Source organism: Kitasatospora sp. NPDC029312 (genome assembly GCF_055569215.1).
Genome location: NZ_JBVHXY010000005.1, coordinates 127,878 through 184,331 on the forward strand (window position 1 = coordinate 127,878; position 56,454 = coordinate 184,331).

Sequence of the window (56,454 nt, forward strand, 5' to 3'; positions counted from 1 at the left end):
CACCCCCGGGGCGCCCCACAACAAATACAAACACCCCCCCCCCCCCCCCCCCCCCCCCCCCCCCCCCCCCCCCCCCCCCCCCCCCCCCCCCCCCCCCCCCGCCGCGAGGGGAGACCACCGTGACACCGCCGGCCGCAGCCAGCGCCGCCGCCATCCGTACCGACGACCCGACCACCGACTCCGCCGCGGCCAGCACCGCGGCCGCCGACGCCCAGGCCCCCGCCCCGACGGGACTGCCCGGCAACGGCGAAGACGACCCCGACGAACGCACCGCGGCGGAGGACCCCGCCGCTCCCGGCCGCTCCGCGGCCCCGTCCCCCACAGGCGCCCGGTTCACGAGGCCCGGGGGGATGTTCTCCTCCCTGCGCGTGCGCAACTACCGCTACTACTTCGCCGGCCAGGTGGTGTCCAATACCGGCACCTGGATGCAGCGGATCGCCCAGGACTGGCTGGTGCTGAGCCTCACCGGCAGCCCGCTGGCCGTCGGCATCACCACCGCCATGCAGTTCCTGCCGATGCTGCTGCTCGGCCTGTTCGGCGGCGTGCTCGCCGACCGGATGCCCAAGCGCCGGCTGCTGATCTACACCCAGGGCATGATGGGCCTGCTCGCCGCCGGCCTGGCCGTGCTGACCGTCAGCGGCATCGTCACGCCGTACTACGTGTACGCCTTCGCGCTGCTGCTCGGCCTGGTCACCGTGGTGGACAACCCGACCCGGCAGGCCTTCGTCTCCGAGATGGTCGGACCCAGGGACCTGGCCAACGCCGTCAGCCTGAACGCCGCCAACTTCCAGACCGCCCGCCTGGTCGGCCCCGCCGTCGCGGGCCTGCTGATCGCCGCGGTCGGCAGCGGCTGGGCGTTCGCCGTCAACGCGCTGTCCTTCGCCGCCGTGATCGGCGGGCTGCTCGCCATGCGGGAGAGCGAACTGCGCCCGACCGAGCCGATCGCCCGCGAGAAGGGCCAGCTGCGCGAGGGCCTGCGCTACGTGAAGGAGCGGCCCGAACTGCTCTGGCCGATGGTGCTGGCCGGGTTCATCGGCACCTTCGGCTTCAACTTCCCGACGCTGCTGTCCGGTTTCGCGTACGACACCTTCAAGGTGGGCGCCGGGCAGTACGGCCTGCTGAACACCGCGATGGCGGTCGGCTCACTGGCCGGCGCGCTGCTCGCCGCCCGCCGGGGCGCGCCACGGCTGCGCCGCCTGGTCGGCGCCGCGCTGGGCTTCGGGCTGCTGGAGGTGGTCGCGGCCTTCGCGCCCGACTACTGGACCTTCGCGCTGCTGCTGACGCTGATCGGGGTGTTCGGACTGAGCTTCAACACCTCGGTCAACTCCACGCTGCAACTGGCCACCGACCCCGAGGTGCGCGGCCGGGTGATGGGCCTGCTGGTGCTGGTCTTCACCGGCGGCACGCCGATCGGCGCCCCGATCGTCGGCTGGGTCACCGCCTCGTACGGGCCCCGGCTGGGCCTGCTGGCCTGCGGCGTGGTGTCCGCGCTGGCGGCCGGTGCGGTCGGCCTGGTGCTGGCCCGCAGTGCGGACCTGCGGGTGCGCTTCGACCTGCACCCGGGCCGCGGCGGCCGGGTGGTCGCCGTCGTGCCGCGGACCCGCACGGCGAGCAAGGCGGAGCTGGCTCCGGCCTGCTGACGGGTCAGCGCGGCCGTGACGGTCGCGACTGTCGTCCGGCGAACCCCCGGGGGCCTGGTCTCCGGGGGTCCTCGCGGTCCGGGCCGGCGCCGAGCGGCGACGGGTCAGAGCCGGATGGCGAGCACCTGACCCGGCCAGACGCCGGTCGGCTGCTCCACCTCGAAGCTCTCCGTCTCGGTGAAGCCGAGCGCCCGGTACTGGGCGACCAGCCCGCGGTCGGCGCCGCCGTAGCAGTCCACCCGCAGCAGGCCGATGCCGCGCCGGCGGGCCTCCTCGACCGCGTCGGCGATCAGCGCGGCGCCGATCCCCGAACCTTTGCGGCTGCGGTCGGTGACCAGGTTGCGGACGAACAGCTCGCGCTCGTCCACGGCGGGGACGTACGCGCCGCGCTCCTCGGAGAGCACGCAGGAGCCGACCGTCCGGCCCCGGCCGTCGACGGCGAGGCGGATCAGGAACGGCTCGGCGCCGTACTTCGCGACGTGCTCCACCCGGGCCGGGTCGGTGGAGAAGGGCTGGTCGCCCCACTGGCCGGTGCGGCCCCGGTCGGCCAGCCAGGCCACGGCGCCGTCGAGCAGGGCGAGGATGTCGGGGATGTCCTCGGGGCCTCCGGTGCGGATCTTCACGCCGCTTGAATCGATCATGAACCCGTTCTAGCCCAGGGCCGGGGGCGTTGGGAAGAGCGGGAGGATGGGGGCATGAGGTTGTTCACCGCGGTCCTGCCGCCGGTCACGGCGCTCCAGGGGCTGGCCGACGCGGTCGCCCCGGTGCGCGGCCTGCCCGGCGCGGACCGGCTGCGCTGGACCACCGCCGAGGGCTGGCACCTCACCCTGGCCTTCCTCGGCCAGGTGCCGGCCGAGCGGCTGCCGGAGCTGGAGAGCGGCCTGGCCGCCGTCGCCGGGGTGCACCCGGTGCACCGGCTGCGGATCGCGGGCGCCGGCCGGTTCGGCGACCGGGTGCTCTGGGCCGGGGTGGAGGGCCAGACCTGGGCGCTGCGCCGGCTCGCGGAGGCGGTCACCGGGGCCGTCGCCGAGGTCACCGGGGACACCGACGCCTTCGCCTTCCACCCCCACCTCACGCTGGCCCGGGCCGGCTCCCACCGCGGCCGGCGCCGGGCCGTCCAGCGGGTCGCGGCGGCCGAGCTGGACGCCCTGGCGGCGGCGCTGGCGCCGTACTCGGGCCCGGAGTGGGAGGCCACCGGGCTGCACCTCATGGAGAGCCGCCAGGACGGCGGGACCACCCGCTACGAGTCGCTGCGCTCCTGGCCGCTGGCCGACTGGAGCTGAGGGCTCCGGTCGGCCCGGGCGCCCTCGCCGACCGGTCCGGGGTCAGCCGGAGGTACGCTCGTTGACCGTGGATCCCAAGACTCGTATGCGCATCGTCTCCGGCACCCTGGTGCTGCTGCTGGTCGTCGTGCTGATCAGCTCGCTCGTCAGCCGGTAGGCCGGGCACACGCAAGGGCCACCGCCCGCAGGCGGTGGCCCTCAGCCGTGTCCGTGTCCGGACACCCGGTACCGGTAGGGGTCAGAGCTTATCGACCACGTAGTCGATGCACTGGGTGAGCGCCTCGACGTCCGCCGGGTCGATCGCGGGGAACATCGCGATGCGCAGCTGATTGCGGCCCAGCTTGCGGTACGGCTCGGTGTCCACGATGCCGTTGGCACGCAGTGCCTTGGCGACTGCGGCGGCGTCCACCGACTCGTCGAAGTCGATGGTGCCGACCACCTGGGAGCGCTCGGCCGGGTTCGCCACGAACGGGGTGGCGAAGGAGGACTTCTCGGCCCAGGCGTACAGCCGGGACGAGGAGTCAGCCGTACGGGCGACGGCCCAGTCCAGCCCGCCGTTGCCGTTCAGCCACTCCAACTGGTCGGCCAGCAGGAACAGGGTGGCGATCGACGGGGTGTTGTACGTCTGGTCCTTCGACGAGTTGTCGATGGCCGTCGGCAGCGAGAAGAACGGCGGGACGTACCGGCCGGAGCCGGCGATCTCGGCGGCGCGCTCCAGGGCGGCCGGGGAGAAGGTGGCGAGCCACAGGCCGCCCTCGGAGGCGAAGGACTTCTGCGGGGCGAAGTAGTAGACGTCGGTCTCGGTGATGTCCACCGGCAGGCCGCCGGCGCCCGAGGTGGCGTCCACCAGCACCAGCGAGCCCTCGTCCGCGCCCGCCGGGCGCTTGATCGGCATCGCGACACCGGTCGAGGTCTCGTTGTGGGTGAGGCCGTAGACGTCCACGCCCGCCTCGGCGACGGGCAGCGGGTGGGTGCCCGGGGCGGTCTTGATCACGGTGGGCTCCGCCAGCCACGGCGCGGCCTTGACGGAGGAGGCGAACTTCGAGGAGAACTCGCCGAAGTCCAGGTGCTGGGACTTCTCCCGCACCAGGCCGAAGGCGGCGATGTCCCAGAAGGCGGTGGAGCCGCCGTTGCCGAGGACCACCTGGTAGTCGTCCGGGAGGGAGAAGAGGCTGCTCACGCCCTCGCGCACGCGCTTGACCAGGTTCTTGACCGGGGCCTGGCGGTGCGAGGTGCCGAGCAGGGAGGTCTGGGTGGCGGCGAGCGCACTCAGGGCCTCGGGGCGCACCTTGGACGGTCCGCAGCCGAAACGGCCGTCTGCGGGCTTGATGTCAGCGGGGATCTGGATCTGAGCCACGCGCGCAGCCTACCGGCCGGGGGCCGGCCCGGGGTACGTCCGTCCGCCGGCTGAGACCGTCGTCCCGGCTCGCCGCCGGACGCCGACAGCGGGCCCGGCCGAGGCCGGACCCGCTGGTCAGAGGTGGTGTGCGGTGGCCGCGCGGCCGTCCGTCCGAGGTGCTCAGTGGGCGATGGCGTCCCAGCCCTCGATCTCCTCGGGGCGGCGCGGGCCGGGGCCCACGTAGCGCGCGGAGGGGCGCACGAGGCGACCGGTGCGCTTCTGCTCCAGGATGTGCGCCGACCAGCCCGCGGTACGCGCGCAGGTGAACATCGAGGTGAACATGTGCGCCGGGACCTCGGCGAAGTCCAGCATGATGGCGGCCCAGAACTCGACGTTGGTGGCCAGCACGCGGTCGGGGCGGCGGTTGTGCAGCTCCTCCAGCGCGGCCTTCTCCAGCGCCTCGGCGACCTCGAAGCGCGGCGCGCCGAGCTCCTTGGCGGTGCGGCGCAGCACCCGGGCGCGCGGGTCCTCGGCGCGGTAGACGCGGTGGCCGAAGCCCATCAGGCGCTCGCCCTTGTCCAGGGCGTTCTTGACCCACTTGACGGCGTCGCCGGTGCGCTCGATCTCCTCGATCATGCCGAGCACGCGGGACGGCGCACCGCCGTGCAGCGGGCCGGACATCGCGCCGACGGCGCCGGAGAGTGCGGCCGCGACGTCGGCGCCGGTGGAGGCGATGACGCGGGCGGTGAAGGTGGAGGCGTTCATGCCGTGCTCGGCGGCCGAGGTCCAGTAGGCGTCGACGGCCTTGACGTGCTTCGGGTCCGGCTCGCCCCGCCAGCGGATCATGAAGCGCTCGACGACCGTCTCGGCCTTGTCGATCTCGCTCTGCGGGACCATCGGCAGGCCCTGGCCGCGGGCGGACTGGGCGACGTAGGACAGCGCCATCACGGCGGCGCGGGCCAGGTCGTTCCGGGCCTCCTCGGCAGAGATGTCGAGCAGCGGCTTGAGGCCCCAGACCGGGGCGAGCATGGCGAGCGCGGACTGGACGTCGACCCGGATGTCGCCCGAGTGCACCGGGATCGGGAAGGGCTCGGCGGCCGGCAGGCCGGGGTTGAACTTGCCGTCCACCAGCAGGCCCCACACGTGGCCGAAGGAGACGTTGCCGACCAGGTCGTCGATGTCCACGCCGCGGTACCGCAGCGCGCCGCCTTCACGGTCGGGTTCGGCGATCTCGCTCTCGAACGCGACGACTCCCTCAAGCCCGGGTACGAAGTCGGACATGCGACGGCTCCTTCAGTTCTGCGATCGGCGCTTCACCGTGGTGGGGCGGCGCGCCAGTGACCGAATCGTGGTTGGCACTCCGTGCCAGAGTGACAGGCACGGGGTGCATTGCGCCATACACCACCGTGGTGATGTTTCCCGCAGGGCCGCTTGGTTTTTCCGTCGAGGGCCGGTCGTGCCCGGGAGACACCCGGAACCAAACACCCGGTTCCGGACAAATCCCCCTGCGACGGACGGCCAAGCGGTGGCGAGACACCTTATCCCCGACTGCGGTTCGTTCGGAGGTAGCGGTGCCGGCCGCTTGTCGTACGGGATGATGTTGGCGTGCAGACCCCGGAACGCGCCCAGTCGACGCCCCTGAGCCCCGCCAACCGGACCCCGGCCGACGAGCCCCGCCCCGGTCCGGACCTCACCGTGATGCGCAGGCACTACGTCCACGAGGGCCTGGCCGAGGAGCAGCTCGCGCCCGAGCCGATCAGCCAGTTCACCCACTGGTTCCACGAGGCGCACGACGCCGGGGTGCCCGAGCCCAACGCCATGGTGCTCTCCACCGCCGACGCCGACGGGCGGCCCAGCTCGCGCACCGTCCTGCTCAAGGGCTACGACGCGCGCGGCTTCGTCTTCTACACCAACTACGGCTCCCGCAAAGGCTCCGAGCTCGCCGCGAACCCGTACGCCGCGCTGCTCTTCCCGTGGATCTCGCTGGCCCGCCAGGTGATCGTCCAGGGCCCCGTCGAGAAGGTCGGCCGGGACGAGACCGCCGCCTACTTCCGCACCCGCCCGCACGGCTCCCAACTCGGCGCCTGGGCCAGCGAACAGTCCAGTCCGGTCAGCGGCCGCGACGTCCTCGAACAGCGCTACGCCGAACTGGAGCGCCGCTACCCGGAGGGCGAGGGCGTCCCCGTCCCGCCGTTCTGGGGCGGTTACCGGGTCGTCCCGGAGAGCGTCGAGTTCTGGCAGGGGCGCGAGAACCGCCTGCACGACCGCCTCCGTTACCTCGCCGACCCGACCCGCCCCACGGGGTGGCGGGTGGAGCGCCTCTGCCCGTGACGCCGGCGCGGACCGACCGCCCGGTGGCGCGGGCCGACTGCACGGTGGGACCGGCCGACCGACCTATGGGCTCGGCCGACCCGGCCTGACGAGCGGCCCATGCGCCGGTCAGGTGCCTTCGCGCGACCGCCGAATGGATGAACTTTCGGCGAGACTTCGCAGTACGAAGGGGGTAACGGGCAGGTAGTGCCGTGGAAGGGAACGCCGCGGCTTGCACGCCCCAGTACCCTTGCCACCAAGCCGACGTGTATACCCGGCACTGCTTCTCTCTAACCCCCATCGTGGAAGAGAATCGAACATGACACCCGCACTGGACACCACGACCCGCACGGAACTGACGGACACTCAGGCGGCCGGGAGCGACGACCGGCCCTCGCTGGCCGACCTCGCCCAGCTCGGCGCCGAAGAGCTCTCGGCAAGGATCCGGCGAGCCCTCCCCGACACCGGCGCGGGTGCGGTGCCGGTCGCGGCCTTCAACTCCTCCATCTGATCGGCCGATTCACCGCGGCCGAGCAGAATCCGATCGACCATGACGCCGACCCCCCGGCCCTTCACCCAGTTCGTGGTGAAGGTCCACAGCCGGTGTGACCTCGCCTGTGACCACTGCTACGTGTACGAGCACGCCGACACCAGTTGGCGGCGACGCCCTAAGGTCATCGGCCGCGAAGTCCTGAACGCCGTCGCCGAGCGGATCGGCGAGCACGCGGCCGCCCGCCGGCTGCCCGTCGTCCGGGTCGTCCTGCACGGGGGAGAGCCCCTGCTCGCCGGCCCGGACCGGCTGCGCCACGCCGCCGAGGCACTCCGGGGCGCACTTCCGCCCGGCTGCGCGCTGGACCTGCGCATCCACACCAACGGCGTCCAACTCTCGGACGCCTACTGCGAACTCTTCGCCGAACTCGGCGTGAAGGTCGGCATCTCGCTGGACGGGGACCGGCTCTCCAACGACCGTCACCGGCGCTTCGCCGACGGGCGCAGCAGCCACCCTATGGTCCTGCGGGCCGTCGAACGGCTGCGCCGCTCTGAGTACCGGCACCTGTTCGCCGGGCTGCTGTGCACCGTCGACATCGAGAACGACCCGGTCGCGGTCTACCGGGCACTGGCCGAACTGGCGCCCCCCGCCGTCGACTTCCTGCTGCCGCACGCCACCTGGGAGGACCCGCCGAAGCGCGTCCCGGGCGGCGGCGGGGCCCCGTACGCGGACTGGCTGCTCGCCGTCCACCGGCTGTGGGAGGAGGACGGGCGGCCCTTCGCCGTCCGGACCTTCGAGTCCGTGCACCGGACCCTGCGCGGGCTCTCCAGCCTCACCGAGTCGCTCGGGCTGGAGCCCGCGGACCTCGTCGTGCTGGAGACGGACGGCAGCTTCGAACAGGCGGACAGCCTGAAGACCGCGTACGACGGCGCGCCGGAGACCGGGCTCGACGTCTTCTCGCACAGCCTCGACCAGGTGGCGCTGCACCCCGGCATCGCCGCCCGCCAGTCCGGAGTGGCCGGGCTGAGCGAGACCTGCCGGGCCTGCCCGGTGGTCCGCTCCTGCGGCGGCGGCCTGTACGCCCACCGGTACCGGGCGGACAACGGCTTCGACAACCCGTCCGTCTACTGCGGGGACCTCATGACGCTCATCAACGGCATCGCCGGGAAGGACAGTCCCGTGTCAGTACCCGCACCGGGTGGCGAACCGCCGCTGCCTGCCGCCCTCACCGCCGCGCAACTCGACGAACTGGCCCGCGGGTACGGCGGCGAGGGCACCGTACGGGCGCTGTCCCGCGCGCAGCTGGCGCTCACCCGGGCGATGCTGGCCGCGGCCTGGGACGCCTCCGGGCAGGGGCGGGCCGAGGCGTGGGGGCTGCTGTCGGAGCTGGACGCCGCGGCGCCCGGCGCCGTGGACGCCGTGCTGGCGCATCCGTACGCGCGGGCCTGGGCGGCGCGGCGGCTCGCCGGGGACCTGTCGGTCGGGCTCGGGGAGCTGGCGGCGCTGGCCGCCGCGGCCGCGGTGCTGGCCGGCCGGGGGGACACGGTGACGGTGCCCGTGCGGGGCGGGTGGCTGCACCTGCCGACGCTCGGGCGGATCGCCGTGCCGGACGGGGACGCGGTGGTCACCGGGCGGGCGGACGGGTTCGAGGTGCGGGCCTCGAACGGGGCGGTGTTCACCGCGCTGGACCAGCCGCTGCGGCGGATCCGGCTGGCGGGCGGCTGGACGGTCGCGCTGGAGGACCTCGACCCGCTGCGGGACAGCCACGACCACCCGGTGACCGACCGGCTGCCGGGCGGCGAACTGCTCGGCTGGACGGGCGCGTTGCGCGAGGCCTGGGAACTGCTCGGGCGGGACCTGCCGCAGTACGCGGAAGGCATCCGGACGGGGCTGACCACGGTGACCCCGCTGCGGCCCGGCCCGGACGGACGGGACGTCAGCTCGGCGGCCCGGCAGGCCTACGGCGCGGTCGGCATCGCGCGGCCCTCGACGGCGCCGGGCCTGGCGCTGCTGCTCGCGCACGAGTTCCAGCACGTGAAACTGGGCGCCGTCCTGGACCTGTTCGACCTGTACGACCGGACCGACGACCGGCTGTACTTCGCGCCCTGGCGGCCGGATCCGCGGCCGCTTGAGGGACTGCTCCAGGGCACCTACGCGCATCTGGCGGTGACGGAGTACTGGGGCACCCGCACGGCCGCCTACGACGGGCTGCCGGGCGAGGCGGCGGACCGGGCGCGGGCGCAGTTCGCGCTCTGGCGGCGGTACACGGCGGAGGCGGTGGAGCGGCTGGCGGAGTCCGGCGCGCTGACGGCGCTCGGCCGGGGTTTCGCGGACGGCATGCGGGAGAGCCTCTCCCCGTGGCTCGCCGTGCCGTTGCCGGCCGCGGCTGAGCGGGATGCCGAGCGGGCGCGCCGGGACCGTGGGCGACTGCGGCTCGCCGAGGCCTGATCCGAAGGAGGGGCCGTGACGTCCGTCGCCGCGCTTGCCGACCGGTTCGTCGACCTCGGGGTCCGCCCCGGGATGGTGCTGCACGTCCAGGCGTCGCTGCGAACGCTCGGACCGGTGCCCGGCGGGGCGGGCGGCGTGGTCGACGCACTGCTCGAAGTCCTCGGCCCGGACGGGACCTTGGTGGCCTACACCGCCACCCCCGAGAACTCCTCCACCTCACGGATCCACCGGGCCGCCGTCGCGGGGCTCTCCCCGGCCGAGGCCGATGCCCTGCGGGCGCGGATGCCGCGCTTCGACCCGGCCACCACCCCGGCCTCCCCGACGATGGGCGCGCTCTCGGAGGCCGTCCGCACCCGCCCGGGCGCCCTGCGCAGCGGCCACCCGCAGACCTCGTGGGCGGCGGTCGGCCCGCTGGCGGCGGAGATCACCGGCCGCCACCCGCTCAGCTCCCACCTGGGCCCGGACTCCCCGCTCGGGCGGCTGTACGACCTGGACGCCCGGGTGCTGATGCTCGGCGTCCCGATGGCCAACTTCACCGCCTTCCACCTCGCCGACCTCCGCCAGCCCGGCGTCCGGCAACGCGAGTACCGCTGCGTCACGCCGGACGGGTGGGTCACCTTCGAGGCCCCCGAGCTGGACGACGTGCACTTCGCCCAGCTCGGCGCCCGCGTCCTCGCGGCCGCCGCCGGCATCACCACCGGGCGCATCGGCGACGCCGACTGCCGGCTGGTCCCCGTGCGGGAGGCCGTCGACCTCGCCGACCGGCTCCTGCGGACCCGCAGCTGAGCCCACCGCTCCGCCCCCGGCCGGTGCGGCGCCGCCATGAGCCGTGCCACGCGCGGGAAGTCGGCCGGTCCGGCGTCCCACGCGCGGCGAGGGCCGCGAGGGTGGCGGCGTGGACGTGATGCGCGTCACCTTCGGTGAACCGGTGCAGCAACGGCGGGCGGGAGGCCGTCAGGGAGGCAGGAGCACCGAGGAGGAGAGCATGAGTGCATCGGCGGGGCGCTGGTGAGGCTACGCAGGCGCGGCGGGGAAGAGCGGACGATCGACTTCGTCGAGTTCGTCCAGCAGCGGTCCCCGGCGCTGTTCCGGACCGCCTACCTCCTGACCGGAAGTCAGCACGCTGCGGAGGACCTGCTGCAGGAGGCGCTGGAGAAGGCCTGCAGGCACTGGAAACGGGTCACCGTCGCGGACTCGCCGGAGGCCTACGTCCGACGGATCGTGGTGAACCTGGCCAACGACCGGTGGCGGGTGCTGCGCCGGGTGCGCGAGCCGGCGGACCTCACCGACCAGGCCGATCCCGGCGACCCGTACCGGCTCGTGGACCTGCGCGACGAGCTGGTCCGGGCACTGCACGCGCTGCCGATCGGCATGCGCACCGTCGTGGTGCTGCACTACCTCCACGACATGGGCGACCAGCAGATCGCCGAGACCCTGGGCATCTCGCCCGGCTCGGTGCGCTCGCAGCTGGCCCGCGGCCTGGCCAAACTGCGCGCCGCGGCCCCCGCGTGCGCGCCACGGTCCACCGCCCCGGGCGGCGACCGGCCCTCTCCTCTACCGCAGCTCGAAGGTGCGTGATGACCCCGTTTCCGCCCGGCACCGACCCCGCGCGCCGCGACCCGCTCCCGGACACCGACCTCAGAGAGGCCCTGATCCAGGCCATGGACGACTACACGAACGGCGCCCGCGTCCCCGCGGTCGACGGCGCCGCCATCCTCCGCCGCACCCGGCGCCGGCGCGGCGTGCTCACGGTGACGGCCGCCGCGGCCGCCCTCGCCGTCACGGCCGGTGCGGCGTTCGCCGTGCAGGCCGGCACCCGGCCGACCGGTGGGACCGTAGCCGCGGCCCCCGCCGGAGCGAGCGCCTCACCCCTGCGGGGCAGCGGCACTCCTTCCCCGGAGCCCCCCACGCCCAGCACGGCCGCCACGGCCACCACGGGCTCCGGTGCGCCGTCCCCGGGGCCCGGCACCTCCCCGGCGCCGGGTCAGCCCGCGGTCACCGTGCCGGCGGTGATCGGCCTGTCCCAGGCCCAGGCGGAGCAGGCCCTCACGGACCTCGGGCTGAGGATCGAGCACGTGCAGGAGTTCACCGACTGGAAGGTCCCGGCCGGAGCCGTGATCAACACCGACCCCAGGCCGGGCGAGGTCGTCGCACCGGGCACGGCCGTCACCGTCTTCGTCTCCAAGGGGAAGCCGTGAGCTCACCGGCGGGGCCTTCGCCGGGCGGTCGGGCTACCGGCGGCGCTGCCAGTCGGTCCGGGTGAGCTGGTACTCGACCTCGCCGTGCTCGGAGCCGGGGATCGCGTCCGGCCAGTCGCCGGTGAAGGTCCGCAGGAACGACAGGCCGGACTTCTCCATGACGCGCCGGGAGCGGGTGTTCACGGCCATGGTGTTCGCGGTGACCCGGTCCACGCCGAGCTCGGTGAAGCCCTTGTCGATCAGGAACCGCGCGCCCTCGGTGGCGTGGCCCCTGCCCCAGGCCGCCCGGTTCAGCCGGTAGCCGAGCTCCACCACGGCGCGGCTGTGCTCGTCGAGGGGGCGGAACTCGAACCAGCCCAGGAACGCCCCGGTGGCCTGCTCCTCGGCGGCCCAGAAGCCGCGGGTGCCGAGGCACGGGTAGTCGTGCAGGAGACGCGGCAGGACCGTCGTCTCGACCGCCTCCCGGCTGGTCGGCGCACCGCCGTTGACGAAGCGCATGACCTCGGGGTCGTTGTCCAGCGCGAAGAGGTGGTCGGCGTCGGCCTCGGTGAACGGTCGCAACACGAGCCGTTCGGTTCGGAGGAGGGCGTGCATGCCGCGATCCTCGCCGCCCGCCGCCGGACGCGCCACGGGATATCCGGCGGACGGCGGCGGACCGGGGTGGTCTCGGACGGCTCAGAGGCCGACGAAGTGGTCGAACTCGCCGTCCTTGGCACCGAGGATCCAGGCGTTGAGCTTGGTGCGGGTGGTGGTGACGACGTGGTCGGGAGCGTCGGACTCGCGGATGTAGACGAGGTCGCCCTCAGAGGCGATCTCCAGGTAGTTGGACTGGTCGCTGCTGAAGGTCGACCGTTGCCAGTTGAGGTGGTCCATGGGCGGCTCTCCTGATCGTTCGGCGGTGGCCGGAACGAGGGTACTGCCGAGGGCCGGAGGCGGCGTCATCGTTTCGGTCATGTCAATTCGTGCGAGACGTTGTGCTATTCCATTGGAGCGTCAGTCGTTCCTACACTGAAGCCCCGCCGCAGGGGGGCTGCGGGAACCAGGTTGCCGACGGGCCGGGGGGAGGCGCGTGTGAACGACCGTGGCTGGGACGAGGACGACGCCCGGCCGTACTTCTTCCTCTCCTACGCGCACACCCCGAAGGCCGGCGCCCGCGGTGCCGGCGATCCGAACCACTGGGTGCGGCAGCTGTACCGGGACCTGTGCGAGGCGGTGCTGCAGCTGACCACCGTCCCGGCCGGGGTGCCGGTCGGGTTCATGGACGAGTCCATGCACCAGGGCGAATTGTGGGCCGACCGGCTGTCCGAGGAACTGGCGAGCTGTCGGGTGTTCGTCCCGCTGTACTCCCCCCGGTACTTCAACAGCGTTCCGTGCGGCCAGGAGTGGCACGCCTTCACCCGCCGCCCGGTCTACCCGGCGACCATCGACGCGGAGCGCACCAGCGGCATCGTCCCGGTGCTGTGGGCGCCGATGAGCCGCTACCGGCTCCCCAAGGTGGCCAGTGAACTGCAGTTCAATCACGCGAGTTTCGGGCCCGACTACGCCACCGAGGGCCTGTACGCGCTGATGAAGCTCAGCTACTTCCGTGCCGCCTACGAGCTGGCCGTGCACCGGCTGGCGGCACGGATCGTGCAGGTGGCGGAGGAGACGGTGATCCCGGTCGGTCGGCGGTTGGACTTCAACGGACTCCCCAGTGCCTTCAACGTCACCGCACCGACCAAGCAGCTGCGGATCTCCGTCCTCACCTACCACCAGGGCGAGCTGCCACCCGACCGCAATCCCGACTTCTACGGTGCCAAGCGCACCGACTGGCACCCGTACCGCCCGGTCGGCTCGCCGATCGCCCAGCACGCGGTTCGCCTCGCACGGCAGTTGGGGTTCCAGCCGACGGTCCACGAGTTCGACGACGAGGTCGAGTCGATCATCGAGGGCAACGCCGAGGCCCCCGGACTGCTGCTGCTGGACCGGTGGGTGCTGCGCGACCCGCGCCGGCGCGAACTCATCCGCCGTTTCGACCGCTGCGACGCCACCTGGGTGAGCGTGCTGGAGCCCTGGAACACCGACGACCCGGAGTGCGACGGAGGCGGCCGCGAGCTGGTCGAGCTGAGCGACCAGACGCTGCGGATCACCCGGCGAGCGAGCCGGCCGAGCTTCCTCGGGATGACCGGCCCGACCGGGCTCAACACCCTGGAGGACTTCGACGACGCGCTGCCCCGGGCGGCGATGAAGGCCAAGTACGCCTTCGAGGGCCGCACCAGGACGGAACCGGAGGAACCGCCGAGGCCCCGGCCGAGCCTGCGGGAGGCGTTCCGACGTTCGGGCGGCTACGACCCGGACGGGCCGGACGGCCCCGAAGGACCCGACGGTGCCCGCGGCCGGGACGCCCCGAACGGCCGGGATGCCCCGAACGGCCGGGACGCCCCGAACGGCCGGGACGCCCCGAACGGAGCGAACGGAGCGCACGGAGCGAACGGCCCGAACCGCTCCGAAGAAGGCGGCCACCGCGTCGACCCCTTCGGACCGGCCCCGCACGACCCCGACCGTGACGACGGCGATGACCCCGATGACGGGATGGCGCCCCTGGGAGGACGAGGACCCCGATGACCGAGAACCGCACCAGGAACCTCCGCCTCGGAGGCCTCACCGCCGCCGAACTCGCCGCCCAGCGCGAGGCCGAGCGGCGGGCCGCCGAGCAGGACCGCAACGGCCGGATCATCACCTTCTACTCCTACAAGGGCGGCACCGGCCGCACCATGGCCCTCGCCAACACCGCCTGGATCCTGGCCGCCAACGGCTTCCGGGTGCTCACCGTCGACTGGGACCTGGAGGCGCCCGGCCTGGCCAAGTTCTTCCACCCCTTCCTCGACCAGGCGTCCCTGGCCGGCACCACCGGGATGATGGACCTCATCGCCGAGTACCGCGAGGAGGCGCTGCGCCCGGTCGAACACGCCGAGGGCTGGCACCTGGACTTCGCCCGGGTGAGCCCGCACGCGATCTCGCTCACCTGGCCGCACTTCCCGGCCGGCGGCAGCCTGGACTTCCTCTCCGCGGGCCAGTTCAACCGCGACTACTCCGAGGCCGTCACCCACCTCGACTGGGACATCTTCTACGACCGCTTCGACGGCGGGCAGTTCTTCGACGCGCTCAAGGCCGACATGGCCAGGCGCTACGACTACGTGCTGATCGACTCCCGCACCGGCCTGTCCGACATCGCGGAGATCTGCACCGTGCAGATGCCCGACGACCTGGTGGTCTGCTTCACCCTCAGCGACCAGTCCATCGACGGCGCCTCCCGGATCGCCCAGCACATCCACGACCGCTACCGCGAGCGCGGCATCCGCATCCTGCCCGTGCCGATGCGCATCGACGAGGGCGAGAAGGAGAAGGCGGACGCCGGCCGCGCCCTCGCCCGGGTCCGCTTCGACGGCCTGCCGGCCGGCCTGACCGGCGAGGAACTCGCCCAGTACTGGGGCTCGGTGGAGATCCCGTACCGGCCGTTCTACGCCTACGAGGAGATCCTCGCCACCTTCGGGGACCAGACCGGCACGCCCACCTCGATGCTGGCCGCCTGCGAGCGGCTCACCGCCGTGATCACCAAGGGCCGGGCCGCCGGGCTGCCAGCGATGGACGAGGAGGTGCGGCTGCGCTACGTGGACGCGTTCACCCGCCGCCGCCCGTCCGTCCCCGCCGACCTCTACCTGTCCTACGTGCCCGAGGACCGGATGTGGGCGGACTGGATCGAGTCCGTCCTGACCAGGGCCGGCTTCCGGGTGCTGCCGCGGGACCTCAGCGCCGGCACCGACCCGCGCGAGGAGACCGAACGCGGCATCGACTCCGCGTACCGCACCGTCGCCGTGCTCTCGCCCGCCTACCAGCGCTCCCCGCAGGCCCGGGCGCTGTGGGAGTCGGTGGTCAGCTCCGACCCCTCCGGCACCCGGCGCCAGCTGCTGCCCGTCCGGGTCGGCGACGTCCGGCTCACCGCGCCGTTCAGCAACCGCAACCCGGTGGACCTGGTGGGCCGCGACGAGACCCAGTCGGTCCAGAGCCTGCTGCGCGCGCTCGGCCGCGGCGACGCCGCGCTCGGGGACGCCCCCAGCGGCGGGCCGCGCTTCCCGGGGAGCAAGCCCTCGGTGTGGGACGTCCCCCCGCGCAACCCCTCCTTCACCGGCCGCGCCGCCGTCCTGGAGCAGCTGCGCAACCAGCTGCGCGGCGGCATGGCCGCCGTGCTGCCGACCCCGCAGACCCTCTACGGGCTCGGCGGCGTCGGCAAGACGCAGGTGGCGCTGGAGTACGCCCACCGCTTCATGTCCGACTACGACCTGGTCTGGTGGATCGACGCCGAGCAGACCGAACTGGTCGCCCCGGCACTGGCCGAACTCGCCCGCCGCCTCGGCCTGCGGGTCGGCGACTCCGTCACCGAGGCCGCCGAGGCCGCCCGGGAGGCGCTGCGCCGCGGCGTGCCCACCTCGCGCTGGCTGCTGATCTTCGACAACGCCGACGAGCCCGCCGAGATCCGCCGGTTCTTCCCCGGCGGCTCCGGCCACATCCTGGTGACCTCCCGCAACCAGGCCTGGACGGGGCACGCCGAGGCGCTGGAAGTCGACGTCTTCACCCGCGGCGAGAGCGTCGAGCACCTGTCCCGGCGCGCCCGCAGCCTGTCCCGCGCGGACGCCGACCGGGTCGCCGAGGCCGTCGGAGACCTCCCGCTGGCCGTCGAGGTGGCCGCCGCCTGGCTGGACACCACCGGCACCCCGGTGGACACCTACGTCACCCAGCTGCACGCCGAGGCGGCCCGGGCACTCGCCGTCGGCCGCCCCGCCGACTACCCGACGCCGGTCGCCGCGACCTGGAACGTCTCGATCGGACGGCTGCGCCAGCAGTCCCCGGCGGCCGTGCGGCTGCTGCAGCTGTGCGCCTTCTTCGCGCCCGAGCCGATCTCCATGAACCTCTTCTACAGCGACCAGATGATCCGGGCGCTGGTGAAGTACGACGCCGACCTCCGCGACAAGTTCATGCTGGGCAAGGTCATCCAGGCGATCGGCCGCTACGCGCTGGCCAAGGTCGACGCCGGCAGCAACAGCTTCCAGGTGCACCGGCTCGTCCAGGCGGTGATCCGGGCCGGGATGACCGACGAGGAGCAGGAGATCGCCGTCCACGAGGTGCACCGCATCCTCACCGGCGCCCGGCCCGTCCTCGGCGACACCGACGACCCGGCCAACTGGCCCGCCTTCGACGAGATCTGGCCGCACCTCTCGCCCTCCAAGGCGCACAACTGCGACGAGGCGGACACCCGCCAGCTGCTCATCGACCGGGTCCGCTACCTGTGGAAGCGCGGCGAGCTGGACCGCGCCCGCGACCTCGGCCACGCCCTGGACGCGGAGTGGACCAGCAAGCTCGGCGAGGACGACCGACAGACCCTTCTGCTGCGCTTCCAGCTCGCCAACGTGCTGCGCTCCCAGGGCAATTACGCCGAGGCGCTGGCCCTGGACGAATCCACCCTGGAGCGCCAGCGGGCGCTGCTCGGCGAGCACCACCCGTACACCCTGATGACGGCCGGCTCGCTCGGCGCCGACCGCCGGGCGCTCGGCCGGTTCCAGGCCGCGCTGGACCTGGACCAGGAGATCCTCGAGCAGTTCAGGGAGCTGTTCGGCGACGACAACCCGCGCACGCTCTCCATGGCCAACAACCTGGCGATCGACTACCGGCTGGTCGGCAACAGCGAGGCCGCCCGCGAACTCGACCAGGAGACCCTCGACCGGCGCACCGCCGTACTCGGCCCCAAGCACCCCTACACCCTGTCCACCAAGTCCAACCTCGCCCGCGACCTGCGCGAACTCGGCGACTACCGTGGCTCGGTGGAGCTGCTGCAGGAGGTCACCGCCGACCTCGGCGACGTGCTCGACCCGGACCTCCCGGAGAACCTGCGCAACGCCAAGTCGCTGGCGGTCTCGCTGCGCCGGATCGGTCAGCTCGCCGAGGCGCGGCGGATCACCAAGGAGACCTACGAGCGCTACCTGGAGCGCTACGGCGCCGATGCCCCCGACGCGCTGGCCTGCGCGCTCAACCTGGCCGCCGACCACAGCGCCTCGGGCGACAAGGAGGCCGCCCGGGACCTCTGCGCCACCGTCTACGAGGGCCACCGACGGCTGTTCGGCGACGAGCACCCGTTCACCCTGGCCTGCGCCAACAACCTCGGCATCTACCTGCGCGGCAGCGGCGACGTCCGGGGGGCCATCGAACGCGGCCGGCTGACCGTCGAAGGACTGACCCGCTCCGTCGGGGCGGACCACCCGTACACCCTCAACGCGGTGATCAACCTGGCCAACGCCTACGGCGACGACGGGCAGACGGAGCTCGCCGAGTCACTCGGCTGGGCCGCCCACGAGGGCCTGTGCGCACGCTACTCGCCGCAGCATCCGGACGCGGTCGCCTGCGAGGCCAACCTGGCGATCACCCTGCGGGCGGCCGGCCGGCACACCCAGGCCGCCGAACTGCGCGCCCGGGCGATCGCCGAGCTGATCCGGCAGTTCGGCGAGGAGCACCCCAACACGGTGTCCGCGCGCGGCTGGAAGCGGATCAACCGGGACCTGGAGCCGCAGCCGGTGTAGGCGGGGAACGGGTGCGGGGTACGCTGCGCCGTGAGCGAGCGCAGCGAGCGAACTGAGAGGTGCGCATGGATACCCCGCCCCCGGTCCTGGTCACCCGTCGCCTCGCGCCCGGCGTCCTCGAACGGCTCACCGCCCGCTACGCCGCCACCTGCCGCGACACCGACGAGGAGATGGACCGCGCCGAGCTGCTCGACGCCGTGCGCGGCCGCCGGGCCGTCCTCACCACCCTCAACACCCGGGTGGACGCCGAGTTCCTGGACGCGGCCGGCCCGTGGCTGGAGATCGTGGCCAACCACGCCGTCGGCTACCACAACATCGACGTGGCCGCCTGCGCCGAGCGCGGGGTGGTCGTGACCAACACCCCCGGGGTGCTCACCACCGCCACCGCCGAGACGGCCTGGGCGCTGCTGCTGGCCGCCACCCGCCGGCTCGGCGAGGGCGAGCGCCTGCTGCGCTCGGGCACGCCCTGGACCTGGGGGCCGAACTTCCTGCTCGGCCTGGAGCTGGCCGGCACCCCGCTGGGTGTCCTCGGCATGGGCCGGATCGGGCAGGCGGTGGCCCGCCGCGCCCACGCCTTCGACATGCCGGTGAGCTACCACAACCGCCGTGAACTGCCGCCCGAGGAGGCCGGGGGCGCCGCCTGGAAGCCGCTGGAGGAACTGCTCGCCACCTCCACGGTGCTGGTCGTCACCTGCCCGTGCACCGAGGAGACCCGGCACCTGCTGGACGCCCGCCGGCTGGCGCTGCTGCCGCGCGGCGCGGTGGTGGTCAGCATGACCGCCGGCGTGGTGGACGAGGAGGCCCTGGCCGCCGCGCTGGAGTCCGGAGCGCTGTTCGCCGCCGCCGTGGACAACTTCGAGCACGAGCCCGACGTCCCCGCCGCGCTGCTCGCCCAGGAGCGCGCGGTGCTGGTCCCGCACCTGGGCAGCGCCACCGTCCGCACCCGGCAGGCGATGGGCGGCCTCGCGGTGGACAACATCACGGCCGTCCTGGACGGGGGCGAACCGCTGACCCCGGTGAAGCCCTAGACGGGGGCCGGTGAACCTAACCCGCGGCCCAGGCCAGGGCGGTGGTCATCACCCGGAACGCCCCGAAGTGGGCGGCGCCGGGCTCCAGGAACAGTTCGGAGCCCGGGATGTGGTCGGCCAGCCAGCGCGAGTGGTCGACCGGTGAGAACTGGTCGTCGGCGCCGTGCCACAGCCAGGTCGGCACCCGGATCGAGTCGACCTCGAAGCCCCAGTCGGCGGTGAAGGCCAGCATGTCGTCGATCCAGCCGTCCGCGCCGTGCCGGAACGCCTCCCGGTAGTTGCTCTGCAGCATCTGGCGCAGGCCGCTGTCGCCGACCACCTCCCGGTCGGCGGGGGAGAGTTCGGTGCGCAGCCCGTTCAGCAGCCGGACCGGGTCGTCCTTGATCTGCCGGGAGCGGAACTCCATCGCGTCGGCGATCCGGGAGTGCCCGCGGTCCGCCTCCCGGTAGGCGCGGACGTTGGACGGCGTCATCCCGGCGTACCAGTCCAGGCCGGCCGCGTTGCGCGGCGCCAGGCCCACCAGGACCGCGACCCGGCTGACCCGCTCCGGCAGCAGCGCCGCGCAGGCCAGTGCGTGCGGGCCGCCGCCGGAGCGGCCGAGCACCGCGAAGCCGTCCAGCCCCAGCTCGTCGGCGATGGTGCGGACGTCGGCCGCCGCGTGCGACACCCGGCGGCCGAACAGCCGGGTGGAGTCGCCGTACCCGGGCCGGTCGTACGAGATCAGCCGCACCCCCAGCCGGTAGAGCACGGTGCTGCGCGGGTGGGGGCCGACCCTGCTCCCCGGCATGCCGTGCAGCAGGAACACCGGACGGCCGCGCGGGTCGCCGAGGGACTCGACGGCGAGGGCGCGGCCGTCCGCCGTTTTGACCATCCGTAACGCCACGCGTTCCTCCTCAGTGCTCCCGGTCGGTGGTGGTGCGCACCTCCCGGCGGGCCTGCCAGGTGGTGTGCTCGCGGGACACCGCGTCCTCGGCGTCCCGGGCCAGCCGGGCCCAGATCTCCTCGGCGCCCGCCGACTGGACGTCCAGGCGGGCGAGTTGGCCGCGGATCAGCTCCAGCTCGTCGGCCGCCAGCCCGTACGCGGCGGCCAGTGGCCGGTACTGGCGCAGCTGGGCCCAGGCCGTGACCGAGGCGGCCACCGCCGAGACGGTGCCCAGCGCGTCGTAGGTGAACGCACCGAGCGCCCGCAGCACCGCCAGCACCAGGCCCAGCGCCGGCAGCAGCACGCCCAGCACACCGGCCCAGTACCCGGCCCGGGCGCAGTAGCGGGCCCGGCCGCGGTACCAGTCGTGCTGCACCCTGATCCGCTCGTTCAGATACACCTCGCGGCGCACCGCCAGCGGCTGGGCGCGCAGGTCGCGCATGGCCGCGGTGATCCCGGCGAGCTCCACGGCGTCGGCCGGCACGGCCACCGGGCCGTCCCGGAAGGCGCCGAGCACCCGGGCGAGCTGGAAGTGGTACAGGCCCTCGGCGTCCGGCAGGCTGCGCGGCGGCGGCCGATAGGCGTCGGCCCGGACGGCGAACTTCCAGGCCAGCGTCTTCACCGACTCGGCGGCGGCCCGGCCCTGGTACCAGAGGCCCTGCGGGTTCTGCCTGCTGATCACCACCGCCAGCACCATCGCGCCCAGGTAGGCGCCGGCCGCCGGCCAGGCCCAGGGCTCGCCGTCGGCCGAGCCGGACGCGGCGGCGACCAGCAGCAGGAGCAGCTCCCAGGCGGAGAGCAGCACCGCGCGGCGCTGGCCCTGCAGCGAGGCCGCGTCGGCGGCCCAGAAGAACTCGGGCAGCAGGTCGCGCTCGCGCACCCACCCCGTCCGCCCCGTCCCAGACGCCATGCTCGGCCCCCACCCGTCGCTCCGGTCGCACCGCTGTCCTGCCCCGGGCGCCTCGCCGGTACGCCTCACCGGCCTGCGGGCCGCCCGCAATGGCCGGGAAGCCCCCGCTGGTTGTCCGGGACGTTTCGTGTTCGGTCGTGCACCCAACGTGCGTGCGGCGGCGCGTCGGTGAGCTCCTTCTCGGCAGCCGCGACAGCGGTCGGCGGGTGTGCGCGTCGGTGGGCGCGTCAGTAGGTGTAGAGGATGCGCCCGGCGTTGCGGGCCATCTGCTCGGCGTTCCACTCGGTGCCGCCCGGGACGTTGCCGGAGCGGAACAGCGGCGGGGCGGGGGCGTCCCCGGCCGCGGCCCGGTCGGCGAGCCGGCCGACCGCGGAGGCGACCACGGCCTGCATCAGCGCGCTGGTCACGATGGTGGAGACCGGGCCGAAGGAGGTCTCGGCGCCGGGGTGGGTCAGCTCGCCGTCGCCGACCGCGACCTTGCTGTCCAGCACCACGTCGCAGTGGTCCTTCAGGTAGGTGCCGGAGGGGTGGGCCGAGGGCACCGCGCCGGGGTAGGCCAGCGAGGTCACCCCGATCACCTTGAGGCCGCGGTCCCGGGCGTAGCGGGCCAGCTCGACCGGCATCACCTGGCGGCCGGACAGCGAGATCAGGAAGAGCAGGTCCCCGGCGGCGGCCGGGGTCAGGTCCAGGGTGGCGGTGGCCAGGCCGGAGACCCGCTCCAGGGCGCTGGCCAGCGGCGCCGGCATCATCGTCACCCCGGCCATCCCGGGGACGTTCAGCAGGTTCATCGGGACCAGCCCGCCGGCCCGGTAGACCACGTCCTGGGCCGGCAGCGAGGAGTGCCCGGCGCCGAAGGCGAACACCCGGCGGCCCTCGGAGACCGCCTCGGCCAGCAGGGCGGCGGCGGCCTCGATGGCGTCGGACTCCTCCGCGCGGACCCGCCGCAGGTGGTCGATCGCGGCGTCGAAGTACCTGCCGACCAGGTCGTCCATCGGTTGCCTCCGCTCTCTGCCGGTGGGGGCGCCGGCCGGGTGGGGCGGCCGGGGTGCTCCAGACCGCCAGTGGAGAAAGCTACGGCGAGCACGGTCGCGCCCCGGCGGCACCGCTGTCAACAGGAACGAAAAGGGGCGCCGGAACGCCCCGGGCGGGCCCGGTTGTCGGTGCGGTACGTCAGAATTGGCGGTGAGGACACCGAAGAACGGAGCCAGCGGCGATGTCTGGGCTGATCGACACCACTGAGATGTACCTTCGCACCATCCTGGAACTGGAGGAAGAGGGCATCGTCCCGATGCGCGCCCGGATCGCCGAGCGCCTGGAGCAGAGCGGGCCCACGGTCAGCCAGACGGTCGGCCGGATGGAGCGCGACGGGCTGCTCCAGGTCGCGGGAGACCGCCACCTCGAGCTCACCGAGGAGGGGCGCCGGCTCGCGGTGCGCGTCATGCGCAAGCACCGCATCGCCGAGTGCCTGCTGGTCGACGTGATCGGCCTGGAGTGGGAGCAGGTGCACGAGGAGGCCTGCCGCTGGGAGCACGTGATGAGCGAGACGGTCGAGCGCAAGGTGCTCGCCATGCTCGGCCACCCGACGCAGTCCCCGTACGGCAACCCGATCCCGGGCCTGGACGAGCTGGGCGACACCAAGGCCGAGGGCGAGGGCTTCGACGCCGCGCTCGTCCCGCTGGACACCGTCAAGCCCGGTGACGCCGGGGCCGACGTGGTGGTCCGCCGGATCGGCGAGCCGATCCAGACGGACAGCGAGCTGATGAGCACCCTGCGCCGGGCCGGCGTCCGGCCGGGCTCCACGGTCAAGGTGAACACCGGCGTGGCCGGGGTGCTGGTCGGCACCGGGGACACCGCGGCGGAGCTGGGCAAGGACATCGCCCAGCACGTCTTCGTCGCCCAGGCCTGAGCCACTCGGCCGGTCGGCCCGACTGCTCCACGACAGCTCGCCGGTAGGAGCGATCCGGGTCGGCGGAATCGGCGGAACGGTCGGACCCGTACGAACGATCAGGGCCCGCTGCTCCCCGTGCAGCGGGCCCTTCCCGTCCTCCCCGGCTCCCTCCCGGTCCCCTCCGCTCCCTCCCGTCCCTCCCGGCTCCCCTCCACCGCCTCGCCCGGCTTCCCCGTCCGAGCGACCCTTCCGGCGTCCCCACACACCGCAATTCCTCCCCTCGGCCGATCATGGCAATCCTTGAGCGCTGTCACTCGTACGAGGGGCTTCTGCGGTTGACCAGCGGGTAGACCGGGGTCTTATCCACACATGCGTGTGACGGGCCCCGCCTCCGGTGGGAGACAAGGCCCGTCACTCGTGCGCGTGGTCCCGCGCGGAGCACGCCCTCACCCGATCGGGCGCAGGGCGGCAGATTCCGGGGCGGCGGATCGGGGCGGCCCGGTGGTCAGACCCCGGCCGGTTGGGCGGCCGGGGCCTGGTGCGCGGGGGCCTCGCGGCCGCACGCGTAGGCGAGCGGGCTGATCAGCTCGGCGGCGTCCGGCAGCCAGCGGTTGAGCGCGGAGGGGGAGCGGGCCCACTGGGCGTAGCCGGTGGAGCCGACCCGGGACGGCGGGGCGACCGTCCAGTCCCCCTCGCCGCGGGCCACCAGGTCCAGCCGCCCGGGCGGCCAGCCCAGCTTGCGGAGCATCTCCGGCAACTTGGCCGCGACCCCGGGCAGCACCAGGAAGTGCAGCCGCCGCCCCACCCGGCCGGGCGAGGCGGGCAGCACCACGACCGGGCCGAGCTGGAGGCCCATCCGCTCCATCCGGGCCAGCGCCAGGCACCCGGCGGTCTCCGGGACGTCCAGGACGTCGAAGGACCGGCCGGTGGGCAGCAGGATCGAGGCCTTGGGCCGTTCGGTCCACCAGCGCCGCACCGCGCCCGGGCCGGCGCTCGCCTTGCGGGCCCAGTCCGTGTCCAGCGGGTGGGCACCCGGCAGCGCGCAGCGCGGGTCGCCGCAGGAACAGCGGGCGGGTCCGTCGCCGTCGATCAGCCAGGCGCCCGGGGCCACCTCCCAGTGGCGGTTCTCGGCGTAGCTGACGGCTTCGATCAACAGCGGGGGCAGGCCGGCGTTCTTGTCCTGGCCGGGGGCGTCGGGGATCTCTTCCACGCGCTGCTCAACTACCGTGCGTGAGGCTGGTTACGGCTCCGTGGCCCCCGGTCGGCCGCATCCCGGCAATGTCACCCGAACCGGTGACTCGACCGAGTTGGGGCGGGCGGAGCCCGGCGCAGCGGGGGCGCACGGAAGCATTTCCCAGGGCGCGTGGGGGGTGCGGTTCGTCACCGTGGGTATCCCGCTGGCGTTGCTGATCGCTAACCTGGTGTCAGATTCCTTGGACGGTCGGACAGTCGGCAACAGATCAGCAGAATCGTCGCCCGCCGGCCAGGGCCGGAGGGTGTGGGGAGGCGAAGCCCAATGGCCGCGAGACCACTCGTCGCACGACAGCCCAACGAGCGTCTGCAGCAACTGATCCAGGAGGCCAGCTGCTCCAACGCCGGTCTGGCCCGCAGGGTCAACCTGTGCGGCGCGGAGCACGGACTCGACCTGCGCTACGACAAGACCTCCGTGGCCCGCTGGCTGCGCGGGCAGCAGCCGCGCGGGCAGGCGCCGGCCGTGATCGCCGAGGCCCTCGGCCGCAAACTCGGCCGCAGCGTGTCGGTCGAGGAGATCGGCATGGCCGACGGCAAGAACCTCAGCTCCGGCATCGGGCTGCAGTTCGCGCCGACCCTGAACGCCGCCCTGGAGCAGGTGTGCGAGCTCTGGCGCAGTGACGTCGGCCGGCGGGACTTCCTGACCGGGGCGACGGTCGCCGCGTCCGCCCTGGTGGAGCCCAGCCGGGACTGGCTGATCACCCCGCCCGACCCGGTGGTGGCCCGTACCGGCGGCCCGAGGGTCGGTCCGACCGACGTGGCCGCGGTCAAGGCCACCACCGCGATGCTGGTCGACCTGGACCACCGCTTCGGCAGCGGCCACGTGCGCCCGGTGGTCGTGCACTACCTCAACTCGGTGGTCTCCGGTCTGCTCGGCGGCGCCTACCGGGAGGAGACCGGCCGCCAACTCTTCGCCGCGGTGGCCAGGTTGACGGAGCTGGCCGGGTACATGGCGGTGGACACCGGACAGCCCGGGCTGGCCCAGCGCTACTACATCCAGGCCCTGCGACTGGCCCAGGCCGCCGACGACCGGGGCTACGGCGGCTACGTGCTGGCCGCCTCGATGAGCCACCTGGCGGCCACCCTCGGCAACCCGCGGGAGATCGCCCAGCTCGCCCGCGCCGCCCAGGAGGGGGCCCGGTCGGTCGCCACCCCGACGGCGATGGCGATGTTCTACGCCGCCGAGGCCCGCGGCCACGCCCTGCTCGGCGACGCCCGCTCCTGCGAGGCGGTGTCGGCCAAGGCGCTGGAGATGATGGAGAGGCGCCGCCCCGAGGACGACCCGGACTGGATCGCCCACTTCGACGACGCCTACCTCGCCGACGAGCTCGCCCACTGCCACCGGGACCTGGAACAGGCCGGCCAGGCCGAGCACTACGCCCGCCGGGCGCTCGACCTGCACCCGCCGACCCGGGTCCGCCGCCGGGCGGTGGACCTGGTACTGCTCGCCACCGCCCAGCTCCAGCAGCGCGACCTGGAGCGCGCCTGTGAGACGGGCACCCAGGCGGTGCGGCTGCTCAGCGGGCTGCGCTCCAACCGGGGCGTGGAGTACCTGGACGAGTTCCGGCGACGGCTGGAGCCCTACCGGGAGCAGCGCGTGGTGCGCGAGTTCCACGCCCGGGCGGACGCGGAGGCGGCCTGACGGAGAGCGGGAGGCGGACCGGAGACCGTCTGTGCAGGGAGCGTGTGGGATTGTCCCGCCCACGTGGTCACCCGGTGAGGTGAACCGGTAGCGTGGGCGCGACGTCCAAGGAACTGTGATGCTCCCAAGAACCGACGAGAAGTGGTCCGCCGTCAGCACGCGGTCCGGCCCAGGTGAGGAATCGCGTTGAGCCAGCGCCGCTCGTACCCCAACTCGGGGGATTTCAACCTGGACGACCTGTTCCGCCCCGAGCCCAGCCAGCAGCAGGGCCAGCCGGGGCAGCAGGGCCAGCCGCAGGGCCCCACGGCCGTGCCGCCGGTCGGACAGCCGTCCGGGCAGCCGGAATACCTCGGCGAGGGTGCGCACACCATGGCGCCCCAGGCCGTACCGGCCCAGCAGCCGTGGGGCGCCGCGCCCCAGCAGGGTTACGGCGTCCCGCAGGCCGAGGCCCCCCAGACCCAGCACCTGCCGCCGTACCCGACCGGCGACCCCCGGGGCGGCTACCCCGCGCAGCAGCCCGGTTACGGCGTCCCGCCGCAGGGCGCGCCCGGCTACCAGGGCTACGCCCCCCAGCCGCAGCAGCAGTCGCAGCCGCAGCAGTCGCAGCAGCCGGCGTACCCCGGTCAGGGCTACGGCCAGGAGAACTACGGGCCGGACCCGGACGCCACCCAGGGCGGCGGCGCCGTCCGCGGCGGCCGCCCCTCCGGCAAGCTGATCATCGGCGGGGTGGTGGCCGCCTGCGCGGTGGCCGGGGTGCTGGTCGCCGTGCTGATGAGCGGCGGGGGCGACACCAAGGGCGCCCGCAAGACCACCCCGGTGGCCGCGACCGGCAGCACCGCCGCTGGCACGGGGAGCGCGAGCGGATCCGGCACCGCGGTCGATCCCGAGGTCAAGACCCAGGCGCAGCCACTGTCGGACCTGCTGGGCACGGCGAGCGACAGCCGCAGCTCGGTGGTGGCCGCCGTCGCCTCGGTGCAGAAGTGCGACAAGCTGCCCGAGTCGCAGCAGGCCCTGGCCACCGCGGCCGGCAAGCGGCGCGAGCTGCAGACCAAGCTCGGCCAGCTGAAGACCGACAAGCTGCCCGGCGGCCAGCAACTGGTCGACCAGCTCAACGCCGCCTGGACAGCGTCGGCGCAGGCCGACGACGAGTACGCGGCCTGGGCGACCGACGCCCAGTCCTCCTGCGACCCGAAGAAGCCGGACACCGGCAACCAGCACTACAAGAACGCCGTCCAGGCCAGCGGCACGGCGACCACCGCGAAGAAGCAGGCCTCGACGCTGTGGAACACGATCGCCGCCCAGTCCGGGCTGCCCGTCCGCAGCGACGGCGACCTCTAGAACGGTGACTTTCCAAGACGGGGGAAGGGCGGGCCCGGCAGGACCCGCCCGTTCGTGATCCGCCCGGGTCAGGCCGGGGGCCGGCCCCCGGTGAGCACCCAGCGGATGTCGACGAAGCCCGGCTGCTGCAGGGTCATCCGGCCGTTCTTGACCACCTGGTAGGTGATCCAGGTGTTCACCAGCCGCGGCGACTCGGTGCTGGGCAGCATGTTGGTGGTGCCCCAGTTCAGCGGCGGGGTGAGCCCCACGTCGATGCCCTCGCCGCTGTCGAGCAGCGCGGCGATCGACTTGGCGGTGGTCGGCGTCCCGGCCGCCGCCAGCTTCTCGTCCACCGCCCGGAACACCTCGTAGGCGACCCAGGTGGTCTGCACGCCCGGGTCGGAGACGTCGATGGTCTGGCCGCCGGTGGTGTCGGCGCGCACCACCCCGCGCAGCCCGTCCCAGGTCTTGGCCGACTCCGGCGGGTACCAGCTGGCGACGAACGCGCCGGCCAGCGGGCCGCTGTCGCCGCCGGTGGAGTCGACCACCGACTGCTGCACGCTGCCGATCACCGAGGCGATCCGGGTGTTCTTCGGGGACAGCCGCCGGTAGGCGTCCAGCAGGGTGCCGGTCGGCTCGGCGGCCATGGCGCTGGTGATGCAGTTGCCCGGCTCGTCCTTGCCGATCGCCTTGCGGGCCACCGGCGTGTAGTCGGAGGACTGCTCGGGCGCCTTGACGTCCAACAGCTTCATCCCGGCCGGCTTGAGCGCGTTGCCCAGGTAGCCGAGCAGGCTGTCGCCGGCCGGGGTGTCCGGGCGGATCAGGGCCACGGCCTTGCAGCCGGCGTCGACCAGCTGGCGGCCGCTGCCGGCGATCAGCGCGGGCATCCCGCCGTCCACCGGGTAGGACAGCGGGCTGGAGAACTCGGGCTGGGAGAGGCCGTACCCGCCGATCAGCGGTATGCCGGCGCGCTCCAGCACCGGCATGAAGGCGTCGCCCCACTGGCTGTAGGAGCCGATCACGGCGACCGCCTTGGCGTCCACCGCGCGCTGGGCGCAGGTCTTGGCGCCCTCGGCGGTGTTGTGCTCGTTGCAGGTGATCACGTTCAGGCGGTGGCCGTTCAGACCCCCCTTGAGGTTGACGTCCCTGCCGATCGCCTGGGCGAGCGCGGTCATGCCGGGGCGGTTCGCGGAACCGGTGCCGGACGGGGCCCAGGTCATCACGGTCAGCGCGTCGTCGGTGGTGGAGGCACCGGCCGGTCCGCCGCACGCGGAGGCCGAGAAGAGGGCGGGGAGCAGTGCCGCGGCGCTCACCGCGGCGGCGATCGGGCGCCGGCGACGGCGTCGGACGATCGCGGGACGGTCCTGGAACGAGTCCCTTCGGCTGGTCATCGGTCCTCCCTCTCTGGGCGCCATCCGGCGCGCCGGGACCAGCCAAGCCCCGGAGCCACAAGGCGAGAGGGCCGAAGTGCGAACGACCGGCGAACGGGAGCTGAAATCCGGTGCGGTACGCGTGTAGATCGGGAGTGGAGTACGAACGGACGGGGAACGTACGATCGTCCACCATGTCCGCCAGCACAGATTCTTCGCATCGGTCCGCCCGAAACCCTTCTCGTCCGGGCCACCGCTCCAGCACGATGGGCGGCATGCCCCTCAACGACCTGCCCTGGTGGCGCTGGCGCGCCCGACTGCGCTCGGCGCTGCACATGCTGTCCGACCCCGGCTTCCAGCAGGACACCTGGCTGGCCGGCCGCGAGGGGTACGGGGACGTGACCGACGCCGTCTACCGCCTGGTCGAGGACACCTGGCTGGACCGCTGGTCGGCGGAGAAGTACGTGGGCACGATGTTCCGCGACTCCACCGAGGCCGCCCTGGTCGACGCCGCGGTGCTGCGCGCGGTGCAGACCCTGCACGAGGTCGGCGCGGACGCCCCGGCCTCCGCCTACCTCGGCCACCCCGGCTGGCCGGAGACCGTCCGGGCCGCCCGGGAGGCGCACGTCGCGCTGGCCGTCGGCGACGGGGACGACCCGGATGCGGCGCCCAAGTCGCTCGAGGTGCTGCGCATCCTGACCCAGGTCTGAGACGGCTCCGGTGGGCAGCGCCGTCCCGCAGTACGGGCAGCGGGGCGGCGGCTGTCCAGGATGTGACACGCTGGACCGTCCACGCACGCACGACCTCAGGACGGGATACCCCCAGTGGAACCGCAGCCGGCCAGCGCCCAGTACGTCCTCACGCTGTCCTGCCCCGACAAGCAGGGCATCGTCCACGCCGTCTCCAGCTACCTCTTCATGACCGGCTGCAACATCATCGACAGCCAGCAGTTCGGGGACGCGGACAGCGGCCTGTTCTTCATGCGGGTGCACTTCTCCGCCGCCGAGCCGGTGACCGTCGACAAGCTGCGGGCCAGTTTCGCCGCGATCGGCGCCTCCTTCGGGATGGACTGGCAGATCCACCCCACCGACCAGCGGATGCGGATCATCCTCATGGTCAGCAAGTTCGGGCACTGCCTGAACGACCTGCTCTACCGCACCCGGATCGGCGCGCTGCCGGTGGAGATCGCCGCGGTGGTCTCCAACCACACCGACCTGCGGGACCTGACCGAGGGCTACGGCATCCCGTTCCACCACATCCCGGTCACCCGGGACACCAAGGCCGAGGCCGAGCGGGAACTGCTGGACCTGGTCGCCAAGGAGGAGGTCGAACTGGTCGTGCTGGCCCGCTACATGCAGGTGCTGTCAGACCAGCTCTGCACCGAGCTGTCCGGCCGGGTGATCAACATCCACCACTCCTTCCTGCCGAGCTTCAAGGGCGCCAAGCCGTACCACCAGGCGCACGCCCGCGGCGTGAAGCTGATCGGTGCCACCGCGCACTACGTCACCGCCGACCTCGACGAGGGGCCGATCATCGAGCAGGAGGTGGCCCGGGTCACCCACGACGTCAGCCCGGACCAACTGGTCGCGATCGGCCGGGACGTCGAGTGCCAGGCGCTGGCCCGCGCGGTCAAGTGGCACAGCGAGCACCGGGTGCTGCTGGACGGCACCCGCACCGTCGTCTTCGCCTGATCACTGCTGACTACCGCTGACTACCGCTGATCACCGCTGATCACCGCGTCTGCCGCGTCACCGCTCCTGCCGCCTCACCGTCGCGACAGGAGCGGCAGCGCGTGCAGCACCTCGCGCACCGCGGCCCGGTCGCCGTGCTCGCCGACCGGCAGCCGGTCCGGGTCGCGGTGCGCGGCGGCCAACTGACACAGCTCCAGGCCGTCCAGGACCATCGAGGCCACCGGCTCCCCGCCCGGCGGGCCGGCCTCCTCGGCGTCCAGCGGCACCAGCCACTCGCCGGCCGCCGGGCCGTCCACCACCAGGCGCAGCCGTCGGCCGCCCGCGGCGGCGCCGGTCGGTGGGCCGCCGGCCGATGTCCCCGGTGCCCCCGGCGCCCCCGCTGTCCCGGCGTGCTCGGGGCGGGCCGCGCGCAGGCCGGCCAGTGCCCGGGGGAGCAGTCGGACCACCAGCCCCACCATCTGCCGCAGGTGCTGCGGGGCCGGCGGCCCGTACGGGTAGGCGACCGCGCGGGCCACGTCCTCCCCGTGCACGTAGCACTCCAGGGCGCGCTCCACGAAGGCGTCGCGCAGCGGCAGCACCGTGAAGCCGAGGTCGACCGGCGCGCCGCCCTGCGGGGCGAGCGCGGCGCCGCGGACCAGGTCGTGGGTCTGCCGCCGCCACCTGGTGCGCACCGACTGCGGCGGCAGGCCGGCCTGGTGGGCGAGCAGCCGGGCGGTGCGCGCGGTGATCGCGGTGTACGGGCCGCCCTGCGGCGGGACCCGCGGCGCCGGGACGACCGGCTCCTGCGGCGGCACCCGCCGCTGGGCCGGCGGGCTCGGCGCGCCGGCCGTCGTGGTGGTGGTCCCTGCGGTGGCGGCCCCTGCGGAGGGGGTCCCCGTGGTGGCGGGCCCCGCGGTGGCGGCCACCGGGTCGGGCAGGCCGAGGGCGAGCGCCAGCACGCCGTCCACGGCGGTCAGCCGGGCCAGCACCTCCGCCGGGCGCAGTCGTTCCGTCCCGCCGTGCCATGGCAGTTCGGCCACCTCCTGCCACTCCTCCGGGCCGAGGTCGCGCAGCAGCGCGTCGAGCTTGGCGGTCTCCGCGGTGTACGGCATCCCCCAGGTGGGGACGGGCAGTTCGGCCGGACGGCGGGCCAGGCACCAGTCCAGCACCTGCTGGCGCAGCGCGTCGGGCTGGTCCAGCGGCTCGTCCAGGGAGAGCCAGCCGGCCGCCTCGCGCAGTCGGGCCGCCTCCGCGGCGCACTCCGGGCAGCCGGGCAGGTGCTGCTCCAACTCGGCGGCTTCGCGCGGCGGGCAGGCACCGAGGGACCAGGCGCCGAGCAGCGAGCGCAGCGCGTCGTGCTGCTCCTGGGAGGTGTTCACCCGTTCCCGTCCCCGTCTTCCCCGCCGTCCTGGCGGGCGCGCTCGTCGGTCGGTTCGGTGGCCGGTTCCTCGGCCAGTTCGGTGGCCAGCAGTTCCAGGCCGAGCCGCATCCGCTGCTTGGCGGCCTGCTCGCTGATGCCGAGCAGCCGGGCCGTCTCCTGGTAGGTGCGGCCGTCGTAGTACGTCACCGCGATGGTCTCACGCAGGGACCGGGGCAGGGAGTCGACCACGAACTGCACGCGCGCGGCGGTGGCCACGGCGCGGATCTCCTCCTCGCTCGCGCCGGCGCCCCCGCCCCTGGTCCACTCGGCGGCCCGCCGGGCCCGCAACCGCTCGACCGCGCGGCGGTGGGTGAACGCGCCGAGCCAGGAGCGCAGCGAGCCCCGGGCCGGGTCGAAATCCTCGGGGTGCTCCCAGACGTGGGCGAACACCTCGCGGGTGAGCCGGTCCGCGGCCCCCTGGTCGGCGAGTATCCGGCCGGCCAGGCCGTGCACCATCGGCGAGAGCTGGTCGTAGAGTTCGCCGAGCGCGGTCTCCTCGCCGCGGGCGAGGCGCCGCTGCAACTGCTCGTCCCAGCGCGGGTTCCGGTCCGGAGCGGCCATCAGGAACCACCCTCCCGACCGGTTCGCTGGCGTTACCCAACGGTATCCCGCGGCCGGTCGGCGGTGGGAGGGAATCCGGCAAGAACCGAACGCCACTCGGCGGTGGAGGCGGCGTCCGGCGGCGGGGCGTCGGGCGGCGGGGTTGTTCGAGGCCCGCTGGACATATGTCGCACGGGTGGTTCGCGAGTGGCGGGCCGGGTGCCGGGGGTGTCCGGCGGTAGGTTCCCGCCAGGGCGTGTCCGCGGCGGACCGTCGGAGGCGCCCTGGGTGACGGCCGGTCGGACCGGATCGGACGAGTGCCGGTGCGAGGCTCGCCAGAGTGAACGGGACAGTATGCACTGCCCTGTACCCCGATCGCCGGAATATGCCCGAAGCCCTTGCTGCCGTCCGTCCGCCCACCCATCCTGAGGCGTATTCGTGTCGCTCCGGTGCGCGGCCGACGAGTTGGCACGGAGAAGTGGGCGCCGGGCGGACGGGTCGGCGAGCGCCCGGTGGCCCCCGGGTGGCAATGGGCGATGTGCGAGGGCCGTCGGCCGGCCGATCGGGCCCGACCGGGCTCGATCGAGACGACGGCCGAACTGCGAGTGCGGGTGGTGGAGCGGTGCAGGTTCTTCAGGTACAGCTTGCGGTGCAGGCGGACCCCGCCGAGGTCGGCCGGGCCCGTCGGTGGGTGCGCTCGCGGCTGCTGAACCACGGCGTGGACCCGGACGCGCCGATGGCCGAGACGGTGGTGCTGGTGGTCTCGGAGCTGGTGACCAACGCCGTGGTGCACACCGGCTGTCCGGCCGTGCTGCGGCTCTGTCTGCCGATGATCGGTGACACGGCGCCGGCCCGTCCGGCCGGTCCGCTGCGGGTCGAGGTGGCCGACGCGAGCCGGACGGCGCCGGCCCCGCGGCACACCGGTGCGGACGAGAACGCCACCAACGGCCGGGGCCTGGAACTGGTCGAACTGCTCTGCGAGCGCTGGGGCTGGCACCCGGACGGCACGGGCAAGCGGGTCTGGTGCGAGATCGGCGCCGACGCGCGCCCGGCGGACCCACTGGCGGGCGCGGACTGGGCGGCTTTGGCGCAATAACGGCTTTCGGCACGGTGGTCGGCCGGTGCGGATCACCGGCCGAAAGGTGACGCAACCATTCCGAATTTCGGACTACCCATTGACGTGACGTATCCGACTGATCACGCTTGGGTGCGGCTCTCCGTTGCGAGGGGACGCCGAGGGAATGTCCGTCCGCCGCCACGGTGCTGCTGTCCAGGGGGAACGCGTCAGCAGAAGGGACCGTGGGCTGCCGGTCGCGGGCCGCTCCTCGGCGAGTGCGGAGGGCCCGGCGCGGGCCCAGGGCCCGCGCGTCGCGATCGGACGGTGGCCCGCCGTGCTGCGCTGGGGGTGCGCGCGGCCGGCTGCCGTCCGGGGTTCGGCCGGGAAGGGGTGAATTCCGGCCACCCGCCCGCTCGTTGCCCGGTGTCGCTCGGGAAGCCGCTGTCACTCAGGAAGCGCGCCCCGCCGGCGCGGTGCTTCCGGCCGGGACCGTCCGGAAGGTGCGCCGGTAGGCGCTCGGCGCCACGTCCAGGCGGCCGCGGAGCTGCATCCGCAGCGAGGCGGCGGTGCCGAAGCCGGCCTCCCGGGCCACCTGGTCGATCGTCAGATCCGTGCGCTCCAGCAACTGGCGGGCCCGCTCCGTGCGCTGGGTGGTGATCCACTGGCCGGGGCTGGCGCCGGTCTCCTCGCGGAAGCGCCGGGTGAAGGTCCGTACGCTCATGCCCGCCCGGTCGGCGAGCTGGCGCAGCGACAGGGGCTCGTCCAGGTGCTCCAGCGCCCAGGCGCGGACGGCGGTGGTGCTGAGGACCCCGGCCTCCACCGGGCTCGGCGCCTCCACGTACTGCTTCTGGCCGCCGTCCCGCCACGGTGGCACCAGGCAGCTGCGGGCCACCGCGTTGGCCACCGCGCTGCCGTGGTCGCGGCGCACCACGTGCAGGCACAAGTCCACCCCGGTGGCCACCCCGCCGGAGGTGAGGACGTCGCCGTCGTCGGTGTAGAGCACGTCCGGATCCAGCTTCACCTGCGGGTACATCCGGGCGAAGCGGTCGGTGTAGCTCCAGTGGGTGGTGGCCGGACGGCCGTCCAGCAGGCCGGCGGCGGCCAGCAGGAAGGAGCCGGTGCAGATCGACATCAGTCGGGTGCCGGGCCGGATCCGGCGCAGCGCGTCGGCCAGTTCGGGGGTGAGGGCGGCGTCGACCACGCTCGGAGAGGTGTCGCGGGAGGCCGGGACCACCACCGTGTCGGCCCGCTCCAGCAGTTCGGGGCCGTGGTCGACGGCGATCCGGAAGTCGGTGCTGGTGCCGACCGGGCCGCCGTCCACCGTGCACGTGGCCACCTGGTAGAACGGCCGGCCCTCGGCATCCTTGGCGCTGCCGAAGATCCGGGCGGGGATGCCGAGTTCGAAGGCGATCACGCCCTCCAGCGCGAGCACCGCGACCAAGTGCGCCATGCCGTGTCCTTCCGACGGGCGGTGGGTCCGGGTTCGAAGAGGGCTCCAGGGTACGCCGGGCCGTGGCCCGATCCTTGCGAAAGCTGTCATTCAGGCCACTCGTCCGGGCGCCGGCCGCTCGGGACACTCGTTGGCGTGACCGAACGCAGCGCCCCCGCCCCCACTGCCACCGTGGCCTCCCACCCCGACCGGCCCGCCGCCGACCTTCCCGCCGCCGACCGGGCCATCGCCGACCGGGCCACCTCCGACCGGGCCACCTCCGACCGGGCCACCTCCGACCGGACCGCCGCAGACCGGCCCGGTGCCGCCAACCGCCCCCGGGTGCACTACGCCTGGGTGGTGGCCGGCGTCGCCCTGCTCGTCCTGCTCGGCTCGGCGGGCTTCCGCTCCGCGCCCAGCCTGATGATGGACGCCCTGCACAACGAGTTCGGATGGTCGCTCGGGACGATCTCCATTGCCACCTCCGTCAACCTCACCCTCTACGGCCTCACCGCGCCCTTCGCCGCCGCCCTGATGGACCGTTTCGGCGTCCGCCTGGTGGTGGTCTGCGCCCTGCTGACCATCTCGGTCGGCGCCGGACTCACCATGCTGATGCGCCAGCCCTGGCAACTGGTGCTCTGCTGGGGCGTGCTGGTCGGCCTGGGCAGCGGCTCGATGGCCGGCGCCTTCGCCACCACCATCACCGGCCGCTGGTTCCAGGCCCGGCAGGGCCTCGTCACCGGCGTGCTGACCGCCGCCGGGGCAGCGGGCAACCTGGTCTTCCTGCCGGTCGGCGCCTGGCTGGTCGAGCACCACGGCTGGCGCTCCGCCGTGGTCGTGGTCTCGCTCGCCGCCTGCGCCGTCGCCGTGCCCGTGCTGTTGCTGATGCGCGAGCGCCCCGCCGATGTCGGCCTGCTCCCCTACGGCGCGACCGAGGCCCCGCCCGCGGCGGTCAACGGCGGCCGCGCCCTGGCCCGTTCGCTGCGGGTGCTGCGCGATGCCGCCCGTACCCGTCAGTTCTGGCTGCTGGCCGGCTCCTTCGCGATCTGCGGCGCCACCACCGCCGGCCTGGTCGGCACCCACTTCATCCCGGCCGCGCACGACCACGGCATGCCCGTCACCACCGCCGCCGGCCTGCTCGCCCTGATCGGCCTGTTCGACGTGGCCGGCACCGTGTTCAGCGGCTGGCTCACCGACCGGGTCGACTCCCGGCTGCTGCTCACCGTCTACTACGGGCTGCGCGGCCTGTCGCTGCTCCTGCTCCCGCAGCTGCTCGCCGGCTCGCTCCAGCCGCCGATCATCGCCTTCGTGGTCTTCTACGGCCTGGACTGGGTGGCCACCGTGCCGCCGACCGTCGCGCTGTGCCGCCGGCACTTCGGCGAGGACGCCCCGATCGTCTTCGGCTGGGTGCTGGCCGCCCACCAGATCGGCGCGGCCGTCGTCGCCGGGCTGGCCGGCCTGGCCCGCGACGCGCTCGGGAACTACGACCTCACCTGGTACGGCGCGGGCGCCCTGTGCGTGATCGCGGTGGGGCTCTGCCTGGCGCTGCGCGCCGGACGGCCGACGGAGCGTGCGGTGCCCGGCCTGTCGTAGGTGCGTAGGTGCGTAGGTGCGCGCCCGGTCGCGCGGGCCGTTCTTCCGCCGGTGTTCGTCCCCGCATGTGGGCTGTTCGCCGGTGTGTTCGAGCGGAGGTCTAGGCTCCGCGTCATGGCGCTCACCTTCACCGTGGATCCGAAGCCCGACCCCGACCTGCGCACCGCCGTCGTCCGGCTGTGGACGGACGTGACCAACGCCGGCGGCGCGGTCGGCTTCGTGGGGCCGGTCACCGAGGACGAGGTCTGGGACGCCGCCGACCGCCAGTTCGCCGGGATCGCCCCGGACGGCCCCGACCGGCTGCTGGTCGCGCACGACAGCGCGACCGGCCGGCTGGTCGGGATGCTGGTCTTCGCGTCGATGCGGTTCGAGCCGATGGAACACTGGCGGATGCTCAAGCGGGTCATGGTGCACCCGGACTTCCAGGGGCTCGGCCACGGCGCCCGGCTGCTCGCGGAGGCCGAACGGGTCGCCCGGGAGTGGGGTCTGGAGTCGCTGCGGTTGACGGCGCGCGGCGGCCTGGGCCTGGAGCGCTTCTACGCCCGCAGCGGCTACCGCGAGGTCGGCCGGGTGCCGGCCGCGATCCGGGTCGCCCCCGGGGACGACCGCGACGACATCACCATGTGGCTCGACCTGCGCTGACCCGGCCCGCCGGGCGGGTGCGAGGGCCCGGGACGGTGGACCCCTGCCCCGCGCCCGCCGTCAGGCATGCTTGACTGGAGGACCCGTCGGCCCGAAACGAGAAGGAAGTGTGTGTCCCAGTGAGCAGCAACGGCCCGCAGAAGTCGCACGCCACACTCCGCTACACCTCCATGCGGGTCAGCATCTTCCTCGGCTGCCTGCTGGTGGCCCTGCTGCTCGGGCACTTCCGGGTCATCCCGGTCAGCGGTGAGGCCGGGGTGATCTTCCTGTTCCTGCTGGCCGCGGTCGCCTCCGCGCCGCTGAGCTACGTGCTGCTGAGCAAGCAGCGCGACGAGATGTCCAGCCAGATCACCACCAAGGTCTCCGGGCTGCGCACCCGCACCGCCGAGCGGATCGCCGCGCAGAACGCCGCGGAGGACGCGGTGGACGACGCGGCCCGTGCGGCCGCCGCCGGCCGGAACTGACCCGGCTCCCAGCGCCGCCGTCCGCCGTGCCGTCGCCCGCCGATCCCCGCGCTGCCGCCGACCGGGCTGCCGGCGCCGAGCGGCCTGCCGGCACGGAGCGGCCCGCTGACGCGGAGCGCCCTGCCGACACGGACCGGCCTGCTGACACGGAGCGCCCTGCCGACACGGAACGAGCCGCCGGTGCCGACCGGCTCGCTGACGTCGAGCGCCCCGGCGGGAGCGAGGCCGGGACGTGGCCGGCTCCCGTGCGCCGCCCGACCGGACGGGACGTGGCCCGGCTCGCCGGGGTCTCGCAGGCGACCGTCTCGCTGGTCTTCTCCGGCGCCGAAGCCGGGCGACGGGTCTCCGAGGCCACCCGCCAGCGGGTCCGGGAGGCCGCCCACAGCCTCGGCTACCGTCCGCAGGCGGCCGGCCGGCAGCTGCGACTGGGCCGCAGCGGCATGATCATGCTGGCCGTGCCCAACCTCCAGGGCCCGTTCTTCGGCCGGGTACTGGAAGGCGTCCACCACGAGGCCGGCCGGCACGGGCTGGCGGTCGTGGTCAGCTCGGGCTGGGAGAGCGCCACGCTCGCCGAGGCCGCCACCGCCGGGCGCTTCGACGGCCTGCTGATCTGCTCCCCGGACGACAGCCAGCTGGGCGAGCTGCCCGCCGACACCCCCGCCGTCTTCCTGGACGCCGATCCCGGCACCGACCGGGCGCGCCCGACCGTCGAGCTCGACGTGGCGGGCGGGATGCGCGCGGCCGTCGAGCACCTGGCCGCCCTCGGCCACCGCAGGATCGGCCACCTGCGCTCCACCCACGCCGCGTACACCTTTCGGGTCCGGCAGGCCGCCTTCGAGCAGGCGGTGCGCGAACTCGGTCTCGATGTCCTGGAGTTGGGCGTCAGCCTGAACGACGGCCATGCCGCCGCGCGGAGCGTGGCGGGGCGGCTGCTGGAGCGGGCGGACCGTCCGCGCGCGGTGATCTGCGACGACGACGTGGTCGCCTCCGGGGTCTACCAGGCCGCCGCCGAGCGGGGGTTGCGGGTGCCGGACGACCTGTCCGTGGTCGGCATGGACAACGTCGCGGTCTCCGGACTGCTCGCGCCGCCGCTGACCACCGTCGACCTGCCGGGCGAGGAACTGGGCCGGGCCGGCGCCGCCGCCCTGGCCGGACTGCTGCGCGGGGAGCGGGTGGCGCCGGTCGCGCCGCTGGCCACCTCCCTGGTGCTGCGCTCCTCGACCGCCCCGGCCGCGTGCTGAGCTCCGCCGCGCGCTGAGCCCCGTCGCGAGCTGAGCCCCGCCGCGAGCGTCCGCTCGGGCGGCAGGGCCGCTCCCGGCTGAAAAGACTGCGTCCGCCGGCCAGACCCCGGCGGACGCAGTCGCTCGTGGGGGCGGGTCAGCCCACCGGGACGGGCTGCGGCGCCGCCGCGACCGGGCTGGTGCGGAACGAGCCCCGGGCGCCGAACAGCAGCAGGCCGCCGAGCGCGATGCCGCCGGCCGCGCAGAGGGCCACCGAGCGGAGCGAGCCCTCGGCGAGGTGACCGGAGACGGCGTAGCCGAGCGAGTTGCCGGTGGCGAACAGGGTCACCAGCCAGGCGAAGGCCTCGGTGACCGTCCCGGTCGGCGCGAGTTCGGCGACCAGGACGAAGGCGGCCGCCAGCAGCGGGGCGAGCGCGATCCCGGACAGGAAGGCCAGCGCGGCCATCGGGTACGGGCCGGGCAGCGCCACCAGCGGGAGGTAGGAGGCGGCCATCGCGAGGGCCATCATCCAGGTGCGGGTCGCGGTGGTCCGGCGCCAGGTGACGGTGCCGTAGGCCAGCGCGCCCAGCAGGCCGCCGAGCGCGGCCAGCGCCAGCAGCGTGCCGCCGCCCCCGGGCAGTCCGTCGGCGTGCTGTTCGGCGTAGGCGATGAACAGCACGTTCTGGGCGCCGACCGCCCAGCCGGCGCCGGCCAGCCCGACCAGCAGCAGCACCAGGCCGGGGGAGCGCAGCGGACCGAGCAGTCCGGCGGAGTGCTCGCGGGAGGGGGCGCGCCACGAGCGGGCCGGCCCGGCGGTGGCCACGATCAGCGCGCCAGCCAGTCCGAGCCCGGCGGCCACCCAGAGCGCGGCGACGGGGCTGAACAGGCCGGAGATCCCGGCGACGGCCAGCGGCCCGGCCACGTAGAGGATCTGCTGGGAGGCGGAGTCGAAGGCGTACGCGGTGTCGAGCTGCTTCTCCTCGACGACGTCCGGCCAGAGCGAGCGCAGGCAGGGCTCCAGCGGGGGCATGGCGAGGCCGGCGACGGCGGCGCCGACGGGCGCGGCGAGCGGGGAGCCCGGGGCGAGGGCGAGCAGCGCGTACCCGCCGCCGGCCACGACGGCGGAGGCCAGCAGCACGCGCGGCTGGCCGGTGCGGTCCACGATCCGGCCGAGCACCGGCCCGCCGACGGCGGCGGAGATCGCGTAGGCGGCGGTGGCCAGCCCGATCCGGCTGTACGGGACGTCGGCCTCGCGCAGGGCGAGGGCGATCACCAGGGCGGTCATACCGGCGGGCAGGCGGCCGAGCAGGGTGCCGAACAGGAGTCGGGTGACGTGCGGGGCGCGAAGCAGGGCGACGTAGCCCATCGGTGGTCTTCTCCGGTCAGGGCAGGGGAAGGCGGGAACGCCTGAAGGTTATACGTATAACCACCGTCGGTCAATCCGCCCGGGAGGACTGACCTGATGGGGCGTCAGCGTCGTTCGTATCCGGAGCGCGCCCCCGCCGGATGGCCGGTTGTCGCTCGACCTCAAACAACTACTTTGAACATCTCAAACCTTTACTGCTAACGTATCGGCCGTGACCACCTCAGACGCACTGCGGACGCACGGCCCGGGGCCCCTGCCCGGCGCCGCCCGCCCGTGCGCTCTGACCGGTGCTGTGGACAGCCCGCGTCGTTGTCGCGCCACGCGCTGTGCTGCCTCGAGCTGTGCTACCTCGCTCTGTATCGAGGCGGCACGCCCCTGAACGGGGTCCGTGACCTCTCCCGTCCGGCTCCCTGCCGTGCCGCCTGCTCCGCCCACACCCCACCGTCAGCAACGCCCTCCCCCGGAGTCGCACCCCCATGTCCACAGCGCCCGAGGCGACCTCGTCGCCGTCCGTGCTCACCCGCATCCGCAAGACGCCGTTCTGGGTGCAGATCGTCGCCGGTCTCGTGCTCGGCGTCGGCCTCGGCTACCTGGCCCGCGCCGCCGACATCTCCTGGCTGGCCACCACCCTGGAGACCATCGGCAAGATCTTCGTCCAGCTGCTGAAGCTGGCCGTGCCGCCGCTGGTGTTCACCGCGATCGTGGTGAGCGTCGCCAACCTGCGGGGCGTCACCAACGCCGCCCGCCTGGCCACCCGCACCCTGCTCTGGTTCATGATCACCTCGCTGATCGCGGTCGCCATCGGCCTGGGCCTGGGCCTGCTGACCAACCCCGGCCAGGGCACCAACCTGAAGACCGAGGGCCTCAAGGCGCTCGACTCCAAGGGCACCTGGGTCGACTTCCTGACCGGGATCTTCCCGACCAACATCGTCGACGCCTTCGTCAAGGTGAACGTGCTGCAGATCGTCTTCATGGCGGTCGTGGTCGGCGCCGCGATCATCAAGCTCGGCGCCAAGGCGGAGCCCGTCCTCAAGCTCAGCGAGTCCGTGCTGGAGCTGACCCAGACCGCCCTGTGGTGGGTCATCCGGCTCTCCCCGCTCGGCACCCTCGGCCTGATCGGCAAGTCCGTCGCCACGTACGGCTGGGACCTGCTCAAGCCCTTCGCCACGCTCACCCTGGACATCTACGTCGGCTGCGCGCTGGTGCTGTTCGTCGTCTACTCGCTGCTGCTGCGCTTCGCCGCCGGCCTCAACCCGCTGCACTTCTTCAAGGGCGCCTGGCCCGCGATCCAGCTGGCCTTCGTCTCGCGCTCCTCGGTCGGCACCCTGCCCGTCACCCGCCGCGTCACCGAGCGCCTCGGCGTCCCCGGCGAGTACGCCTCCTTCGCCGTCCCGTTCGGCGCCACCACCAAGATGGACGGCTGCGCCGCGATCTATCCGGCCGTCGCCGCGATCTTCGTCGCCCAGGTCTACAACATCGACCTCGGCATCAAGGACTACATCCTGATCGCCTTCGTCTCCGTGGTCGGCTCGGCCGCCACCGCGGGCCTCACCGGCGCGATCGTCATGCTGACGCTGACCCTGTCCACCCTGGGCCTGCCCCTGGAGGGCGTCGGCCTGCTGCTCGCCATCGACCCGATCCTGGACATGATGCGCACCGCGACCAACGTCGCCGGCCAGGCGCTGGTGCCGGTGGTGGTCGCGGCGCGGGAGAAGATCCTGGACGTCGCCGCGTACAACAACCCGTCCGGTGACCTGTACGAGGAGGACGCGCCGGAGGCCGTCGCCCCGGGGCGGACGGGCGTGAAGACCCCGGCCGCAGTCTGACCTGGGCCTGTGGAAGGGGCCTGCACAAGAGGCTTCTGATCGAGGGTCATGGACGAGGGCCTGCCCCGCACCGTGCTGGTGCGGGGCAGGCCCTCGTCGGCGTGCGCGTCCCTGCTGAGGCGTACGCTCCCCTGCTTCGGCGGGCGCTCCCGTTCGCGCCGGGTGGCGGCCGGCCGGGGAAAAGGCAGGGGGCCCGCCGCGATGGGCAGGCCCCCTTGGGTGCTGCTCTTGTGCTCATGGTGACGGCTGTCGGGAGCCGTCGGTGGACCCGTGCGGGTCCCGAGCGATCAGAACATCTGAGGATGGTCAGACAGCGGTGACGTTCTCCGCCTGCGGGCCCTTCGGGCCCTGGGTGACGTCGAAGGTGACCGTCTGGTTCTCCTCCAGCGAACGGAAGCCGTTCGCATTGATGGCGGAGTAGTGGACGAAGACGTCGGGGCCGCCGCCATCCTGGGCGATGAATCCGAAGCCCTTCTCAGCGTTGAACCACTTGACGGTTCCCTGAGCCATGCCGTTCTCCTTGCGATGCGTGTCGGGGGCCACACCGTGTGACACCCGGTCCGCTGCGCTGATCGCCCTGCCTCCGGACGAGTCCGAAGTTTTTCGATATTGCTGAAAAACTACAAAAAGCCTGCGGTTACATGCTCCGCAGGCTTCAAGTACTGCAAGGGGAATCAAACTGCAACTGAGGGCAACGCTAGCATGCGGTCGCTGTGACGACCAGGGGTCGCTTGCGGTGCGGGCGGCGCGTGTCGCGAGGGCCGGGAGCCGGGCGTGCGAAGGCCTGTTGAGGGCGCACGCGGGCGTGTCGGGTGGCCGGTGCCGGGCGTCATGACCAGCAGGCATACCCTGCGGGGAGGCGTACGAACAGCAAGGGAGCGGCGCAGTGGCAGCGGACGCGCAAACGCGGGAGCCTTCGGAAAACACGCCGGTCAGGCCGCGGGTCGGCCATATCCAGTTCCTGAACTGCGTTCCCCTCTACTGGGGCCTCGCCAGGACCGGCAACCTGCTCGATCTCGACCTCACCAAGGACACCCCGGAGAAGCTGAGCGACCAGCTGGTCGACGGCTCCCTGGACATCGGGCCGATCACCTGCGTGGAGTACCTGCGCAACGCCGACGACCTGCTGGTCCTGCCGGACATCGCGGTCGGCAGCGACGGCCCGGTGATGTCCTGCCTGATCGTGAGCAAGGTCCCGCTCGCCGACCTCGACGGCCGCCGGGTCGCCCTCGGCTCCACCAGCCGCACCTCGGTCCGGCTGGCCCGGCTGCTCCTGGAGGAGCGCGAGGGCGTGCGCCCGGACTACTTCAGCTGCCCACCGGACCTCGGGGCGATGCTGGCCGAGGCCGACGCCGCCGTCCTGATCGGCGACCCGGCGCTGCGCGCCTACCTCGGGCAGGCCGCCGACCTCGGGCTCACCGTCCACGACCTGGGCGCGATGTGGAAGGAGTGGACCGGTCTGCCGTTCGTCTTCGCGGTCTGGGCCGTGCGCCGCGAGTTCGCCGCGCGCCGCCCCGAGCTGACCGCGGCCGTCCACCGGGCCTTCCTGGAGTCCCGCGACCTCTCGCTGGTGGAGGCCGCCAAGGTCGCCGAGCAGGCCGCCCGCTGGGAGGCCTTCGGGCCGGACGTGCTGGAACGGTACTTCAGCGAGGCGCTGGACTTCTCGCTGGGCGAGCGGCAGCTGGCCGGCGTCGCCGAGTTCGCCCGGCGGGTCGCGTACGACAGCGGCTTCGAGCCGGACGTGGCGGTGCGGCTGCTGGAGCCGGTCGCGCTGTCGGTCGGTCAGTAGCCCGGGCAGCGGCAGCTTCCGGCGGCGGGCTCTCGGCGGTGGTTCTCGGCGGTGGCTCTCGTGAGCGGTACGGCGGTGGTGTTCGGCGGTGGCTCTCGTGAGCGGTACGGCGGTGGTGTTCGGCGGTGGCTCTCGTGAGCGGTACGGCGGTGGTGTTCGGCGGTTCCTCACGGAGGTAGCTGTCGCGGGTGGCTCCCGCAGTGCCCGGTGGTCGGTCCGGACCGGTACGGTCTGCTCCCGAGGCGTGTCCGGCGGCCGGGCCGTGCGGCTACGCCGGAGGCGGCGCACACGGCCGGGCCCCGCCCGGGGGCCGCGCGTGCGAGGGCGAGGGGAGCGTGCGGGGCATGCGGGCACTGGGGTCGGACGACCCGCGTCAGGTGGGCGCGTACCGGCTGCTGCGGCGGCTCGGGTCGGGCGGGATGGGCCAGGTCTACCTCGGCCGGACGGCCGGCGGTCGCACCGTCGCCGTCAAGGTGGTGCGCCCGGAGCTGGCGGACGACGCCGAGTTCCGCGCCCGGTTCCGGCAGGAGGTGGCCGCCGCCCGGCGGGTCGGCGGCAGCTGGACGGCGCCCGTCCTGGACGCCGACACCGAGGGCGAGCGGCCCTGGGTCGCCACCGGCTACGTGGCCGGTCCCGCGCTCACCGCGGCCGTCCAGCAGTACGGGCCGCTGCCCGACCCGGCCGTCCGCGGCCTCGGGGTCGGGCTCGCCGAAGCGCTCGCTCACGTGCACGGGCTCGGCCTGGTGCACCGCGACGTCAAACCGTCGAACGTGCTGCTGACCCTCGACGGGCCGCGGCTGATCGACTTCGGGATCGCCCGCGCGCTGGACGCGACCAGCGGTTTCACTCGATCGGGTTATGTGGTGGGCTCTCCGGGCTTCATGTCGCCGGAGCAGGCGAGCGGGCGGCCGGTCGGTCCGGCCGGAGACGTCTTCTCGCTCGGCGCCGTGCTGGCCTTCGCCGCCACCGGCGTGCACCCCTTCGGCGAGGGCGTCAGCGCGGCCGTCCTGTTGTACCGGGTGCTGCACGAGGAACCGGACGTGGTCGGGCCGGCCGAGCCACTGCGGACGATCATCCTCGACTGCCTGGCCAAGGACCCGGCCGCCCGGCCCACGCCCGGGCAGTTGGCGGCCCGGCTCGACCCGGACGGCGCGGGCGCCGCCCGGCTGTGGGGCTTCCTGCCGCCGGCGCTGGCGGCCGGGGTGGGGCGCGGCGCGGTGGAACTGCTGGACCTGGAGGACGAGCCGGGCCAGGCCGCGGAGGGCGAGGAGAACAGGGACAGCGGGCGTGCCGCGGGGGTGTCGGAGGACGGGGCCGAGGTGGTGCCGACTCCGACCATGCCGCCGCGCTACCACCCGCCCGGCGGGTTCGGCCACCCGACGCCCGCCAAGCCGTGGTGGCGGCGACCGGCCCGGCTCACCACGGTGGCCGTGCTGGTGGCCGCGGTGCTCGCGGGCGTGGGGTACGGGCTCCACGAGCGGTCGCAGCACCCCGATGATCCGGTGACGCCCGCCGTGGGGCCGTTGCCCGCCCCATCGATCGATCCGAGCGACGCGATCGCCTCGCCCGGGGCCTTCGTGTCGGGCGCCACGGCCGGCCCGCCGTCGTCCGGGTCGGCAGCGCCGTCGACGGACCCGGCCGCCTCCGGTTCGGCGTCGACGGCCGCGACCGGCGGGCCCAACGCCGTGCCCGCCGCCTTCCTGGGCACCTGGACGGGGGACATGGTCACCGACAAGGGCCTGCCCGGCGGCACCACCACCCTCACCGTCCGCCCGGCCGCGATCGGCCAGGAGGCCACCACCAGCCACAACGCCGTCACCGGCCTGATCTCGATCAGCTGCGAGGGCGCCTGGACGCTCAGGTCGGTCGCCGACACCAAGCTGGTGTTCCAGTCCCGGCTGGTGCGCTCCTCGATCCCCGGCACCTGCACCGGAGGCGCCGAGACGGAGACCCTCACCCTGCAGGCCGACGGGACGATCAGGTTCAGCTCCGCCGACCCGGCCGCCGGGAACCCCGTCGGGACGATGCACAAGGTGAACGGGACGGCGGGCTGAGGGTGTCCGAAAGGCCTGGCGTAGGCTGGTTCGGCCGTACACCCGTAGCACTTGAGAGAGAGAAGGCCGCCAGGTGACCGAGCTCGCAGCGACCACCCTCGATGCGTCCAGCACCGACCTGCAGGCCGTGCTCGACCGGGCCGCCGCCGGCGGCCGGATCACTCCGGAGGAGGCGCTGGAGCTCTACCGCTCGGCGCCGCTGCACGCGCTCGGCTCCGCCGCCGACGCCGTACGCCGCCGACGCTACGCCGGTACCGAGCACATCGCGACGTACATCATCGAGCGCAATATCAACTACACCAACGTCTGCGTGACGGCGTGCAAGTTCTGCGCCTTCTACGTGCCGCCCAAGAGCGACAAGGGCTGGTCCCGCGAGCTCGACGAGGTCCTGCGCCGCTGCGCCGAGACCGTCGAACTCGGCGGCACCCAGATCATGTTCCAGGGCGGCCACCACCCGGACTACGGCGTGGAGTACTACGAGCGCGCGTTCTCGGCGATCAAGGCCGAGTTCCCGCAGCTGGTCATCCACTCGCTGGGCGCCTCCGAGGTCGAGCACATGTCCCGGATCTCGGGCGTCTCCGTCGAGGAGGCGATCACCCGGATCCACAAGGCCGGCCTGGACTCCTTCGCCGGCGCCGGTGCGGAACTGCTGCCGGAGCGGCCCCGCAAGGCGATCGCCCCGCTGAAGGAATCCGGCGAGCGCTGGCTGGAGATCATGGAGATCGCGCACGGCCTCGGCGTGGAGTCCACCTCCACCATGCTGATGGGCACCGGCGAGACCAACGCCGAACGGATCGAGCACCTGCGGATGATCCGCGACGTGCAGGACCGTACCGGCGGCTTCCGGGCGTTCATCCCGTACACCTACCAGCCGCAGAACAACCACCTCAAGGGCTCGACCCAGGCCACCGTCTTCGAGTACCTGCGGATGATCGCGATCGCCCGCCTGTTCCTCGACAACATCGCCCACATCCAGGGCTCCTGGCTCACCACCGGCAAGGAGGCGGGCCAGCTGTCGCTGCACTACGGCGCGGACGACCTCGGCTCGGTCATGCTGGAGGAGAACGTCGTCTCGGCGGCCGGCGCCAAGCACCGCTCCAACCTCACTGAGCTGATCCACCTGATCCGGGCCGCCGACCGCGTCCCGGCGCAGCGCTCGACCACGTACCAGCACCTGCGGGTGCTGGACGACCCGGCGAACGACCCGGTCGACCCGCGCGTCGCCTCGCACATCGCCTCCACGGCGATCGAGGGCGGCACCGCGCACCCCGAGCTGAAGATCCTGGACAACTGAGTCCGGACCGGTGCTGACCCTCCACCGGGCGGCCCTGGTGCTGCCCGACCCGGCCGATCCCACCGCCCCGTCCTTCGCCGACGGGGCGGTGGTGGTGCGCGGAGAGCGCGTCGAGGCGGTCGGGCCGTACGCCGGGCTGGCGGCGGCGCACCCGACGGCGCGGGTACGGGACTGGGGGCGCGCGGTGCTCACGCCCGGGCTGCGCAACCCGTACGGGCAGCGGGCGTTGGAGCGTGACTACCACCCGGACCCGCGGGAGGGGATCGGCGTCGAACCGCTCATGGACGACCTGGTGGGCTGCAGCGATGAGACCCGCTGCGGGGCGAGCGCCCGGCGGGGGCTGCAGCGGATGCTCGGCCACGGGGTGACGGCGGTGGCCGGGCCCTTCGTGCGGGCGTCGGTGCGGACGGCGGTCGCGCGTTCGGGGGTGGTGGTGCTGCCGGGGGCTGCGGAGTTGTCGGGGTGGGTGGCGGAGCCGTCGGGGGCTGCGGGGGACAGGGTGGCCCGGGCGGCTCCGCTGGATCCGCTGACGGTGCTGCCGCTGGCGCGGGCCTTGCACGGGCGGGTGACGGCCGGCGGCCGGGCGGACTTCGCGGTCTTCTCGGTCTTCTCGGTCTCCGAGATGTTCGGGGCCTTCTCGGTCTCCGAGGCGTTCGGGGCCGAGGCCGGTCAGCAAGCCTCCGCCGGTCAGGAGGCCTCCGCCGGTCCGGCGGTTGACGCCGAGCGGAACTCCGGGCCGCCGGCAGGCGGCTGTCTGGCGACCGTCCTGGGCGGGCGGTTGGTGTACCGCCGGCGCTGACGGGGGCGGGAGCGGACGATGTGACGTACTCGTCAGTAGGCGGATCGCCTTTGCGAGCAGGGGACTTGCTTCGTGTGCACGTGAACTCCGTTAATCACCCCGGGGGGTGATCGCCCCTTCGCCGTGACCTGAGGGCCCGCCAGCGGATACGATCCCGGACAGCTCACTCCGTACCCTCACCACACCACCGCCCGTGCCCGCGGGCGGCGGGGCCGTGCCACAGGCCCCGGAGGCAAGCCAGGACAGGAACCATGCGAACCGCGACCGTTCCCCCGCCGCGCACCCCGCGGTTGGGCCGTGGTTGGTACCTCGCCGCCGTGCTCAGCGCAGTGCTGGCCGTCGGCATGTGCCTGCTCGGTTGGCGTCAGGCCGACCAGGCCGACCGGATCGGGGCCCACCCGGTCCGAGTCGAGGGCGTCGTCACCCAGCTGCCCACCGGCGGCGGCACGTACAGCGCCGTCACCTACAAGGTGAGCGGCCAGCCGCACACCGCGGCCGCGCTGCCACTGGCCGACGGCGCCCGGATCGGCGACACGGTCTGCCTGGAGCACGCGGCCGACGACCCCGGGGCCGTACGGATCTGCGGTGACACCTACCCCCAGCCGGTCGGGGTCGGGCTGGCCTGGTTCAGCGTGCCGGTGGCCGTGGTGCTCTTCGCGGTCTGCATGCTGCGCATCCGCCGGCATCGGCGGGCCGTCGCGATCCGCGCCGGGCAGCGCCGGCTCGCCGCGAACCTCGCGCTCGCCGCCGAGGCGCTGGCCGACGGGATGCCCGCGATCACCCACGGCAAGCGCTCCCGCCGCCGACGGCGCGCGGGCGGGCGACGCGGGGCGCACTGACGCCGTCGGACGGCGGCCGGTGAGCCCCGTTGACCGGCGTGTCCGTTCCAGGGTGAAGAATGGGTTCGTGACCCGAGCCTCTCTGGACAAGCAGCCGCACGAAGTCGCCGCCATGTTCGACGACGTCGCGGCCAAGTACGACCTCACCAACGACGTGCTCTCCCTCGGCCAGGCCCGCGCCTGGCGCCGGGCGGTGGCCGAGGCGGTGGCCGCCGGACCGGGGGACCTCGTGCTCGACCTCGGGGCCGGCACCGGCACCTCCTCGCTGCCCTTCGCCGACGCCGGGGCCACGGTCGTCCCCTGCGACTTCTCCGTCGGCATGCTCACCGAGGGCAAGCGCCGCCACCCCGAGCTGCCGCTCACCGCCGGCGACGCCACCCGGCTGCCGTTCGCCGACGACACCTTCGACTCGGTGACGATCTCCTTCGCGCTGCGCAACGTCCAGGACACCGAGGCGGCGCTGCGCGAGATGCACCGGGTCACCAAGCCCGGCGGCAAGCTGGTGATCTGCGAGTTCTCCACGCCGACCTGGACGCCGTTCCGCACCGTCTACACCGAGTACCTGATGCGCGCGCTGCCGCCGGTGGCCACCGCCGTCAGCAGCAACCCGGACGCGTACGTCTACCTCGCCGAATCCATCCGGGTCTGGCCCGACCAGCCCTCGCTGGCCGCCAAGCTGCAGGCGAGCGGCTGGTCGAAGGTCGCGTGGCGCAACCTCACGGGCGGAATCGTGGCGCTGCACCGGGGCTACAAGACCACGTAGCCGGTGCGGCCGTAGCCGGTGCCGCAGGGCGCGGGGGTCCTGGGCGGCGTGAGCGGAACTAGACTGCCGGAGAACAAAAGCCGCCGTCCCCCCGCCGCAGCTCCAGGAGTGTGTCCCCGTGTCCGAGACCGCAGCCGATCTGACGAAGCCGGACAGCACGGTCGAGAACACCGCGGACGTCATCGTGGTGGGCGCCGGACCGGCCGGCTCCACCACCGCGTACTACCTGGCCCAGGCCGGGCTGGACGTGCTGCTGCTGGAGAAGACCGCCTTCCCGCGCGAGAAGGTCTGCGGGGACGGGCTGACCCCCCGCGCCACCAAGCAACTGGTGGACATGGGCATCGACGTCTCCACCGAGAACGGCTGGCTGCACAACAAGGGCCTGCGCATCATCGGCGGCGGCGTCCGGCTGGAGCTGGACTGGCCCGAGCTGGCCTCGTTCCCGGACTACGGCCTGGTCCGCAAGCGAGCCGACTTCGACGAACTGCTGGCCCGTCAGGCCGAGAAGGCCGGCGCCCGGCTCTACGAGCGCTGCAACGTCAGCGGTCCGATCCTCGACGACCGCACCGGCCGGATCGTCGGCGTCACCGCCAAGCTCGGCGAGGAGAAGCGGTCGGTCACCTTCCGCGCCCCGCTGGTGGTCGCCGCCGACGGCAACTCCACCCGGCTCTCGCTGGCCATGGGCCTGCACCGGCGCGAGGACCGCCCGATGGGCGTCGCCTACCGCACCTACTTCAACTCGCCGCGCCACGACGACGACTACCTGGAGTCCTGGCTGGAGCTGTGGGACACCCGCGACGGCCAGCGCAAGCTGCTGCCCGGCTACGGCTGGGTGTTCGGCATGGGCGACGGCACCTCCAACGTCGGCCTCGGCATCCTCAACTCCTCCTCCGCGTTCGGCGAACTCGACTGGCGCGAGGTGCTCAAGGCCTGGTGCGCCAGCATGCCGGAGGAGTGGGGCTACACGCCCGAGAACATGACCGACCCGATCCGCGGCGCCGCCCTGCCGATGGCCTTCAACCGGCAGCCGCACTACACCCGCGGCCTGCTGCTGGTCGGCGACGCGGGCGGCATGGTCAACCCGTTCAACGGCGAGGGCATCGCCTACGCGATGGAATCCGGCCAGATCGCCGCCGGGGTCATCACCCAGGCCCTGGCCCGCGTCACCGTCGGCGGACGCGAGCGCGCCCTCCAGGCCTACCCGCGCATCCTCAAGGACGTGTACGGCGGCTACTACACGCTGGGCCGCGCCTTCGTGAAGCTGATCGGCAACCCGAAGGTCATGCAGCTGGCCGCCCAGCACGGCCTGCCCCGACCGCTGCTGATGCGCTTCACCCTCAAGCTGCTCGCCAACCTCACCGACCCGCAGGGCGGCGACGCGATGGACCGCGTGATCAACGGGCTGACCCGGGTCGCGCCCAACGCCTGACGGCCCGGGGGTGTGGGGCTGCGGGGCTGTGGGCTGCGCGGCTGCGGCGTTCGCCGGGTCCGCCGTCGCACGGTTCGGCTATGACAGCTCTGCGGTTTACCGCTCCGCGGTTTCAGGCTCCGCAGTTGCAGCCTCTGCAGTTTCCGGGTCCGCAGTTTCCGGCTCCGCGGCGTGCTGCTCCGCCGTTTCCGGGAGGGAGCGGGAGGCGGCGGAGCGCTGCTCGACGTAGGCGAGGCGCTCGGCGAACACCCGGGACGCGTCCGGGGTGAGCGTGCGCAGCGCGACCAGGGCGCTGAAGACGACGTCGCAGAGCTCGTGCTGGACGTCCTCCCAGGTGTGGGTGACACCCTTGCGCGGGTTCTGGCCGGTGGCGCCGATCACCGCCGCGCCCACCTCACCGACCTCCTCGGAGAGCTTGAGCAGCCGCAGCAGACGCTCCTCCTGCGGCGACTGGGTGCTCTGCTCGTCCAGCCATGCGACCAGCTGGTCGACGCTCTCCCAGATCCGGCTGTCCATGCGGTGCTGCTCCCCTACGGTGTCGTTGCTGCTGCCACCGTACGGGAGCCGGGCGGCGGTGCCGGTGTCAGCGCTTGCCGATCTTCACCTGCCGGATGTTCACCGGGACGTTCGGGAAGCCGTCGCCCGGGTTGTTCTGGTCGTCCTCGCCGGCGGCGGCGATCTTCTGCAGGACGTCCAGGCCGGCCGTGATCCGGCCGAACGGGGTGTAGGCGGGGGAGAGCTTGGTGTCCTTCCAGACGAAGAAGAACTGGCTGCCGTTGGTGTTCGGACCGGCATTGGCCATGGCCACGGTGCCGGCCGGATAGGTGGCGCCGGTGAGGTTCTCGTCCGGGAAGGAGTAGCCCGGCCCGCCGCTGCCCGTCCCGGTCGGGTCGCCGCACTGCAGCACGTAGATCCGCTGGGTGGTGAGCCGGTGGCAGTGGGTGCGGTTGAAGTAGTCATGCTCGGCGAGGAAGCGGAACGAGAAGGTGGTGCAGGGTGCCTTGTCGGTCAGGGCCTCGAAGGTGATCGCGCCCTGGTTGGTCTTCAGCGTCGCGCGGTACGGCTGAGCCGCCTTCTTGGCGTCGAAGACCGGGATGCCCTTGAAGTTGTCGGCCGGCACGGCCGGTGTGTAGGCGCAGGCCGCGCTCGGCGCGGGGGTGGCATCCGAGGGAGCGGCGACGGCGGTGCCGGTGCTCGCGGCGAGCGGGAGGACGGTGGCGGCGGCGACCAGCGCCCAGTGCTTGCGATTCACGTGACGGGCCTTCCGGGGGGTGGTGGTCGGCTGGATTGTCATGGAGGAATCATCCACGGCGGGGTGGGTCCGCGGTAGGGGGCGGGACGCCTGCGGCTGGTGCGGCGGGGGCCGGGTGATGGGGAGTCAGTCGTTGTCAGTGCCGGTGGTGTCGGTGGTGCCGGTCGTGGCGGTCGTGTCGTAGGGGGTGCTCGGGGCGTCGCGGTTGCCGCGGTCGTCCGGTTCGGCCGGAGGGGGAGTGAACAGTCCCGCGCGGGCGGCGAGGGCGGCGGCGTCGGCGGCCCGCTCGGCGGTGCGGGCGTCCAGTGGTTCGCCGGAGACGAAGAGGCGGTAGTAGAGCGGGGCGGTGGCGGACCGGACCACCTCGGCGCCGTCCGTCCCGGCGGGCAACTCGCCGCGTGCGACGGCTCGTTCGGCCACCTCGGCGGCCTGGCGATGGCGGACGGCGAAGAAGGCGCGCAGTGCGGCGGCGCCGACGTCGGAGCGCTGCGCGGCGGAGATCAGCGCGGTCGGTGTGGGGCCCAGCTCTGGGTCGGTGAAGACGCTGAACACCTCCTGGGTGATCCGGCGCAGGTCCTCCCGGAGGTCGCCGGTGTCGGGCAGTGGCCAGGGCTGGTCGGCGGAGGTGGCCAGGGCCTCCGCGACCAGTCCGTCCACACCGCCCCAGCGTCGGTAGAGGGTCGCCTTGTGGACGCCGGAGCGGCTGGCGACCGCCTCGACGGTGAGGCCGTCGTACCCCTTCTCGGTGACCTCGGCGAGCGTGGCGGTGACCACCTCCGCCCTGACCCGTGCACTTCGGCCACCCGGGCGCGGGGTCGGGGTGCGGGACGGCTGCTCGGGATTGCTGGCTCTGGTCAAAGTCGACTCCAGTCGCGTTAATGCTTGCCATGGGGTGGTGGTCGTGCGATGCTCATCCTAATGCGATTTGAGTCGCATTACGAAAGGAGTCCGAGTGACCGCCACCGCCATCCCCGACCCCGCCCTGCTCCACCCGCTGGCCGGACACGACAGGGTCGTCCTGCTGCGATCGCTCGTCACCGATCCGCGGATCGAGGTCGGCGAGTACACCTACTTCGACGACCCCGAGGGCGCCACCCGCTTCGAGGAGCGCAACGTTCTCTACGCGTACGGCCCCGAGCGGCTGGTGATCGGCAAGTACTGTGCGATCGCCACCGGGACCCGCTTCCTGATGGCCGGCGCCGCTCACCCGGACATCGGTGTCTCCACCTTCCCGTTCACGATGTTCGGCGGCAGCTGGACCGAGCGGACCCTCGACATCGTCACCGGCCTGCCCAGCCGCGGTGACACGCTGATCGGCAACGACGTCTGGTTCGGCTTCGGGGCCACAGTCCTGCCCGGCGTCCGGATTGGCGACGGCGCGATCGTCGCTGCCGGTGCGGTGGTCACCGCCGACGTCGAGCCGTACACGATCGTCGGAGGCAACCCCGCCCGGCCGATCCGGCGCCGTTTCGACGAAGCCGACATCGAGCGCCTGCTCCGCGCCGCCTGGTGGGACTGGCCGGTCGAGCTCGTCACCGAGCACATCCGCGTCATCATGTCCGGAACGCCGGCCGACATCGAGGCGATCGCGACGGCGAACGGCTTGCTTGGCCGCTGAATACGGGCACTGACCGCTGCCCACTGACAGCTGACCACTGACCGCTGTCACTGACCGCGCGGTCAGAGCAGGCCGAGTGGATCGAGTGGACCATCCGGTGTCCGGAACACCATTGATCACCGGCCGTCCGGTGCGCGATGATGGCGCGCCCTCGCTCCACGCTGCACCCCGTCCGCCGCCGGGCTCTTCGCCCGGCACCTGGGTCCGTCCGACGCCGTACGGTACTCGCGCCCGCCGGTTCCGTTCGCTCGGAGGGATCCTCGTCATGCCTGCCTCCCTGTCCAAGGGGCCGACTTCGTCGGTCCTTCGTGATCTTCCCGTGCTGCTCGTGGCGGTGGTGTGGGGGTCGAGCTTCCTCGCCGTCCAGCGGGTGGCCGAGCCGGCTACGGTCGTGGCGATGCTCGTCCTGCGCTTTGGACTGGTGCTGCCGCTGCTCGGGGCGGCCGCCTGGAGGGCTCTGCGGAGGCTGAGCCGAGCGGAGTGGCTCGGTGGCGCTGCACTGGGACTGGTGCTCAGCGGGATCTTCCTGCTGGAGACCTACGGTGCCGTGCACACTTCCGCGACCAACGCCGGGTTGATCATCAGCCTCGCGATGGTGCTCACCCCGCTCGGGGAGAGCGCCCTCAGTCGGACCGCGCCACCGCGGGCCTTCCTGGCCGCCGCCGGACTGGCCGTCCTCGGCGTCGCCCTGCTGACCGGGGACGGCGGGCTGCGTGCTCCCTCGCTCGGAGACCTGCTGGTGCTGGGGGCGGCCCTCGTCCGTTCCGCGTACGTCCTCGCCATGGCCCGCAGCCGGGCACTTCGGAACTCGGACATGCTTGCCGTGATCTGGGTCCAACTAGCCGTGGCTACTGGCGTGTTCGCCGTCGTCGCGCTGTCCGTGGGGCCGGCGCCGTGGATCGTCGCCCGCTCCTACGAGGCCGGCCAGTGGGCCTGGTTGCTCCACCTGTCCTTGTTCTGCACGCTGTTCGCCTTCTTCGTTCAGATGTGGGCTGTCAGGGCCACCTCGCCCTCCCGGGTGAGCCTGCTGCTCGGCACCGAGCCACTGTGGGCCGCCGTCTTCGGTATCGCCGTGGCCGGGAACCGGATGGGCCCGCTCGCCGTGCTCGGCGCAGCCCTGGTACTGGTCGCGACCGAGTGGGGCCGCCGTACCGCTCCGGCGCCTCGCCAGACCGGCGGCGCGGACAGGACGGTCGTCGACGCGGGGGCCGGTACGGCTCCGGGAGCCGGCGAACCGTGGCGGGAGTCGGCTCCGGTGTAACCCGTCGTCGTGGTCACCGGCGCCGCCGTATGGTCCGGCGGGCGTAGTCGACGGTGACCGCGCCGAGCAGCGGGCCCCAGGCGACCAGTGGCGCGTAGGCGGCGGTCATCACCACCGCAGCGAACCCGTGCGGCGAATCGGGCTCCGCCAAGTTGTCGGCCCAGCGCCCGAACAGGCCCTCCATGCCGAGGACGGTGAGTATCACCGAGCCCAGCAGCGCCGGGACGATCGCGGCGAGCGGCCGTACCCGGCGGCCGCCGATCACCGGGATCCATCGGGGCGCCACCCGCCCCCAGGGCCGGACCAGGCCGAGGGTCAGGAAGGCCAACGACTCGGCCAGGGCACTCAGCGCCACGCAGTAGACGGTGCCCCAACCGGGCTGGTGCTCGCCGTACGCCGCGGCCGTCGCGCCGGTGAAGCCAAGCGGGACGCCGAAGCCGAACACGATCCGCCACAGCCCGGATGGGACGGTGGTGAGGACGGCGGCCTTGGCGGCGAGCTGCGCCCAGCGCGGGGCCGGCGGGACGTCCGCGGCCGCCGGGACGGTCGCGTCACTCCGGCGAGAAGCGCTGCGAGCGTTGATCATGAGCTTCGACATGGTGGACTCCCTCCAGACTGGACCGGCCCCTCGGCCGGTGCGGTGGCTCAAGACTGGAGGTTCGCCAGGCAGCTGCGGCAGTGCTGATCGGGCTGTTCGCCCTGTTCAATCCGCTCGTGGAATATGCCGATCGACACAGGCGCAGCCTCCGGACCGCGTCGTAATGTGACGGCAGTCGACGAGAGGTGGTGACGATGACTCAGATGCTCTGGCTGGTTGTCCCGGCCCTGTTGCTTCCGGCCTGGGCGGTCCGACGGCGCCACGGCTTGGCCGCCGTGACGACCGTGCTCGGCGCGGTGTCGGTGGCGGTCTCGGTCACCCTCTGGTTCGCCGGCCGCTGGACGGAGGAGAACCGCTTGTCCGGAGCGGTCGGGCTGGTCGAGGTGGCCGCTCTGCTGCTGGCGGTCCTCCTGACCCTCCGCGGCGAGGAGGGCCCGAGGTGCGCGGCGGCGGCCTGGACCGCGAGTGGAGCGGTCGCCCTCTGGCCGTCCCGCTTCACGGTCGTCGAGGGGCCGTCCGACGCGCTCACGCTCTTCGGCTTCGGGTCGATGCTGTGCCTGCCGGCCGTGCTGATCGGGCTCTACCTCCGAGGCCTGGACGATGGCCGGGCCAGGGCGGTGGCCGAGGCCCGGCGAGCTCAGCGCCTCGAACTGGCGCATGACCTGCACGACTTCGTGGCGCACGACGTCAGCGGCATGGTCGCCCAGGCTCAGGCAGGTGCGTATCTGGCTTCCCTCGACCCGGCACGGGCGGCCGAGATGTTCGAGCGGATAGAGCAGGCCGGGCAGCGGGCCCTGGCCTCGTTGGACCGGACCGTGCAGCTGCTGCGCAGCGACGAGGCGGGTGATCGGAGCCCGCAGCCTGGCTTGGCCGAACTCGCCCAGGTG

General features: G+C 73.4%; 51 protein-coding genes (1 of these 51 cut by a window edge). 32 read left to right on the forward strand and 19 right to left on the reverse strand.

All coding sequences use genetic code 11. From position 1 onward, the window contains the following. Positions 1-350 precede the first annotated feature (350 nt). A complete protein-coding gene (locus tag ACZ4WV_RS06685) occupies positions 351-1,640 on the forward strand; it encodes an MFS transporter (RefSeq protein ID WP_465743693.1) in 1,290 nt (429 codons plus the stop codon). Between the two features lie 104 nt (positions 1,641-1,744). Here the strand turns inward: ACZ4WV_RS06685 and ACZ4WV_RS06690 are convergent, their stop codons facing one another. Further along, complete coding sequence (locus ACZ4WV_RS06690) at positions 1,745-2,281, reverse strand: GNAT family N-acetyltransferase (RefSeq protein WP_465743482.1); 537 nt, start codon at positions 2,279-2,281, stop codon at positions 1,745-1,747. A 54-nt stretch (positions 2,282-2,335) separates the two neighbouring features. On the opposite strand from ACZ4WV_RS06690, the gene thpR reads away from it, so the two are divergent. Further along, on the forward strand, positions 2,336-2,923 hold the full coding sequence (gene thpR / locus ACZ4WV_RS06695) for an RNA 2',3'-cyclic phosphodiesterase (RefSeq protein ID WP_465743484.1): 588 nt from the start codon (positions 2,336-2,338) through the stop codon (positions 2,921-2,923). Between the two features lie 238 nt (positions 2,924-3,161). On the opposite strand, the gene serC is transcribed toward thpR, so the two are convergent. Beyond that, the gene (serC, locus tag ACZ4WV_RS06700) at positions 3,162-4,280 is read right to left on the reverse strand and encodes a phosphoserine transaminase (RefSeq protein ID WP_465743486.1); all 1,119 of its coding nucleotides are present in this window, start codon (positions 4,278-4,280) and stop codon (positions 3,162-3,164) included. Between the two features lie 162 nt (positions 4,281-4,442). Then, positions 4,443-5,543: a citrate synthase 2 gene (locus ACZ4WV_RS06705; protein ID WP_465743488.1), complete on the reverse strand. Its 1,101-nt coding sequence runs from the start codon at positions 5,541-5,543 to the stop codon at positions 4,443-4,445. Positions 5,544-5,960: 417 nt separating this feature from the next. Here ACZ4WV_RS06705 and pdxH point away from each other — a divergent pair, with 417 nt between their 5' ends. The 6 genes from pdxH (at position 5,961) to ACZ4WV_RS06735 (ending at position 11,708) form a co-directional block, all read left to right on the forward strand. Then, positions 5,961-6,593, forward strand: a complete 633-nt coding sequence (pdxH, locus tag ACZ4WV_RS06710) for a pyridoxamine 5'-phosphate oxidase (protein WP_465743694.1) — start codon at positions 5,961-5,963, stop codon at positions 6,591-6,593. A gap of 298 nt (positions 6,594-6,891) precedes the next feature. Then, positions 6,892-7,083 carry an FxSxx-COOH cyclophane-containing RiPP peptide gene (fxsA, locus tag ACZ4WV_RS06715; protein ID WP_465743490.1) on the forward strand — a complete coding sequence of 64 codons (192 nt, stop codon included), beginning with the start codon at positions 6,892-6,894 and terminating at the stop codon, positions 7,081-7,083. A gap of 39 nt (positions 7,084-7,122) precedes the next feature. Then, on the forward strand, positions 7,123-9,510 hold the full coding sequence (locus ACZ4WV_RS06720; protein WP_465743492.1) for an FxsB family cyclophane-forming radical SAM/SPASM peptide maturase: 2,388 nt from the start codon (positions 7,123-7,125) through the stop codon (positions 9,508-9,510). Positions 9,511-9,525: 15 nt separating this feature from the next. After that, positions 9,526-10,296: an AAC(3) family N-acetyltransferase gene (locus ACZ4WV_RS06725; RefSeq protein ID WP_465743494.1), complete on the forward strand. Its 771-nt coding sequence runs from the start codon at positions 9,526-9,528 to the stop codon at positions 10,294-10,296. A gap of 222 nt (positions 10,297-10,518) precedes the next feature. Continuing rightward, positions 10,519-11,088 (forward strand): SigE family RNA polymerase sigma factor, encoded by a 570-nt coding sequence (locus tag ACZ4WV_RS06730; RefSeq protein ID WP_465743496.1) that lies wholly within the window; start codon positions 10,519-10,521, stop codon positions 11,086-11,088. After that, the gene (locus ACZ4WV_RS06735; RefSeq protein ID WP_465743498.1) at positions 11,088-11,708 is read left to right on the forward strand and encodes a PASTA domain-containing protein; all 621 of its coding nucleotides are present in this window, start codon (positions 11,088-11,090) and stop codon (positions 11,706-11,708) included. Before ACZ4WV_RS06730 ends, ACZ4WV_RS06735 begins: the two co-directional genes overlap by 1 nt. 33 nt (positions 11,709-11,741) lie before the next feature. Here the strand turns inward: ACZ4WV_RS06735 and ACZ4WV_RS06740 are convergent, their stop codons facing one another. Next, the gene (locus ACZ4WV_RS06740; protein ID WP_465743500.1) at positions 11,742-12,302 is read right to left on the reverse strand and encodes a GNAT family N-acetyltransferase; all 561 of its coding nucleotides are present in this window, start codon (positions 12,300-12,302) and stop codon (positions 11,742-11,744) included. Positions 12,303-12,383: 81 nt separating this feature from the next. Further along, positions 12,384-12,581, reverse strand: a complete 198-nt coding sequence (locus tag ACZ4WV_RS06745; RefSeq protein WP_465743502.1) for a DUF397 domain-containing protein — start codon at positions 12,579-12,581, stop codon at positions 12,384-12,386. 198 nt (positions 12,582-12,779) lie between these two features. Between ACZ4WV_RS06745 and ACZ4WV_RS06750 the strand changes: the two genes are divergently transcribed. From ACZ4WV_RS06750 to ACZ4WV_RS06760, 3 genes are all read left to right on the forward strand, one after another. Beyond that, a complete protein-coding gene (locus tag ACZ4WV_RS06750) occupies positions 12,780-14,312 on the forward strand; it encodes a TIR-like protein FxsC (RefSeq protein ID WP_465743504.1) in 1,533 nt (510 codons plus the stop codon). After that, complete coding sequence (gene fxsT, locus ACZ4WV_RS06755; RefSeq protein ID WP_465743506.1) at positions 14,309-18,316, forward strand: FxSxx-COOH system tetratricopeptide repeat protein; 4,008 nt, start codon at positions 14,309-14,311, stop codon at positions 18,314-18,316. Before ACZ4WV_RS06750 ends, fxsT begins: the two co-directional genes overlap by 4 nt. 65 nt (positions 18,317-18,381) lie before the next feature. Then, a complete protein-coding gene (locus tag ACZ4WV_RS06760; protein WP_465743508.1) occupies positions 18,382-19,344 on the forward strand; it encodes a 2-hydroxyacid dehydrogenase in 963 nt (320 codons plus the stop codon). 16 nt (positions 19,345-19,360) lie between these two features. Here ACZ4WV_RS06760 and ACZ4WV_RS06765 read toward each other — a convergent pair whose 3' ends face one another. From ACZ4WV_RS06765 to ACZ4WV_RS06775, 3 genes are all read right to left on the reverse strand, one after another. Continuing rightward, a complete protein-coding gene (locus ACZ4WV_RS06765) occupies positions 19,361-20,215 on the reverse strand; it encodes an alpha/beta fold hydrolase (protein ID WP_465743696.1) in 855 nt (284 codons plus the stop codon). Positions 20,216-20,237: 22 nt separating this feature from the next. After that, positions 20,238-21,176: a DUF4231 domain-containing protein gene (locus ACZ4WV_RS06770; RefSeq protein WP_465743510.1), complete on the reverse strand. Its 939-nt coding sequence runs from the start codon at positions 21,174-21,176 to the stop codon at positions 20,238-20,240. 227 nt (positions 21,177-21,403) lie between these two features. Next, positions 21,404-22,168, reverse strand: a complete 765-nt coding sequence (locus ACZ4WV_RS06775) for a sugar isomerase domain-containing protein (RefSeq protein WP_465743512.1) — start codon at positions 22,166-22,168, stop codon at positions 21,404-21,406. Between the two features lie 221 nt (positions 22,169-22,389). On the opposite strand from ACZ4WV_RS06775, the gene ACZ4WV_RS06780 reads away from it, so the two are divergent. Beyond that, positions 22,390-23,082, forward strand: coding sequence for a metal-dependent transcriptional regulator (locus tag ACZ4WV_RS06780; RefSeq protein WP_465743514.1), 693 nt, complete (start codon positions 22,390-22,392; stop codon positions 23,080-23,082). 487 nt (positions 23,083-23,569) lie between these two features. Here the strand turns inward: ACZ4WV_RS06780 and ACZ4WV_RS06785 are convergent, their stop codons facing one another. Then, a complete protein-coding gene (locus tag ACZ4WV_RS06785) occupies positions 23,570-24,274 on the reverse strand; it encodes a bifunctional DNA primase/polymerase (protein WP_465743516.1) in 705 nt (234 codons plus the stop codon). 306 nt (positions 24,275-24,580) lie between these two features. On the opposite strand from ACZ4WV_RS06785, the gene ACZ4WV_RS06790 reads away from it, so the two are divergent. Together ACZ4WV_RS06790 and ACZ4WV_RS06795 are read left to right on the forward strand one after the other, a co-directional pair. Next, positions 24,581-25,957 carry a transcriptional regulator gene (locus tag ACZ4WV_RS06790; protein WP_465743517.1) on the forward strand — a complete coding sequence of 459 codons (1,377 nt, stop codon included), beginning with the start codon at positions 24,581-24,583 and terminating at the stop codon, positions 25,955-25,957. Positions 25,958-26,143: 186 nt separating this feature from the next. After that, positions 26,144-27,295, forward strand: a complete 1,152-nt coding sequence (locus ACZ4WV_RS06795) for a hypothetical protein (RefSeq protein WP_465743519.1) — start codon at positions 26,144-26,146, stop codon at positions 27,293-27,295. Positions 27,296-27,363: 68 nt separating this feature from the next. Here the strand turns inward: ACZ4WV_RS06795 and ACZ4WV_RS06800 are convergent, their stop codons facing one another. Next, positions 27,364-28,665, reverse strand: a complete 1,302-nt coding sequence (locus ACZ4WV_RS06800; protein WP_465743521.1) for an ABC transporter substrate-binding protein — start codon at positions 28,663-28,665, stop codon at positions 27,364-27,366. A 173-nt stretch (positions 28,666-28,838) separates the two neighbouring features. Between ACZ4WV_RS06800 and ACZ4WV_RS06805 the strand changes: the two genes are divergently transcribed. Continuing rightward, positions 28,839-29,354, forward strand: a complete 516-nt coding sequence (locus ACZ4WV_RS06805) for an SCO4402 family protein (protein ID WP_465743523.1) — start codon at positions 28,839-28,841, stop codon at positions 29,352-29,354. Between the two features lie 114 nt (positions 29,355-29,468). Beyond that, complete coding sequence (gene purU / locus ACZ4WV_RS06810) at positions 29,469-30,335, forward strand: formyltetrahydrofolate deformylase (RefSeq protein ID WP_465743524.1); 867 nt, start codon at positions 29,469-29,471, stop codon at positions 30,333-30,335. A 74-nt stretch (positions 30,336-30,409) separates the two neighbouring features. Here the strand turns inward: purU and ACZ4WV_RS06815 are convergent, their stop codons facing one another. Beyond that, positions 30,410-31,693 (reverse strand): zf-HC2 domain-containing protein, encoded by a 1,284-nt coding sequence (locus tag ACZ4WV_RS06815; protein WP_465743526.1) that lies wholly within the window; start codon positions 31,691-31,693, stop codon positions 30,410-30,412. Continuing rightward, complete coding sequence (locus ACZ4WV_RS06820; protein WP_465743528.1) at positions 31,690-32,295, reverse strand: sigma-70 family RNA polymerase sigma factor; 606 nt, start codon at positions 32,293-32,295, stop codon at positions 31,690-31,692. Before ACZ4WV_RS06820 ends, ACZ4WV_RS06815 begins: the two co-directional genes overlap by 4 nt. Before the next feature lie 601 nt (positions 32,296-32,896). Here ACZ4WV_RS06820 and ACZ4WV_RS06825 point away from each other — a divergent pair. After that, on the forward strand, positions 32,897-33,370 hold the full coding sequence (locus tag ACZ4WV_RS06825) for an ATP-binding protein (RefSeq protein ID WP_465743530.1): 474 nt from the start codon (positions 32,897-32,899) through the stop codon (positions 33,368-33,370). Between the two features lie 409 nt (positions 33,371-33,779). Here the strand turns inward: ACZ4WV_RS06825 and ACZ4WV_RS06830 are convergent, their stop codons facing one another. Continuing rightward, entirely contained in the window at positions 33,780-34,781 is a 1,002-nt protein-coding gene (locus ACZ4WV_RS06830) for a GlxA family transcriptional regulator (RefSeq protein ID WP_465743531.1), read from the reverse strand. 225 nt (positions 34,782-35,006) lie between these two features. Between ACZ4WV_RS06830 and ACZ4WV_RS06835 the strand changes: the two genes are divergently transcribed. The 4 genes from ACZ4WV_RS06835 to ACZ4WV_RS06850 all read left to right on the forward strand — a co-directional run bounded on the left by ACZ4WV_RS06835 (position 35,007) and on the right by ACZ4WV_RS06850 (position 38,700). Then, positions 35,007-36,353, forward strand: coding sequence for an MFS transporter (locus tag ACZ4WV_RS06835; protein WP_465743698.1), 1,347 nt, complete (start codon positions 35,007-35,009; stop codon positions 36,351-36,353). A gap of 114 nt (positions 36,354-36,467) precedes the next feature. After that, on the forward strand, positions 36,468-36,995 hold the full coding sequence (locus ACZ4WV_RS06840) for a GNAT family N-acetyltransferase (protein ID WP_465743533.1): 528 nt from the start codon (positions 36,468-36,470) through the stop codon (positions 36,993-36,995). Between the two features lie 119 nt (positions 36,996-37,114). Then, positions 37,115-37,459, forward strand: a complete 345-nt coding sequence (locus ACZ4WV_RS06845; protein WP_465743535.1) for a DUF4229 domain-containing protein — start codon at positions 37,115-37,117, stop codon at positions 37,457-37,459. A 245-nt stretch (positions 37,460-37,704) separates the two neighbouring features. After that, on the forward strand, positions 37,705-38,700 hold the full coding sequence (locus ACZ4WV_RS06850) for a LacI family DNA-binding transcriptional regulator (RefSeq protein WP_465743537.1): 996 nt from the start codon (positions 37,705-37,707) through the stop codon (positions 38,698-38,700). Between the two features lie 136 nt (positions 38,701-38,836). On the opposite strand, the gene ACZ4WV_RS06855 is transcribed toward ACZ4WV_RS06850, so the two are convergent. After that, positions 38,837-40,045, reverse strand: a complete 1,209-nt coding sequence (locus ACZ4WV_RS06855) for an MFS transporter (protein ID WP_465743539.1) — start codon at positions 40,043-40,045, stop codon at positions 38,837-38,839. A 476-nt stretch (positions 40,046-40,521) separates the two neighbouring features. Between ACZ4WV_RS06855 and ACZ4WV_RS06860 the strand changes: the two genes are divergently transcribed. Beyond that, positions 40,522-41,871 (forward strand): dicarboxylate/amino acid:cation symporter, encoded by a 1,350-nt coding sequence (locus tag ACZ4WV_RS06860; RefSeq protein ID WP_465743541.1) that lies wholly within the window; start codon positions 40,522-40,524, stop codon positions 41,869-41,871. 306 nt (positions 41,872-42,177) lie between these two features. On the opposite strand, the gene ACZ4WV_RS06865 is transcribed toward ACZ4WV_RS06860, so the two are convergent. Next, positions 42,178-42,381, reverse strand: coding sequence for a cold-shock protein (locus tag ACZ4WV_RS06865; protein ID WP_188301247.1), 204 nt, complete (start codon positions 42,379-42,381; stop codon positions 42,178-42,180). A 376-nt stretch (positions 42,382-42,757) separates the two neighbouring features. On the opposite strand from ACZ4WV_RS06865, the gene ACZ4WV_RS06870 reads away from it, so the two are divergent. The 7 genes from ACZ4WV_RS06870 to ACZ4WV_RS06900 all read left to right on the forward strand — a co-directional run bounded on the left by ACZ4WV_RS06870 (position 42,758) and on the right by ACZ4WV_RS06900 (position 50,838). Beyond that, complete coding sequence (locus tag ACZ4WV_RS06870; protein WP_465743543.1) at positions 42,758-43,660, forward strand: menaquinone biosynthetic enzyme MqnA/MqnD family protein; 903 nt, start codon at positions 42,758-42,760, stop codon at positions 43,658-43,660. A gap of 344 nt (positions 43,661-44,004) precedes the next feature. Then, positions 44,005-45,714, forward strand: coding sequence for a serine/threonine-protein kinase (locus tag ACZ4WV_RS06875; RefSeq protein ID WP_465743544.1), 1,710 nt, complete (start codon positions 44,005-44,007; stop codon positions 45,712-45,714). Positions 45,715-45,787: 73 nt separating this feature from the next. Then, positions 45,788-47,008, forward strand: a complete 1,221-nt coding sequence (mqnC, locus tag ACZ4WV_RS06880; protein WP_465743546.1) for a cyclic dehypoxanthinyl futalosine synthase — start codon at positions 45,788-45,790, stop codon at positions 47,006-47,008. Positions 47,009-47,018: 10 nt separating this feature from the next. Continuing rightward, positions 47,019-47,807: an amidohydrolase family protein gene (locus ACZ4WV_RS06885; protein WP_465743548.1), complete on the forward strand. Its 789-nt coding sequence runs from the start codon at positions 47,019-47,021 to the stop codon at positions 47,805-47,807. A 251-nt stretch (positions 47,808-48,058) separates the two neighbouring features. Next, positions 48,059-48,646, forward strand: coding sequence for a hypothetical protein (locus ACZ4WV_RS06890; protein ID WP_465743550.1), 588 nt, complete (start codon positions 48,059-48,061; stop codon positions 48,644-48,646). Positions 48,647-48,713: 67 nt separating this feature from the next. Next, positions 48,714-49,409 (forward strand): demethylmenaquinone methyltransferase, encoded by a 696-nt coding sequence (locus ACZ4WV_RS06895; protein ID WP_465743552.1) that lies wholly within the window; start codon positions 48,714-48,716, stop codon positions 49,407-49,409. A gap of 118 nt (positions 49,410-49,527) precedes the next feature. Further along, entirely contained in the window at positions 49,528-50,838 is a 1,311-nt protein-coding gene (locus tag ACZ4WV_RS06900) for a geranylgeranyl reductase family protein (RefSeq protein ID WP_465743554.1), read from the forward strand. A 96-nt stretch (positions 50,839-50,934) separates the two neighbouring features. Here the strand turns inward: ACZ4WV_RS06900 and ACZ4WV_RS06905 are convergent, their stop codons facing one another. From ACZ4WV_RS06905 to ACZ4WV_RS06915, 3 genes are all read right to left on the reverse strand, one after another. Continuing rightward, complete coding sequence (locus ACZ4WV_RS06905; protein WP_465743556.1) at positions 50,935-51,354, reverse strand: MazG-like family protein; 420 nt, start codon at positions 51,352-51,354, stop codon at positions 50,935-50,937. Positions 51,355-51,421: 67 nt separating this feature from the next. After that, positions 51,422-52,132, reverse strand: a complete 711-nt coding sequence (locus ACZ4WV_RS06910) for a peptidylprolyl isomerase (RefSeq protein ID WP_465743558.1) — start codon at positions 52,130-52,132, stop codon at positions 51,422-51,424. An 84-nt stretch (positions 52,133-52,216) separates the two neighbouring features. After that, on the reverse strand, positions 52,217-52,948 hold the full coding sequence (locus tag ACZ4WV_RS06915) for a TetR/AcrR family transcriptional regulator (protein ID WP_465743560.1): 732 nt from the start codon (positions 52,946-52,948) through the stop codon (positions 52,217-52,219). Between the two features lie 94 nt (positions 52,949-53,042). Here ACZ4WV_RS06915 and ACZ4WV_RS06920 point away from each other — a divergent pair, with 94 nt between their 5' ends. Together ACZ4WV_RS06920 and ACZ4WV_RS06925 are read left to right on the forward strand one after the other, a co-directional pair. Further along, entirely contained in the window at positions 53,043-53,708 is a 666-nt protein-coding gene (locus ACZ4WV_RS06920) for a CatB-related O-acetyltransferase (RefSeq protein WP_465743562.1), read from the forward strand. Between the two features lie 265 nt (positions 53,709-53,973). Then, on the forward strand, positions 53,974-54,969 hold the full coding sequence (locus ACZ4WV_RS06925) for a DMT family transporter (protein WP_465743564.1): 996 nt from the start codon (positions 53,974-53,976) through the stop codon (positions 54,967-54,969). Between the two features lie 13 nt (positions 54,970-54,982). Here the strand turns inward: ACZ4WV_RS06925 and ACZ4WV_RS06930 are convergent, their stop codons facing one another. Next, on the reverse strand, positions 54,983-55,567 hold the full coding sequence (locus tag ACZ4WV_RS06930; protein WP_465743566.1) for a hypothetical protein: 585 nt from the start codon (positions 55,565-55,567) through the stop codon (positions 54,983-54,985). 194 nt (positions 55,568-55,761) lie between these two features. Between ACZ4WV_RS06930 and ACZ4WV_RS06935 the strand changes: the two genes are divergently transcribed. Beyond that, positions 55,762-56,454, forward strand: partial view of a sensor histidine kinase gene (locus ACZ4WV_RS06935; protein WP_465743568.1) — the 5' portion only. Its footprint extends 528 nt past the window's final position; the window shows 693 of its 1,221 coding nt (coding positions 1-693); the start codon lies at positions 55,762-55,764; its stop codon lies beyond the right edge, outside the window.

Bases quoted from the DNA above. Each gene is read 5' to 3' on its own strand.
- ACZ4WV_RS06770 (WP_465743510.1), bottom strand. From the start codon at position 21,176: ATGGCGTCTGGGACGGGGCGGACGGGGTGGGTGCGCGAGCGCGACCTG.
- ACZ4WV_RS06780 (WP_465743514.1), top strand. From the start codon at position 22,390: ATGTCTGGGCTGATCGACACCACTGAGATGTACCTTCGCACCATCCTG.
- ACZ4WV_RS06830 (WP_465743531.1), bottom strand. From the start codon at position 34,781: ATGGCGCACTTGGTCGCGGTGCTCGCGCTGGAGGGCGTGATCGCCTTC.
- ACZ4WV_RS06925 (WP_465743564.1), top strand. From the start codon at position 53,974: ATGCCTGCCTCCCTGTCCAAGGGGCCGACTTCGTCGGTCCTTCGTGAT.
- ACZ4WV_RS06745 (WP_465743502.1), bottom strand. From the start codon at position 12,581: ATGGACCACCTCAACTGGCAACGGTCGACCTTCAGCAGCGACCAGTCC.
- ACZ4WV_RS06805 (WP_465743523.1), top strand. From the start codon at position 28,839: ATGTCCGCCAGCACAGATTCTTCGCATCGGTCCGCCCGAAACCCTTCT.
- ACZ4WV_RS06930 (WP_465743566.1), bottom strand. From the start codon at position 55,567: ATGTCGAAGCTCATGATCAACGCTCGCAGCGCTTCTCGCCGGAGTGAC.
- fxsA (WP_465743490.1), top strand. From the start codon at position 6,892: ATGACACCCGCACTGGACACCACGACCCGCACGGAACTGACGGACACT.
- ACZ4WV_RS06735 (WP_465743498.1), top strand. From the start codon at position 11,088: ATGACCCCGTTTCCGCCCGGCACCGACCCCGCGCGCCGCGACCCGCTC.
- ACZ4WV_RS06905 (WP_465743556.1), bottom strand. From the start codon at position 51,354: ATGGACAGCCGGATCTGGGAGAGCGTCGACCAGCTGGTCGCATGGCTG.
- thpR (WP_465743484.1), top strand. From the start codon at position 2,336: ATGAGGTTGTTCACCGCGGTCCTGCCGCCGGTCACGGCGCTCCAGGGG.
- ACZ4WV_RS06775 (WP_465743512.1), bottom strand. From the start codon at position 22,168: ATGGACGACCTGGTCGGCAGGTACTTCGACGCCGCGATCGACCACCTG.
- ACZ4WV_RS06840 (WP_465743533.1), top strand. From the start codon at position 36,468: ATGGCGCTCACCTTCACCGTGGATCCGAAGCCCGACCCCGACCTGCGC.
- ACZ4WV_RS06690 (WP_465743482.1), bottom strand. From the start codon at position 2,281: ATGATCGATTCAAGCGGCGTGAAGATCCGCACCGGAGGCCCCGAGGAC.
- ACZ4WV_RS06765 (WP_465743696.1), bottom strand. From the start codon at position 20,215: ATGGTCAAAACGGCGGACGGCCGCGCCCTCGCCGTCGAGTCCCTCGGC.
- ACZ4WV_RS06820 (WP_465743528.1), bottom strand. From the start codon at position 32,295: ATGGCCGCTCCGGACCGGAACCCGCGCTGGGACGAGCAGTTGCAGCGG.
- ACZ4WV_RS06910 (WP_465743558.1), bottom strand. From the start codon at position 52,132: ATGACAATCCAGCCGACCACCACCCCCCGGAAGGCCCGTCACGTGAAT.
- ACZ4WV_RS06890 (WP_465743550.1), top strand. From the start codon at position 48,059: ATGCGAACCGCGACCGTTCCCCCGCCGCGCACCCCGCGGTTGGGCCGT.
- pdxH (WP_465743694.1), top strand. From the start codon at position 5,961: ATGCGCAGGCACTACGTCCACGAGGGCCTGGCCGAGGAGCAGCTCGCG.
- fxsT (WP_465743506.1), top strand. From the start codon at position 14,309: ATGACCGAGAACCGCACCAGGAACCTCCGCCTCGGAGGCCTCACCGCC.
- ACZ4WV_RS06800 (WP_465743521.1), bottom strand. From the start codon at position 28,665: ATGACCAGCCGAAGGGACTCGTTCCAGGACCGTCCCGCGATCGTCCGA.
- ACZ4WV_RS06740 (WP_465743500.1), bottom strand. From the start codon at position 12,302: ATGCACGCCCTCCTCCGAACCGAACGGCTCGTGTTGCGACCGTTCACC.
- ACZ4WV_RS06855 (WP_465743539.1), bottom strand. From the start codon at position 40,045: ATGGGCTACGTCGCCCTGCTTCGCGCCCCGCACGTCACCCGACTCCTG.
- ACZ4WV_RS06720 (WP_465743492.1), top strand. From the start codon at position 7,123: ATGACGCCGACCCCCCGGCCCTTCACCCAGTTCGTGGTGAAGGTCCAC.
- ACZ4WV_RS06790 (WP_465743517.1), top strand. From the start codon at position 24,581: ATGGCCGCGAGACCACTCGTCGCACGACAGCCCAACGAGCGTCTGCAG.
- ACZ4WV_RS06865 (WP_188301247.1), bottom strand. From the start codon at position 42,381: ATGGCTCAGGGAACCGTCAAGTGGTTCAACGCTGAGAAGGGCTTCGGA.
- ACZ4WV_RS06760 (WP_465743508.1), top strand. From the start codon at position 18,382: ATGGATACCCCGCCCCCGGTCCTGGTCACCCGTCGCCTCGCGCCCGGC.
- ACZ4WV_RS06685 (WP_465743693.1), top strand. From the start codon at position 351: ATGTTCTCCTCCCTGCGCGTGCGCAACTACCGCTACTACTTCGCCGGC.
- ACZ4WV_RS06705 (WP_465743488.1), bottom strand. From the start codon at position 5,543: ATGTCCGACTTCGTACCCGGGCTTGAGGGAGTCGTCGCGTTCGAGAGC.
- ACZ4WV_RS06860 (WP_465743541.1), top strand. From the start codon at position 40,522: ATGTCCACAGCGCCCGAGGCGACCTCGTCGCCGTCCGTGCTCACCCGC.
- ACZ4WV_RS06875 (WP_465743544.1), top strand. From the start codon at position 44,005: ATGCGGGCACTGGGGTCGGACGACCCGCGTCAGGTGGGCGCGTACCGG.